At 36.0% G+C, this 56,994-nt stretch carries 62 protein-coding genes, 3 pseudogenes and 1 riboswitch (1 of these 66 running past the window's edge); of the genes and pseudogenes, 38 read left to right on the top strand and 27 right to left on the bottom strand.

What is annotated here, in order from left to right:
* Nucleotides 1-187: 187 nt before the first annotated feature.
* Nucleotides 188-313: pseudogene (locus BFJ97_RS25200) on the top strand (excalibur calcium-binding domain-containing protein); the annotation flags it as partial.
* A gap of 66 nt (nucleotides 314-379) precedes the next feature.
* Here BFJ97_RS25200 and BFJ97_RS12805 read toward each other — a convergent pair.
* Together BFJ97_RS12805 and BFJ97_RS12800 are read right to left on the bottom strand one after the other, a co-directional pair.
* Nucleotides 380-1,729 (bottom strand): MATE family efflux transporter, encoded by a 1,350-nt coding sequence (locus BFJ97_RS12805; RefSeq protein WP_068985045.1) that lies wholly within the window; start codon nucleotides 1,727-1,729, stop codon nucleotides 380-382.
* Nucleotides 1,716-2,183 carry a GNAT family N-acetyltransferase gene (locus tag BFJ97_RS12800; RefSeq protein ID WP_068985044.1) on the bottom strand — a complete coding sequence of 156 codons (468 nt, stop codon included), beginning with the start codon at nucleotides 2,181-2,183 and terminating at the stop codon, nucleotides 1,716-1,718. Before BFJ97_RS12800 ends, BFJ97_RS12805 begins: the two co-directional genes overlap by 14 nt.
* A gap of 160 nt (nucleotides 2,184-2,343) precedes the next feature.
* On the opposite strand from BFJ97_RS12800, the gene BFJ97_RS12795 reads away from it, so the two are divergent.
* From BFJ97_RS12795 to BFJ97_RS12785, 3 genes are all read left to right on the top strand, one after another.
* Entirely contained in the window at nucleotides 2,344-3,174 is an 831-nt protein-coding gene (locus BFJ97_RS12795) for a MerR family transcriptional regulator (RefSeq protein WP_068985043.1), read from the top strand.
* Between the two features lie 258 nt (nucleotides 3,175-3,432).
* On the top strand, nucleotides 3,433-4,707 hold the full coding sequence (locus BFJ97_RS12790; protein WP_068985042.1) for an SMI1/KNR4 family protein: 1,275 nt from the start codon (nucleotides 3,433-3,435) through the stop codon (nucleotides 4,705-4,707).
* A gap of 13 nt (nucleotides 4,708-4,720) precedes the next feature.
* Nucleotides 4,721-5,896, top strand: a complete 1,176-nt coding sequence (locus BFJ97_RS12785) for a DUF4272 domain-containing protein (protein WP_068985041.1) — start codon at nucleotides 4,721-4,723, stop codon at nucleotides 5,894-5,896.
* Nucleotides 5,897-6,120: 224 nt separating this feature from the next.
* On the opposite strand, the gene BFJ97_RS12780 is transcribed toward BFJ97_RS12785, so the two are convergent.
* The 4 genes from BFJ97_RS12780 to BFJ97_RS12765 all read right to left on the bottom strand — a co-directional run bounded on the left by BFJ97_RS12780 (nucleotide 6,121) and on the right by BFJ97_RS12765 (nucleotide 9,219).
* Nucleotides 6,121-7,545 (bottom strand): erythromycin esterase family protein, encoded by a 1,425-nt coding sequence (locus BFJ97_RS12780; protein WP_068985040.1) that lies wholly within the window; start codon nucleotides 7,543-7,545, stop codon nucleotides 6,121-6,123.
* Nucleotides 7,546-7,667: 122 nt separating this feature from the next.
* The gene (locus tag BFJ97_RS12775; protein ID WP_068985039.1) at nucleotides 7,668-7,898 is read right to left on the bottom strand and encodes a hypothetical protein; all 231 of its coding nucleotides are present in this window, start codon (nucleotides 7,896-7,898) and stop codon (nucleotides 7,668-7,670) included.
* Between the two features lie 248 nt (nucleotides 7,899-8,146).
* Nucleotides 8,147-8,500, bottom strand: coding sequence for a hypothetical protein (locus tag BFJ97_RS12770; RefSeq protein WP_068985038.1), 354 nt, complete (start codon nucleotides 8,498-8,500; stop codon nucleotides 8,147-8,149).
* 23 nt (nucleotides 8,501-8,523) lie between these two features.
* Nucleotides 8,524-9,219, bottom strand: coding sequence for a DUF2225 domain-containing protein (locus BFJ97_RS12765; RefSeq protein WP_068985037.1), 696 nt, complete (start codon nucleotides 9,217-9,219; stop codon nucleotides 8,524-8,526).
* Nucleotides 9,220-9,916: 697 nt separating this feature from the next.
* On the opposite strand from BFJ97_RS12765, the gene BFJ97_RS12760 reads away from it, so the two are divergent.
* From BFJ97_RS12760 to BFJ97_RS12750, 3 genes are all read left to right on the top strand, one after another.
* Nucleotides 9,917-10,144 carry a hypothetical protein gene (locus BFJ97_RS12760; protein ID WP_068985036.1) on the top strand — a complete coding sequence of 76 codons (228 nt, stop codon included), beginning with the start codon at nucleotides 9,917-9,919 and terminating at the stop codon, nucleotides 10,142-10,144.
* Nucleotides 10,145-10,222: 78 nt separating this feature from the next.
* Nucleotides 10,223-10,999 carry a Cof-type HAD-IIB family hydrolase gene (locus tag BFJ97_RS12755; RefSeq protein ID WP_068985035.1) on the top strand — a complete coding sequence of 259 codons (777 nt, stop codon included), beginning with the start codon at nucleotides 10,223-10,225 and terminating at the stop codon, nucleotides 10,997-10,999.
* A 144-nt stretch (nucleotides 11,000-11,143) separates the two neighbouring features.
* Nucleotides 11,144-11,740 carry a DedA family protein gene (locus tag BFJ97_RS12750; protein ID WP_068985034.1) on the top strand — a complete coding sequence of 199 codons (597 nt, stop codon included), beginning with the start codon at nucleotides 11,144-11,146 and terminating at the stop codon, nucleotides 11,738-11,740.
* A 52-nt stretch (nucleotides 11,741-11,792) separates the two neighbouring features.
* Here the strand turns inward: BFJ97_RS12750 and BFJ97_RS12745 are convergent, their stop codons facing one another.
* Nucleotides 11,793-12,530: a cyclase family protein gene (locus BFJ97_RS12745; protein WP_068985033.1), complete on the bottom strand. Its 738-nt coding sequence runs from the start codon at nucleotides 12,528-12,530 to the stop codon at nucleotides 11,793-11,795.
* 118 nt (nucleotides 12,531-12,648) lie between these two features.
* Nucleotides 12,649-12,752: riboswitch (SAM riboswitch) on the bottom strand.
* A 146-nt stretch (nucleotides 12,753-12,898) separates the two neighbouring features.
* On the bottom strand, nucleotides 12,899-13,297 hold the full coding sequence (locus BFJ97_RS12740) for a hypothetical protein (RefSeq protein WP_068985032.1): 399 nt from the start codon (nucleotides 13,295-13,297) through the stop codon (nucleotides 12,899-12,901).
* A gap of 140 nt (nucleotides 13,298-13,437) precedes the next feature.
* Here BFJ97_RS12740 and BFJ97_RS12735 point away from each other — a divergent pair, with 140 nt between their 5' ends.
* Nucleotides 13,438-13,980, top strand: coding sequence for an SMI1/KNR4 family protein (locus BFJ97_RS12735; RefSeq protein ID WP_068985031.1), 543 nt, complete (start codon nucleotides 13,438-13,440; stop codon nucleotides 13,978-13,980).
* Between the two features lie 81 nt (nucleotides 13,981-14,061).
* Here BFJ97_RS12735 and BFJ97_RS12730 read toward each other — a convergent pair whose 3' ends face one another.
* Nucleotides 14,062-15,246 (bottom strand): MFS transporter, encoded by a 1,185-nt coding sequence (locus BFJ97_RS12730; protein ID WP_068985030.1) that lies wholly within the window; start codon nucleotides 15,244-15,246, stop codon nucleotides 14,062-14,064.
* Nucleotides 15,247-15,356: 110 nt separating this feature from the next.
* On the opposite strand from BFJ97_RS12730, the gene BFJ97_RS12725 reads away from it, so the two are divergent.
* Nucleotides 15,357-15,740 carry a winged helix-turn-helix transcriptional regulator gene (locus BFJ97_RS12725; protein WP_068985029.1) on the top strand — a complete coding sequence of 128 codons (384 nt, stop codon included), beginning with the start codon at nucleotides 15,357-15,359 and terminating at the stop codon, nucleotides 15,738-15,740.
* Between the two features lie 69 nt (nucleotides 15,741-15,809).
* Here the strand turns inward: BFJ97_RS12725 and BFJ97_RS12720 are convergent, their stop codons facing one another.
* The gene (locus tag BFJ97_RS12720) at nucleotides 15,810-16,655 is read right to left on the bottom strand and encodes an aldo/keto reductase (RefSeq protein WP_068985028.1); all 846 of its coding nucleotides are present in this window, start codon (nucleotides 16,653-16,655) and stop codon (nucleotides 15,810-15,812) included.
* A 278-nt stretch (nucleotides 16,656-16,933) separates the two neighbouring features.
* Here BFJ97_RS12720 and BFJ97_RS12715 point away from each other — a divergent pair, with 278 nt between their 5' ends.
* Nucleotides 16,934-17,374 (top strand): VOC family protein, encoded by a 441-nt coding sequence (locus BFJ97_RS12715; RefSeq protein WP_068985027.1) that lies wholly within the window; start codon nucleotides 16,934-16,936, stop codon nucleotides 17,372-17,374.
* 68 nt (nucleotides 17,375-17,442) lie between these two features.
* Here BFJ97_RS12715 and BFJ97_RS12710 read toward each other — a convergent pair whose 3' ends face one another.
* The 4 genes from BFJ97_RS12710 to BFJ97_RS12695 all read right to left on the bottom strand — a co-directional run bounded on the left by BFJ97_RS12710 (nucleotide 17,443) and on the right by BFJ97_RS12695 (nucleotide 22,422).
* Nucleotides 17,443-18,057 (bottom strand): response regulator transcription factor, encoded by a 615-nt coding sequence (locus tag BFJ97_RS12710; protein ID WP_068985026.1) that lies wholly within the window; start codon nucleotides 18,055-18,057, stop codon nucleotides 17,443-17,445.
* Nucleotides 18,026-19,615: an ATP-binding protein gene (locus BFJ97_RS12705; RefSeq protein WP_068985025.1), complete on the bottom strand. Its 1,590-nt coding sequence runs from the start codon at nucleotides 19,613-19,615 to the stop codon at nucleotides 18,026-18,028. Before BFJ97_RS12705 ends, BFJ97_RS12710 begins: the two co-directional genes overlap by 32 nt.
* 75 nt (nucleotides 19,616-19,690) lie before the next feature.
* Nucleotides 19,691-21,658 (bottom strand): FtsX-like permease family protein, encoded by a 1,968-nt coding sequence (locus BFJ97_RS12700; protein ID WP_068985098.1) that lies wholly within the window; start codon nucleotides 21,656-21,658, stop codon nucleotides 19,691-19,693.
* Between the two features lie 29 nt (nucleotides 21,659-21,687).
* Entirely contained in the window at nucleotides 21,688-22,422 is a 735-nt protein-coding gene (locus BFJ97_RS12695; protein WP_068985024.1) for an ABC transporter ATP-binding protein, read from the bottom strand.
* A 554-nt stretch (nucleotides 22,423-22,976) separates the two neighbouring features.
* On the opposite strand from BFJ97_RS12695, the gene BFJ97_RS12690 reads away from it, so the two are divergent.
* The 7 genes from BFJ97_RS12690 (at nucleotide 22,977) to BFJ97_RS12660 (ending at nucleotide 29,431) form a co-directional block, all read left to right on the top strand.
* Nucleotides 22,977-23,645, top strand: a complete 669-nt coding sequence (locus BFJ97_RS12690; protein ID WP_068985023.1) for a response regulator transcription factor — start codon at nucleotides 22,977-22,979, stop codon at nucleotides 23,643-23,645.
* Complete coding sequence (locus tag BFJ97_RS12685) at nucleotides 23,642-24,994, top strand: sensor histidine kinase (RefSeq protein WP_068985022.1); 1,353 nt, start codon at nucleotides 23,642-23,644, stop codon at nucleotides 24,992-24,994. The genes BFJ97_RS12690 and BFJ97_RS12685 overlap by 4 nt, the downstream gene beginning before the upstream one ends.
* 268 nt (nucleotides 24,995-25,262) lie before the next feature.
* Nucleotides 25,263-26,174, top strand: a complete 912-nt coding sequence (locus BFJ97_RS12680) for an ABC transporter ATP-binding protein (RefSeq protein ID WP_068985021.1) — start codon at nucleotides 25,263-25,265, stop codon at nucleotides 26,172-26,174.
* Nucleotides 26,171-26,881 carry an ABC transporter permease gene (locus BFJ97_RS12675; protein ID WP_068985020.1) on the top strand — a complete coding sequence of 237 codons (711 nt, stop codon included), beginning with the start codon at nucleotides 26,171-26,173 and terminating at the stop codon, nucleotides 26,879-26,881. Before BFJ97_RS12680 ends, BFJ97_RS12675 begins: the two co-directional genes overlap by 4 nt.
* On the top strand, nucleotides 26,881-27,618 hold the full coding sequence (locus tag BFJ97_RS12670; protein WP_068985019.1) for an ABC transporter permease: 738 nt from the start codon (nucleotides 26,881-26,883) through the stop codon (nucleotides 27,616-27,618). The genes BFJ97_RS12675 and BFJ97_RS12670 overlap by 1 nt, the downstream gene beginning before the upstream one ends.
* Nucleotides 27,619-27,721: 103 nt before the next feature.
* Nucleotides 27,722-28,984, top strand: coding sequence for an erythromycin esterase family protein (locus BFJ97_RS12665; protein WP_068985018.1), 1,263 nt, complete (start codon nucleotides 27,722-27,724; stop codon nucleotides 28,982-28,984).
* A 288-nt stretch (nucleotides 28,985-29,272) separates the two neighbouring features.
* Complete coding sequence (locus tag BFJ97_RS12660) at nucleotides 29,273-29,431, top strand: DUF1540 domain-containing protein (protein ID WP_068985017.1); 159 nt, start codon at nucleotides 29,273-29,275, stop codon at nucleotides 29,429-29,431.
* Nucleotides 29,432-29,482: 51 nt separating this feature from the next.
* Here the strand turns inward: BFJ97_RS12660 and BFJ97_RS12655 are convergent, their stop codons facing one another.
* The 3 genes from BFJ97_RS12655 to BFJ97_RS12645 all read right to left on the bottom strand — a co-directional run bounded on the left by BFJ97_RS12655 (nucleotide 29,483) and on the right by BFJ97_RS12645 (nucleotide 31,680).
* Entirely contained in the window at nucleotides 29,483-29,725 is a 243-nt protein-coding gene (locus tag BFJ97_RS12655) for a group-specific protein (protein ID WP_068985016.1), read from the bottom strand.
* A 144-nt stretch (nucleotides 29,726-29,869) separates the two neighbouring features.
* Complete coding sequence (locus tag BFJ97_RS12650; protein ID WP_068985015.1) at nucleotides 29,870-30,964, bottom strand: sensor histidine kinase; 1,095 nt, start codon at nucleotides 30,962-30,964, stop codon at nucleotides 29,870-29,872.
* The gene (locus tag BFJ97_RS12645; protein WP_068985014.1) at nucleotides 30,955-31,680 is read right to left on the bottom strand and encodes a response regulator transcription factor; all 726 of its coding nucleotides are present in this window, start codon (nucleotides 31,678-31,680) and stop codon (nucleotides 30,955-30,957) included. Before BFJ97_RS12645 ends, BFJ97_RS12650 begins: the two co-directional genes overlap by 10 nt.
* Before the next feature lie 157 nt (nucleotides 31,681-31,837).
* Between BFJ97_RS12645 and BFJ97_RS12640 the strand changes: the two genes are divergently transcribed.
* The 6 genes from BFJ97_RS12640 (at nucleotide 31,838) to BFJ97_RS12615 (ending at nucleotide 36,457) form a co-directional block, all read left to right on the top strand.
* Complete coding sequence (locus tag BFJ97_RS12640) at nucleotides 31,838-32,761, top strand: ABC transporter ATP-binding protein (protein WP_068985013.1); 924 nt, start codon at nucleotides 31,838-31,840, stop codon at nucleotides 32,759-32,761.
* Nucleotides 32,754-33,452 carry an ABC transporter permease gene (locus tag BFJ97_RS12635; RefSeq protein ID WP_068985012.1) on the top strand — a complete coding sequence of 233 codons (699 nt, stop codon included), beginning with the start codon at nucleotides 32,754-32,756 and terminating at the stop codon, nucleotides 33,450-33,452. Before BFJ97_RS12640 ends, BFJ97_RS12635 begins: the two co-directional genes overlap by 8 nt.
* 61 nt (nucleotides 33,453-33,513) lie before the next feature.
* Nucleotides 33,514-34,386 carry a DUF4097 family beta strand repeat-containing protein gene (locus BFJ97_RS12630; protein ID WP_068985011.1) on the top strand — a complete coding sequence of 291 codons (873 nt, stop codon included), beginning with the start codon at nucleotides 33,514-33,516 and terminating at the stop codon, nucleotides 34,384-34,386.
* A gap of 29 nt (nucleotides 34,387-34,415) precedes the next feature.
* Nucleotides 34,416-35,072, top strand: coding sequence for a uridine kinase (locus BFJ97_RS12625; RefSeq protein WP_068985010.1), 657 nt, complete (start codon nucleotides 34,416-34,418; stop codon nucleotides 35,070-35,072).
* 9 nt (nucleotides 35,073-35,081) lie between these two features.
* Entirely contained in the window at nucleotides 35,082-35,624 is a 543-nt protein-coding gene (locus BFJ97_RS12620; protein ID WP_068985009.1) for a histidine phosphatase family protein, read from the top strand.
* 182 nt (nucleotides 35,625-35,806) lie between these two features.
* Nucleotides 35,807-36,457: a uridine kinase family protein gene (locus tag BFJ97_RS12615; protein WP_068985008.1), complete on the top strand. Its 651-nt coding sequence runs from the start codon at nucleotides 35,807-35,809 to the stop codon at nucleotides 36,455-36,457.
* A 107-nt stretch (nucleotides 36,458-36,564) separates the two neighbouring features.
* Here BFJ97_RS12615 and BFJ97_RS12610 read toward each other — a convergent pair whose 3' ends face one another.
* Nucleotides 36,565-36,960: a helix-turn-helix domain-containing protein gene (locus BFJ97_RS12610; RefSeq protein WP_068985007.1), complete on the bottom strand. Its 396-nt coding sequence runs from the start codon at nucleotides 36,958-36,960 to the stop codon at nucleotides 36,565-36,567.
* A gap of 319 nt (nucleotides 36,961-37,279) precedes the next feature.
* Here BFJ97_RS12610 and BFJ97_RS24190 point away from each other — a divergent pair, with 319 nt between their 5' ends.
* Nucleotides 37,280-37,480 carry a hypothetical protein gene (locus tag BFJ97_RS24190; RefSeq protein ID WP_139114436.1) on the top strand — a complete coding sequence of 67 codons (201 nt, stop codon included), beginning with the start codon at nucleotides 37,280-37,282 and terminating at the stop codon, nucleotides 37,478-37,480.
* Nucleotides 37,481-37,536: 56 nt separating this feature from the next.
* Here the strand turns inward: BFJ97_RS24190 and BFJ97_RS12605 are convergent.
* From BFJ97_RS12605 to BFJ97_RS25460, 4 genes and pseudogenes are all read right to left on the bottom strand, one after another.
* A pseudogene (locus BFJ97_RS12605) lies at nucleotides 37,537-38,111 on the bottom strand (SIMPL domain-containing protein).
* A 186-nt stretch (nucleotides 38,112-38,297) separates the two neighbouring features.
* Complete coding sequence (locus BFJ97_RS12600) at nucleotides 38,298-38,921, bottom strand: DUF2238 domain-containing protein (RefSeq protein WP_068985006.1); 624 nt, start codon at nucleotides 38,919-38,921, stop codon at nucleotides 38,298-38,300.
* Between the two features lie 128 nt (nucleotides 38,922-39,049).
* The gene (locus tag BFJ97_RS12595) at nucleotides 39,050-39,352 is read right to left on the bottom strand and encodes a YunC family protein (RefSeq protein ID WP_068985005.1); all 303 of its coding nucleotides are present in this window, start codon (nucleotides 39,350-39,352) and stop codon (nucleotides 39,050-39,052) included.
* Between the two features lie 177 nt (nucleotides 39,353-39,529).
* Nucleotides 39,530-39,652: a hypothetical protein gene (locus BFJ97_RS25460; protein WP_263297471.1), complete on the bottom strand. Its 123-nt coding sequence runs from the start codon at nucleotides 39,650-39,652 to the stop codon at nucleotides 39,530-39,532.
* Nucleotides 39,653-39,929: 277 nt separating this feature from the next.
* Here BFJ97_RS25460 and BFJ97_RS12590 point away from each other — a divergent pair, with 277 nt between their 5' ends.
* Complete coding sequence (locus tag BFJ97_RS12590; RefSeq protein WP_068985004.1) at nucleotides 39,930-40,667, top strand: polysaccharide deacetylase family protein; 738 nt, start codon at nucleotides 39,930-39,932, stop codon at nucleotides 40,665-40,667.
* 103 nt (nucleotides 40,668-40,770) lie between these two features.
* Here the strand turns inward: BFJ97_RS12590 and BFJ97_RS12585 are convergent, their stop codons facing one another.
* A complete protein-coding gene (locus tag BFJ97_RS12585; RefSeq protein WP_068985003.1) occupies nucleotides 40,771-41,031 on the bottom strand; it encodes a hypothetical protein in 261 nt (86 codons plus the stop codon).
* Between the two features lie 108 nt (nucleotides 41,032-41,139).
* Between BFJ97_RS12585 and BFJ97_RS12580 the strand changes: the two genes are divergently transcribed.
* Both BFJ97_RS12580 and BFJ97_RS12575 read left to right on the top strand, forming a co-directional pair.
* Nucleotides 41,140-41,934, top strand: a complete 795-nt coding sequence (locus BFJ97_RS12580) for a DUF2268 domain-containing protein (RefSeq protein WP_068985002.1) — start codon at nucleotides 41,140-41,142, stop codon at nucleotides 41,932-41,934.
* Nucleotides 41,935-41,952: 18 nt separating this feature from the next.
* The gene (locus BFJ97_RS12575) at nucleotides 41,953-42,465 is read left to right on the top strand and encodes a DNA-deoxyinosine glycosylase (protein ID WP_068985001.1); all 513 of its coding nucleotides are present in this window, start codon (nucleotides 41,953-41,955) and stop codon (nucleotides 42,463-42,465) included.
* A 65-nt stretch (nucleotides 42,466-42,530) separates the two neighbouring features.
* On the opposite strand, the gene BFJ97_RS12570 is transcribed toward BFJ97_RS12575, so the two are convergent.
* A complete protein-coding gene (locus BFJ97_RS12570) occupies nucleotides 42,531-43,391 on the bottom strand; it encodes an endo alpha-1,4 polygalactosaminidase (RefSeq protein ID WP_068985000.1) in 861 nt (286 codons plus the stop codon).
* 159 nt (nucleotides 43,392-43,550) lie between these two features.
* On the opposite strand from BFJ97_RS12570, the gene BFJ97_RS12565 reads away from it, so the two are divergent.
* From BFJ97_RS12565 to BFJ97_RS12555, 3 genes are all read left to right on the top strand, one after another.
* Nucleotides 43,551-43,970 (top strand): hypothetical protein, encoded by a 420-nt coding sequence (locus tag BFJ97_RS12565; protein WP_068984999.1) that lies wholly within the window; start codon nucleotides 43,551-43,553, stop codon nucleotides 43,968-43,970.
* A gap of 457 nt (nucleotides 43,971-44,427) precedes the next feature.
* Nucleotides 44,428-46,059, top strand: a complete 1,632-nt coding sequence (gene abc-f, locus BFJ97_RS12560) for a ribosomal protection-like ABC-F family protein (protein ID WP_068985097.1) — start codon at nucleotides 44,428-44,430, stop codon at nucleotides 46,057-46,059.
* A gap of 167 nt (nucleotides 46,060-46,226) precedes the next feature.
* Nucleotides 46,227-47,024 (top strand): hypothetical protein, encoded by a 798-nt coding sequence (locus tag BFJ97_RS12555; RefSeq protein WP_068984998.1) that lies wholly within the window; start codon nucleotides 46,227-46,229, stop codon nucleotides 47,022-47,024.
* Nucleotides 47,025-47,511: 487 nt separating this feature from the next.
* On the opposite strand, the gene BFJ97_RS12550 is transcribed toward BFJ97_RS12555, so the two are convergent.
* Nucleotides 47,512-48,003: an SRPBCC family protein gene (locus BFJ97_RS12550; RefSeq protein WP_068984997.1), complete on the bottom strand. Its 492-nt coding sequence runs from the start codon at nucleotides 48,001-48,003 to the stop codon at nucleotides 47,512-47,514.
* Nucleotides 48,004-48,019: 16 nt separating this feature from the next.
* Nucleotides 48,020-49,417 carry a PLP-dependent aminotransferase family protein gene (locus BFJ97_RS12545; protein WP_068984996.1) on the bottom strand — a complete coding sequence of 466 codons (1,398 nt, stop codon included), beginning with the start codon at nucleotides 49,415-49,417 and terminating at the stop codon, nucleotides 48,020-48,022.
* Between the two features lie 113 nt (nucleotides 49,418-49,530).
* On the opposite strand from BFJ97_RS12545, the gene BFJ97_RS12540 reads away from it, so the two are divergent.
* Both BFJ97_RS12540 and BFJ97_RS12535 read left to right on the top strand, forming a co-directional pair.
* Nucleotides 49,531-50,490, top strand: a complete 960-nt coding sequence (locus tag BFJ97_RS12540; RefSeq protein WP_068984995.1) for a proline dehydrogenase family protein — start codon at nucleotides 49,531-49,533, stop codon at nucleotides 50,488-50,490.
* A gap of 97 nt (nucleotides 50,491-50,587) precedes the next feature.
* Nucleotides 50,588-50,947, top strand: a complete 360-nt coding sequence (locus tag BFJ97_RS12535) for a YybH family protein (RefSeq protein ID WP_068984994.1) — start codon at nucleotides 50,588-50,590, stop codon at nucleotides 50,945-50,947.
* On the opposite strand, the gene BFJ97_RS12530 is transcribed toward BFJ97_RS12535, so the two are convergent.
* On the bottom strand, nucleotides 50,944-51,738 hold the full coding sequence (locus BFJ97_RS12530) for a sulfite exporter TauE/SafE family protein (RefSeq protein WP_068984993.1): 795 nt from the start codon (nucleotides 51,736-51,738) through the stop codon (nucleotides 50,944-50,946). The two genes, BFJ97_RS12535 and BFJ97_RS12530, sit on opposite strands and share 4 nt — an antisense overlap.
* A 290-nt stretch (nucleotides 51,739-52,028) precedes the next feature.
* On the opposite strand from BFJ97_RS12530, the gene BFJ97_RS12525 reads away from it, so the two are divergent.
* From BFJ97_RS12525 to BFJ97_RS12500, 6 genes and pseudogenes are all read left to right on the top strand, one after another.
* A complete protein-coding gene (locus BFJ97_RS12525) occupies nucleotides 52,029-52,844 on the top strand; it encodes an alpha/beta fold hydrolase (RefSeq protein WP_068984992.1) in 816 nt (271 codons plus the stop codon).
* A gap of 40 nt (nucleotides 52,845-52,884) precedes the next feature.
* A pseudogene (locus tag BFJ97_RS12520) lies at nucleotides 52,885-53,390 on the top strand (nucleotidyltransferase family protein).
* A gap of 24 nt (nucleotides 53,391-53,414) precedes the next feature.
* On the top strand, nucleotides 53,415-53,909 hold the full coding sequence (locus BFJ97_RS12515; RefSeq protein WP_068984991.1) for a DinB family protein: 495 nt from the start codon (nucleotides 53,415-53,417) through the stop codon (nucleotides 53,907-53,909).
* Nucleotides 53,891-54,721: an AraC family transcriptional regulator gene (locus BFJ97_RS12510; RefSeq protein WP_068984990.1), complete on the top strand. Its 831-nt coding sequence runs from the start codon at nucleotides 53,891-53,893 to the stop codon at nucleotides 54,719-54,721. Before BFJ97_RS12515 ends, BFJ97_RS12510 begins: the two co-directional genes overlap by 19 nt.
* A 346-nt stretch (nucleotides 54,722-55,067) precedes the next feature.
* Nucleotides 55,068-56,051, top strand: a complete 984-nt coding sequence (locus BFJ97_RS12505) for an ABC transporter substrate-binding protein (RefSeq protein ID WP_068984989.1) — start codon at nucleotides 55,068-55,070, stop codon at nucleotides 56,049-56,051.
* A 114-nt stretch (nucleotides 56,052-56,165) separates the two neighbouring features.
* On the top strand, nucleotides 56,166-56,994 hold the 5' portion of the coding sequence (locus BFJ97_RS12500) for a FecCD family ABC transporter permease (protein WP_068984988.1). Its footprint extends 179 nt past the window's final position; only the first 829 of its 1,008 coding nucleotides appear in the window; the start codon lies at nucleotides 56,166-56,168; its stop codon lies beyond the right edge, outside the window.

Genomic DNA, 56,994 nt, shown 5'->3' with positions numbered 1-56,994 from the left:
GAAAAAGGGGCCTATTTAAGGTCCTTTTTGTATTTTCTTTCAGTAAGTCTGTTACTTTAGTATTGTTTCTGTATTCTATATTCTGTAATATTATCCATTAGGAGGTGTTATAGTGAAAAAACTACTTATAACTTTATTAACAGCAACTTTAGTATTCTCAGTCACATCATTTAATGCTGATGTACAAGCGAAAGAGACATTTAAAAACTGTAAAGAATTAAACAAAAAATATCCTAATGGTGTGAAAAAAGGTCACCCTGCCTATCAAGATAAGCTTGACAGAGATAAAGATGGTTGGGCTTGTGAAAAATAGAAATTAAACAATTTAAACCCCTTTCGAAACAATAATCGAAAGGGGTTTTCTTCTTCGTTTATAGCACTAATTTAAGCTGCTCCTCTCTGAGAAAATCGTATGTGATTTTCTCTTCAGAAAGATAAAAATGAGCAATGCAGTAATGCCTTCTGCGACAGGGAAGGTCCACCAAATAGCTTGTGGGCCAAGCAATTTAGGTAACAGTATGAGCGTAGGGATAAATAGTATAATGCTCCGTAATAACATAATGGTAGTTGCAAGTCGGATTTTTTCAATCGATTGGAAGAATTCCGCAAACACCATATTCATACCAAGGAATACATAGCCAATTGCAAAGTGTGTAAAGCCCTGTGCCGCCATGTTGCGAATTTCAAGCGTGCTATCACCAAATAGTGCTATTAGCTGTGAAGGGAATAACATAGCGATGATGGCAGTAGTTAAACCTAAAATAAGGGCAGTGGCAATACCGATTTTCAGCAGCGCTGTTAATCTCTCTGTTAATTTGGCGCCGTGGTGATAACTAACTAGAGGCTGTAGAGCCATACCAATACCAAGGAAGACCATTAACAGTACCGTATGAATATAGTTAATCATGGCGTATGCAGTAACTCCATTTGATCCTAAATAATGTAAAAATGTCACGTTATATAAAATGACCATTACGGCGACAGAAGCTTCAACGATAAAGCTTGGTAGCCCAATAGCAAACATTTTCTTTAAATCAGATAGGCTGAAAAAATTACGTACAAATTTTAATTCGGATTGCTTTCTGAAGAAATGAAGGCAGAGCACGGACATACCGATTATTGTGGAAAGAGATGTAGCTAAGGCACAGCCTGTTACGCCATAATCGAGCACGAAAATAAAGATATAGTTTAATATAATGTTTAAAACAGATGTAGTAATTAAGCCCATCATGGCGAGCTTTGGATTACCATCATTGCGAATAAAAATGCTTAATAGGTTTTCAATCGTATAAAAAACACCGAATACTAAAATAACATGTAGGTACTCTTGGACATAAGGATAGGTAGCATCACTTGCCCCGAATATATAGGAAACTTCCTTTAAATTTAATAAAAGTAATAGGACGATTGCCATAACCACAACGACCATGGTTATAAATGCTAATGTAAAAAGCTGGTGTGCTTGTTTCTTATTGCCTTCACCGAGAGAGATTGAAAATAGCGTAGCTCCACCCATACCAATCCAAAGGGAAATGGATAGCAAAATAGAGAAAATTGGTACGGCGATATTTACTCCTGCTAGAGCGGTTGGTCCAACTCCGTGACTAACGAAAATACCATCCACTAAAATATTTACTGACATCAACAACATGCCAATCATCGCTGGGAATAAGTATGATAAAAATAATGGCTTTAGTGGCCTGGTCTCAATAGGATTAATGGTTGTCATGAGCATGTACCTCCAATAGCATTACCTTTTCGCCGTTTTCATCGAGTTCACCGTTAAAAACGAACCCAAATTTTTCATATAGCTGAATGGCTACTATATTGTTGTCATAAACGCTTAAATATATTTTTTGGCAGCTGAAGTTAGCTACTAAATATTTAATAAGTTGTTGTAAAAAGTATTTGCCCAATCCTTGGTGCTGATAGCGTTCATCAATGAAGTAGCGATCTAACCAAATACGCTGCGTATTGTTCTTATATGGGAACGCACCATACATAGCGAAGCCAACTGCAATGTCCTCTCTATACAATCCGACTGGAATAAAACGTGTATCAGCTTCTGCCTCCGCCAAACATTGCACGGTACTCTCAATAAAATCCTGCTGATTATCTGCAATGCGTAATGATAAAATTTCCTTTTTGTTTAAAGCTGTAATGTCACGAATTTCCGTGAACATAATGTCAAAACCTTTCTGTTTATAATTTCTTTCAGTAGATGTCCAGAAATCCGCTGAAATAGACGATTCCGGACGCAATTTTGCCGTGGCATAATTGATTGCGAATAGCTACAATTTAATGTATATAGTAACTATATAGTCAAGGAGGGGAAATTTAAAAATGTTTAATAAAAATGTAAAATATTTTACAACTGGTGAATTCGCTAAAATTTGTAAGGTGAATAAACAAACACTCATTTACTACGATCAAATTGGTTTATTATCACCAATCATGAAGGATAGTAAGGACTATCGTTATTATTCCATTACGCAATATGAATTTTTTAGTGTGATAGAGCTATTAAAGGCAGTTGGTATGTCTTTAAAGGATATTCAAACATACATGGCAGAAAAATCACCTGAAAATTTCTTAGACTTGATGCGACAGCAAAAGGACATTGTAGCGAAAAAACGTCGAGAGCTTGAGATGATTGAAAACATTATCGATGTAAAAATCGATTTAACAGAGGAAGCCTTACACCTTGATTTTGATAGTATTACGATCGAGCATCTGCCAGAGGCAACATTGTATTTAAGTAAAAATATCGAGGATTCGAAGGAGGAGCAGTTTACGAAGGCTGTTTCAGACTTTATAGATGAATTAGACCGCTCTCAATTAGACACGGGTTATCCTATTGGAGGTATGACAAGAAGAGAGCAAGTATTAGCCGGAAACTATGATAATTATAGTTACTTATATATAGAGCAGCCACAGCCGAGAGAGGGCCATCCCTATTTTAAAGCGATTGAAGGGGATTTTATCGTTGGCTATCACGTAGGGCTGGCTACTACACTTGGTGAAACATACGAGCGATTATTTAAAGTCATGCGAGAAAAAGGTTACGAATTAGGGCAGTACGTTTATGAGGAATATATTTATGATGCCGTTATTAAAAATCGTGAGGAGGAATATGTAACGAAAATTATGGTGGAAATTAAAAAAGGTTGTTGATAACGTTTTTGCTTATCAACAACTTACTATTAGAAAGAGTCACTCTAAACAATTAGAAAAGAACTAGTAAAGGTAAGCAATTTAGCATGTGTATGGCTTTTTAATGGAAGTAAAATCCTAGTGTTTTAAAGTAAATTGAAGTCTAATCCTAATAAGTGAATGATTTCCTGACGATATAGTAGAGAATCTATAAATAATAGTAATACTTGGTGCAAACTTAAATAAAAGTATCTTTCTTAACGTGGGGGAGGAAATAGGATGTGGATTGAACGTTGGCATCATTTATTAAAACAGCTAGAACAGCAAGGGGCCTGGGTACATCCGCTTGAGATTAAGCCTGTAGCTACAGAGCAAGAGCTAATAATAGTAGAAGAGCGGCTTGGCGTTCGAATTCCTTCTGAGTTACGTGATTTATTACGACATTGCTCTCAACAAGTGGGGGTGTATTGGTCATTACCAGACGAGGCGCTGCTTCCTATTGAACTAGATAATACGCCTTCTGGTGACTTCGGTTGGAGCTTGGAAGAGCTAGATTTCCCTTGTTTTGGGGGAGATGATGAAAATTTAGACGAACAACTATATTTACAGTTTCATACGGCTGGCAACGGTGATGCGCTCCTTATTAGGATTGAGGATGGCTCTGTTTGGTATTGGAGTCATGAGGAGGATGAATTTGATCTACTTGCAGGGGGCTTTCATAATTATATAGAGCGAGTTACGACTTTAGGGTGTATAGGAGCAGATTGTGGACAGTATCGACAGTTTTGTAGTGAGGGTGGATTGGATTTAAGCCTAACTAGCTCTCAAATATGGCTAAAGTGGCTTGAACAATTTTTAACACTAACTGTTAAGCAAGCGATGTTCAATTTAGAGTCATTATTAATTTATGTATCCATGCATGGGGTGAAAGATGCTAGTATACAGGAAGCCTTTGCGCAGTTTGATGCATCGAAAGTGTATCATGCACTTCGGAGTAAAATTGAACAAGCACTGCCACCAGCTGATAAAAAAGCTTGGAGTGAAGTATTAGTAAATGTCTGTGCAGTGGAGGCAAGAGACTGGGTAAGAACGCTTTGGAAAGACCAAAATGATTTCCTTAGCTCAATTCGTGATTTTTTAACAGCCTATTGTCTACCAGCAGAAGAAGGGTTATCTCTTGTTCTTCTAGATATCGAGAAACAGAAAATTGATGCCTATACAGCTTTACATCGACTACGCCATTTCCATAATCCAAAAATTATAACGTGGATGAAGCATTATGTTGCATTTCCTATAGATGGGTGGGACACACTTTTTTCGGAATCACAGCCAAGTGCAGAGACACTATTTGAATGGCTAAATGGCAGTGAAGTAGAGCGACTTACGGCTATTCGCACAGTATGTCAAATGATGCAGAAAGGAATGAAACCAACGACTCTTATAGATAAGGAGAAATGGCGACAATTGCTTAGCTTTTGGAAAGAAAATGAAATACTAAGAAAAAACAAACAGCTATTTAGCCAAGCACTCGAAGGTTTGGATAATTCATTGTAAAGGAGAGAGAAGATTGAACCATTTCACGATATTTGCTTCTAAAAATGACATTGATGATATCGAGTTAAAAATTTCAGATGCTTTTGCAAAGGGCTTTGCTATTGTTAAAGGTGAAAATGAGTATTCGATAAAATCCAAAGCATTGTTTAAAAAACATAAATTTATAATAAGAGTCATATCTGAAGACACGAATCCAGATTACTTCACTAAAAACATTCCTGGGATGATGGGGTATTACGATAACATTCCTTTTGAAGATGATCATTTAAAAGAATTAGTGTTGACTCAAATATCCGTTTTAAATACAGTGATTGCTATTGAGTCAGAAAAAGAGATAAATGAAGAGCAGCTGCAGTTATTTTCGAGGTTGTTATCGAGTATAGGTGGCATAGGCTTTTTACCGAATGGCACTTTATTAGACGATGAAGGGGCGGTTATTGTTTATCCTGACGGGCAATCAGGACCATCTGACTTTAGACCCCACGCTTGTACACGAAAAGTAGGGGGACAAGAGGTGTCATCAGAAGAAGGCGAACAAAGAAAAAATAAAACGATAGCATATTTAAAAGAAAAAGCTATTCCATATACAGCTTCCCTTCCTCAACTCCCAACAATAAAGGCTTGTCAGTTTAAAAGCCAAGAAGACATTGCTAGAAGAGCTGTAGCCCTGTTAATTGTCATTCAATTTGCCTGTGATGTAGCGCAAGGTGGAAATGTGGAAGAATCGCGAGACTTTTTCATCAATATGTTACGTACATATAAAGTGGAAGACGATCTAACTAGCAATGAAAGAGACTTTTTACAAGCTTCACAACCAGATGCGCAAGAAGCCATTAATATTTCATGGCAATATGAGGCTTATTGGACGCTTATTTGGGCTCTTGGCTTAGTTGAAGAGCTTGATGTTCCTGATGAAGTATGTGATTGCGAGCATGCCATTAAAGTTGTTTCTAACTGTGAAACGTTTGAACAGTTTTATCTACAAACTGTTATGCGAAGTCAGGAAGTGATTTTGGATGAGGCCGACAAGATTTACAGATACCATTGGGCTTGTGTAGATAGTCGGATAAAAGAACACACAGCTCCTGCGAATATGAATGAAAGTATCGTCATGGAAAGACGTAGAGGGTTGTTCTGGATGATAGGGCATCGCGATGAAGCTTGGGATACAATTTCGATGGATACTTAAATTTTAAAAAAATAGCAAACTAGAAGAATGAACTAGTTTGCTATTTTTATATTCTTATTTTATCCCGCATTAACGGGCAGTAATTTGTCTGTACCGAAAGCGAAAAGTCAGGTACAAGACTGCACTTCCAAATTCAATGAAGGCAAAGAAAGGACTGCCCGTAAAAGCCCGATTGGTAAAGACTAATAATCAGTGGGGATGAAGAAAACCCACTGATTAAAGTTTTACTTTATATAATTTGGTTTACTTACTTTATCAATCAGAAGAATGCCATCATATTGATCGCGTGGAACAAGGCTTTCTTGCATGGATCCCCAGCTATACGATAAGCGTGGCTCAAACATCCATGAGTTTCCTCGTTCATTTTGACGATTGCGTAAGTCGATAAATGTGTATGGTTTATTTGTCGATGAAAGAATATCCTCGATAGATCCTTTTATTGGCGGTAAAACGGCCATAGGTTCACCCAGATTGTCTGATGTTTCACCACCAGCCATATAAAGGCCAAGCACATAGCTATATTTCTTGTAGATATCTGGTAGACGCTCACCCATTAATTTTACCGGATAAGGAGAACCCATTACTTCGGATTGTGTTTTACGAATATGGTCATTATGCGCCCAGACGATAAATTTTTCAGTTGGATAAACCTCCTCCGCTAACCAAAGTAAGTTTTCCATCATTGCTTGGTCACGCCATTCCATTGTCTTATAAAAAGACTCAGGGTTATATTGTTCTAGATCAATATTTGATTGAATGCATAGTTCTACATATTCGTCTGCTAAACGGATACGGTCAGCTAAAGTACGTTCCATAAGCTTTACAATATGAGGCTCGCTCGGATAAGCCGCTTTTAACTCTTTTTCTTTAAGCGGTACTTGTGATTTTACTTGTTTATATACTTCGATAATGCTTGGTTTTGCCTTTTGATAACCCTTTAAATCCTTACCGAAGCTCCATTCTGCAAGTTGCTTCTCTGCTTCACTGAACTGTTTTGCGAGCTGACTATTTTGTAGCCAGTCACCGTTCGTAAATGCACCTTGCTGTTGAATATCGAAGCCTGCTAATTTTAATGGTTGATCTGTATTCTGTGTTTTTTTAGTATATTCAAATAACGGTAGTGTTTCTTTCGACCACCATACACCAAAAATAGCATCCTTCATTGTTTGTTGCGCTGTTTGTTTATCAATTTGACCTTGGGCATTCATGGCATTCCCCATACCACTTTCAAAGGCAAGAACGTTATAGCCCATTTCTTGGTGTAAAAATTGAATAATACGTGTTTTTGCTAGGTTAAATTCAGCCACACCATGAGAACTTTCCCCTAAAAAAACAATACGTTTATCTTGTAATAAAGGCTTAAGCATTTCTAAATCTTCAAATTTATCTGACGAGATTTTTTGTTGACCAACTGTTTCAGGCTGAATAGACGTTAAGCTATAGGCATGGTCGTTTGTCCACTTTTTCCAATCTTGTAATGTCTCATTGGATGTGCGGGCTTGCTTTACTTCCGAATTGTTCTCTACAGCTACACGCTCTTCTAATGCCGGAACTGCTGTTGATGCATTTGATACTCCGTTGAACGCTGCAAAGCTTGTCAACGCAATACTTAATGATAATAAAACCTTACGCTTCTTCCCTTTTGACACTTTCTATCAGTCCTTCTCTTTATTTTAAGGCTAATTATAGGTTGGTAAGTTTAAAGTAAAGGGGGTATTTGTTTAAATTTTGTTTAAATTTGGTTTGTTGTGATAATTTTGGGTTGATTCCATTATTGAGGTTCATCACCAAAACGTGTGGTTGATTTCCGTTCCGACTGGGCGCTTTGTAGCTGTCGCTTTGCTTTCGCTACAGATAAAACATTTGCCGCTGACGCTTCGCTTTCGCGCAGATAAAACATTTGTTGTTGCTGTCGTTGCACTTTCGCACAGATAAAACATTGCTGTCGCTTCGCTTTCGCACAGAGCAAAGCTTCCTGGGGGCGTCCGATGAGCCGCTTCACTCGCGTTGCTCGCTCCAGGGTCTCGGGCCTACACGATGTAGGTTACGAAGGCGTTATCACAGGACGTGATGCTCTTAGCCTTCGTTCCTCTACCGCTGATCCCCAAGGAGTCACCCAGCCTCCACTCCAATCAACTTATTTACATAGTATATGTTTTAACAAATGTCATCCAAAACTTTTGGTGATGAGCCATTATTGAATCTATTAAGTAAGTGCAATGATAGAGCACGCTTTGGAGATGCTATTTATTATTTATAGTGATACGTGCTAGCTCTTACATTATTTCGTTGTATTTGGTTGAACCATGCACGATCCTTTTCCTCTTGCTTTAATGTGTTAACGATGGTTGATGAGCAGCTAACACAGATTTTTGCTTGAGTAATCTGTCCACATCGTTCACAAGGTGCGCCTAAATTAGGAAAAATTGATTTTTTTAATTTCCCTGATTTTACCCATTTATAAAGTAGCTCGGATGAAACCCCTGTTATTGCAACTACTTCATCATTCGTTAAATAGCGATTATTTTTTCTTAGTAAAAAATGATGTAATTCTGAAAAAATATCTTCTTCTCTCACATCAATTCTTTTTGTAAATAGCTGCATGTCTATTCCGCTCCTCGTTTACTTCAGTTGATGATTTCGCTTACACCTTCATTCACATTAATAGGCTCCACGTCATATTTATAGTTTTCCCAACGATTACGTGCTATTTTTCGATATTTATTGGAAACATTTCGGTCCGCAATTAATCGAGAGAAACCTTTCTTCGCTTCAGTAATATCACCAAGTCGGAGGCTTATTTCAGCATGCAAAAATTGAATTCGTTCTCCGCCCTCTTGATTGGAAGCAAAAGATTTACTGTAAAAGTCTCTAGCCGCAAAGAGGTAGTGCATTTCCGATTGATCATCATTTTTTAAGCGATACAGCCAAGCTATTTTCAGGGCGAAATTGGCCATAAGAAGTGATTCTTCCATGGATGCTCTTGATACAAGATAAGCTAATTTAAAGCTTATAATGGCATCATCGATAGTACGTTCCTTACATATATCCATAGGTTTTTGGAGTTCTTTAATGTACAGCTCATCAATAAGAAGCATAAAAGGCCCATAAGTTCTTGTCATAGATTTGTGATAGGCATAGCCACAATGCGGACAAACAGCAACTTCATATAACAGCGGATTTAAACCTTCATAGACTGGCATGAAGTCTGTTTGCTCATCGACTACTTTATAACGATTGGGACGTACTTTATATGTGGTAAAATGCTTTTTACAAAACTTGCAATCCACACTACTTTCATAGTAGTAAATGTTAAATGCCATAAGAATCAACTCCTTTACATCCAATTAGGTTATTATTTCTTTTGTTCTATGTATACGATGATTATATCGTCCAATATGTTTAATTAACTATCTTCTATATTAACAATTCTGTGTTCTTTGGTATACTCCTTTAGAATTATAAAAATTAAAATGAGCATTATTTTTTTAGTCTTTTGAAATTGTGAAACGTATTCGTAATAGTATTTATCTGTGCAGTTGAAATAAGTTACACATTTATTTTAGTTTGTAAAATTATGTACAAATGTTTAACTAAATTGCTGCTAATTTTTATATTTTACAATAGCTTATATAGGTTAAATTAACTATCTGTAATATAAGAAGAAAAATGCCATCTTTTCAATTATTCATGTAAAATTAGAGATATACTGATTAGGTAAATATAGGGATATTTTTGACTAAAAAAGGATTCTTAAGTGAAGAGACAGTGACAATGAAGCAGCTTGAACTTGTTTTGCATTTTCTAATTGGAATCATCAACAAAAGTAGGGAAGCGTATGCCATGTATATAAGTTGATTGGAGTGGAGACTGGGCGACTCCTTGGGGATTAGCGATAGAGGAACGAAGGCTAAGAGCATCACGTCCTGTGATAACGCCTTCGTGACCAACATCCTGTTGCCCCGAGACCCTGGAGCGCAGCGAAGCGGCTCATCGGACGCCCCCAGGAAGCTTTGCTCTGTGCGAAAGCGTAGTGCTAACGTAGCGGCAGCAACTGGGTTTTGTCTGTGCGAAAGCGAAGCGGCAGCAACAATGTTTTATCTGTGCGAAAGTGCAACGACAGCAACAACAAATGTTTTATCTGCGCGAAAGCGAAGCGTCAGCGGCAAATGTTTTATCTGTAGCGAAAGCAAAGCGACAGCTACAAAGCGCCCGGTCGGAACGGAAATCAACCACACGTTATGTTGATGATCCTCTGATTAATGGAAATGGATAATAAATTTACACACCCGGTTAAAAATTATATAAAACGATAAGGAGCAAACGATGGATTATAAAATTGTATTTTTTGACGTAGATGGAACGCTTGTTAATTATGAAGATGGCTGTATAGAAGAAAGCACAAGGAAGGCTATACAACAATTAATAAACAAAGGAATTCGTATTGTTGCTGCTACAGGAAGACCTTTATCGATGTGCCAACAGTTAAGAAACATAGGAATAGAGACGTTTATTACGGCTAATGGCGCGTATGTTAAGCATCAAGATCAAGTAATACATAAAATACCTATTGCAAAAGAAATTGTCCAAGTAGTTAAGGCTTTTGCTGAAGAAAATAAACAAAGTCTCTCGTTTTTTACAGAACAATTATCGATGAATAACGTCCAAGAGAAAGAGACATTAACAGCTATGCAAGAGACATTATCTTTGCTAGAGTTTCCCGTTATTAATGAAGATATTTTAACGCAAGAGGTATATTTAATGTGTCTATATGCCGATGAGGAGATAGAGAGAAGATATGCATCACAATTCCCTCATTTATTGTTCAAAAGATGGCATCCGTACATTACAAATGTTTTGCAGCAAGATGTTTCCAAATCGATTGCTGTTCAAGCTGTACTAGATTATTTCAACTTGAGTCCTAAGGAAGCACTTGCTTTTGGGGATGGAGATAATGATATCGACATGCTGGAACAGGTTGGCTTTGGTATTGCAATGGGCAATGGTAGTGAAGCCTTAAAAAATGTCGCTGATTTTATAACGAAGAAATCAACTGATGGTGGTATTGAGTTTGCTCTACGTGAGCTACAAATAATAGTTTAAGAAAACTATATTTATAGCATGGACTAGCCACTATACGTTGGGGAAAACTTTATGAACGTTATAATACTCATAATGCTGTCTACTTTGAGTTATTATAAAGCTAACATTGAAAAGAAATCATTATGCTTTAGGTGGGATGGATTTATGGCGCATCATGTGCAATCTCTTATTGAACATTACGGGTATTTTGGCATTATTCTTATCCTAATTGGAGGGATTGTCGGGCTGCCACTTCCTGATGAGATATTTTTAACCTATGTAGGATATAGCGTATATCGAGAAACTCTCTCGCATATTCCAGCTCTAATCAGCGCTGTGGTAGGTGCGGCAGGGGGAATTACCTTAAGCTACTATATAGGCTATAGATTCGGGCTACCATTATTGCGAAAATACGGTCCAAAAATCCATATTACTGAACAGAAAATTGACGTTACTAAAAAATTATTTGCAAAAATAGGACCGATATTATTAGTAGTCGGATATTTTATTCCTGGTGTACGTCATCTAACAGCATATATTGCGGCTATTAATAATTATCCTTTTAAAAAGTTTGCTTTCTTTGCTTATACGGGAGCAATTATATGGACATTTACTTTTATTACCTTAGGAGAAGTACTTGGGGAGGAATGGCGGTATGTTGGGTTATATTTATCCCGCTACAGTATGTATCTTATAGCATTGTTCATCATAATAATTTTGATGGTTTATTTTATTTTTAAAAAAAGGAATTCACCTAAATAAAAAGGGTCTGATTCAATACCTATCATGGTTTGATTCAGACCTATTGCTATTTTTAAGGCACTATTGCAAATGAACGCACAGGGAATCCAGAGGCCTTTTCAGGTTTTGGTACAATATTGAAAATAACAGCACCTTTAGGAGGTAGCTTATCCAAGTTTGTCATAAGTTCAATTTGGTAAGTATCTTGCTCAAGCACAAAATATTCGCCATCTAACTTACCGTTTTTACGAAAATCAGCTGCTGAATCCGTATCAAAAGTTTCGTGACCAATCGCACTAACGTTTCGTTCGTTGAATAAAAATTGTAACGCTTCTAATCCCCAGCCAGGAATATGATTATTACCATCAGCATCTTTGTTGCTGAAAGCCTCTTTATCTGGCCAACGCTTACTCCAATCAGTACGAAGCGCAACAAAGGTACCCGCTTCAATTTCCCCATATTCAGCCTCAAAGTCAAGAATATCTTGGATACTTAATGTGTAATCGTTATTAATTTCGGCTGCCTTAGATTGATCAATAACGATTAGTGGTAGGACAAGTTCTTTTAACGCCAATTCTTCTAAAAAGCGTGTATTTCGCACAAAATGGATAGGTGGATCGATATGTGTTCCATATTGCCCAGGGAAAGAGAATTGTTGCGCAAAGAAACCATCCTCATGGGAAAATAATGTTTCAAATTTTGCATCATCAAACATAAAGAAATGCGGTGAATTAGGACCAAATGTATGTGTTAAATCTATCCATTCTTTCGATTTCAATAGTTGAAGTGCTTGTAAAAGGTCGTTTGTCATAATATTTTCCTGCTTTCTTGTAATTATTTTTGGATGCTTAGACTTTGCTTACTAGTGAATATAAAAAAGAGCCCTCCTTGTAGAAAGAGGACCCTTGTGCAAAGCAACTAAGTAAGTCTTCTCATCTTCAAGGCTGATTTCGCCAATTGGAATTAGCACCATACCTATAGGCTGGTTGCTGAGACATCATAGGGCCAATCCCTCCGTCTCTCTTGATAAGAAAAAGTAATATAAGAATTTTCAGAAATAGATTACGAATACTTTAGCATATTTATTTATAGTTTACAAGTTCAATAGGGATACATAGTTAAAAAATTTCCAGAACCTTCATAGTGTCAATTTGTAGTAATTTATAGATTGGATGGAACTCACCAGGTCAAATTTAAGGTGAGCTTACAACAGTCACTGTCAGTAAATATTATACGGATCCCATCTGGTGTATAGTTAGTTTCGAATTTGATGGTAATACCTGTCGACGCAATTAATTTTTCAACTTCTGTTTTATTTGACAGTTGTGCTGCGTTCATCAGATCATGGGCAAATTGCTCGGATTCATCAATTTTATCCGTAAGTAATTGTGCTTGCTGCATAATGGCCTTAATTCGTTTCGCAGAAGTCTTCAATTTATTTATATTGACGGGTGGGAATGGATTGCTGTTTGCTGGGTTCGTCGGCATTGCTAGATATCTTGAAGGTTGTTGAGTGGCCATTGCCCATGTTGGATAATAGTTAGGGTAGACAAAATACGGATAAGGATTGTAATACAACTAAATTCCTCCTATCCTATAGTTGATACCTTATCTTATGTATAAAAATGTTTTAGGTGTTAGTGACTGATGTGAAAAACCTAGGACTGTAGGGGATTAGGGAGAAAAGATTTTACTCTGAGATAAAAAGGGGTTTAAAGATGAATATTCGTGAATATATAAAAAAAGGTTTTGAAGTTTACTACGAGCACTATAATCAGGTTTCGGAAGATGGATTTTGCAGATGGATGCGTCCGGATGTTCCTGTTGAGATGAAATTAGCAGATACTGATGAAGAATGGTCAAGATGGAAGCTGGTCCCTTCTATAGTAACGGAAGATGATATTCAAGCTTTAGAAAAAGAGTTCGGACCTCCATTTCCTGAATGGTATAAAGCTTTTATTTCAACGTATCACCATTATTTTGATGTCATACCGGAACAAAGTGTTGATGAGCCTTTAAATAACGTTAGAGATATGTATAATCCATCGTTATGTAGTTTAGGATATCTTCCGTTTTCATGGGATGAAGAGTATGGAAAAATATTTTGCATTGATTTAAATGACAATGCAGATGAAGAAACTTGTGCAATATATGAAATTGAACATGAAGTTTTATTTGATGATAACGCCGATATTAAAGCGTCATTAGACTATCTGTATCCAAATTTCAAGGCATACTTTGATGCTACGTTCCTTAAATAGGATGAATAACAAAAGGAAGCCCTGGCTATTGTTAAAGCTTCCTTTCATCATTTTATTCTAATTAAATACATAGCAAGGGATCTATTGCTTCTTTCTATCAAAGAGTAACCATAGGAACGTAGTAGCCGCGGCAATCATCACCATGCCGAATCCATATATAGGAGTATGAGATAATGATTGGTGGCGAACAATGATTCCTCCAATGTACGATCCTAGAAAAATACCAATGTTAAAGGCTGAAATATTTAATGCTGAAGCCATTGAAATAGCTGATGGTATATATTTTTCTGAAAGCTGAACGGCATAAAGCTGTAATCCCGGTACATTCATAAACATAAATAGCCCCATCATAAAGACCATTATTAATCCAACGATTGTTGATTCTAAAAAGAAGTTGATGCCGAGTAGTGCTAATGCTAAGCCTATAAAGATAATAAAGATAGCACGTAAAGGGTTATTATTCGCAAAACGACCACCTAATGTATTACCGATGGCAACACAAATACCATATACAACTAAGATTACGACAATTGCCTTTGGTGAGTAGCCCATATACTGCTCTAAAATAGGAGAAACATAGGTGTATACAACGAATGCGCCACCATATCCAATTGCAGTAATAAAGAGAATTAAGAGCATTCTTATATTCCCTAATACTTTCCCGATATCTCGAAAAGATATTGGATTCCCTTTAGATAATTGACTAGGTACAAGCAGGGCATTACTAATTAATCCAATAATACCTATGATAACTATGAAAATAAACGACATTCGCCAATCAGTTACTTGTCCAATAAAAGTTCCTAGTGGGACACCAGTCACAGTTGCTAATGTTAGTCCTGTAAACATAAAAGCTATTGCACTTGCTCGTTTATTAGGTGCCACAACATCTGCAGCTATAACAGAGGCGATGGACATAAACACACCATGTGCCAATGCTGAAATAACACGCCCAGTTAGTAGTAATGAGAATGAGGGTGCTAAGGCTGCAAGTAAGTTACCGATAATAAACAGTACCATAACGAGCAGTAACACATTTTTGCGACTAAGGCGCGATGTTAATGCTGTTAAAAGCGGTGCACCAATAGTTACACCTAGTGCATATATGGATACGGTTAAACCTGCAGTACTTAATGTTATATCAAAATCTTTTGTAATTAATGGAAGAAGTCCGACGCTTATAAATTCTGTAGAGCCGATACCAAATGCACTGATTGCAAGTGCGAGTAATGTTAGTTTGGCATTCGGCACTTTTGTATCTTTCATTCTAATAATATCTCCTTTGATTTTTTTTATAGTATATAGTAATATTCATATACATCTAAAAGTCATATAGGGTACTTTTAGTTACTTTTGAATATTACAGGGGGTTTACAATGAAAAAAGTTTATAATATTGGTGTTGAAGCCACTCTTGAAGTCATTGGGGGCAAATGGAAACCTATTATTCTTTGTCACCTTAACCACCATGGTAAGATTCGTACGAATGAATTTCGCCGATTGATTCCAGGCATTTCGCAAAAAATGCTAACGAGCCAATTACGTGAATTAGAGCAGTCTGGGTTAATTAATCGCAAGGTTTTCAATCAGGTACCGCCAAAAGTTGAATATTCGTTAACACCTTATGGTCAAGAGATGGACCCTGTGCTGAACATGCTTTGCACTTGGGGTGAAAAACATATCGAAGTGCTACAAGATAAAGGTGAAGATGTACTGTTAATGCAACGTGATGAAGATATCGCGATTAAGCATACATCTTAAATAGATTGGAAAGAGACTGTCTAAGAGAAGAAAATAAGACAGTCTCTTTCACGTTTACATAGCTATTGTTTACATGACAAAATCAAACTCATCTGGGTTTGGTCCAACACGTTGATCTAGATTCATGGCGTTAATGATTGCCATCTCTTCATCAGTTAGTGTGAAATCAAAAATATCAGCGTTTTGAATCATACGTTCTTTGCGCACAGATTTTGGAATTGTGACGATACCATTTTGAATATCCCAGCGCAAGATAACTTGAGGATTTGATTTCCCGTATTTTTCAGCTATTTTTGAAATAGTTTCATTATCAAGAAGTCCACCTTGCATTAATGGTGCCCAAGCTTCCACTTGGATATTGTGCTCTTCGCAGAATGAACGTACTTCAGTTTGTTGTAATCGTGGATGAAGTTCCACTTGGTTAATAACTGGTTTGATACGAGCTATTTTAAGAAGATCCTGTAAGTGTGAAACTTGGAAGTTACATACCCCGATAGCTTTAATTTTCCCTTGCTCGTATAAATCTTCGAGTGCTCTCCAAGCTTCGGCAAATTTATTTTTACCTGGCCAATGAATGAGATATAGGTCTAAATAATCTAGCCCTAATTTTTCTAAGCTGTCTTCGTATGCTGCAATTGTCTCTTCATAGCTCAAGCCATCGTTCCAGACTTTAGACGTAATAAATAAATCCTCACGTTTTAGACCTGTAGATGCTAATGCTTGTCTAACTCCTTCACCGACACCTGCTTCATTACCATAAATAGCCGCAGTATCAATACTACGGTAACCAACCTCAATCGCATTTTTCACCATTTCTGCTGTAACATCATTCGGTACTTGGAATACGCCTAGCCCCATACCAGGCATTTGTAAGCCGTTATTTAATGTAATTTTATCTTGTAAATGATTAATCATTGTTCTGTCCTCCGATTTTTATTAGTGCTTCGTTGCTTACTTATTATGCTTTCATGCCAATGCAAAATAAAGTACGCACTTTTTGGTTTCATAGAAACGTGGAGGTTACTTTTGTGAGATATCAAAGGTTCATCGTAAGAAATTTTTCTTTGTCCACATGGTTCAGCTTTAATAAAGTATTTAGTCTGTAGCAAAATGAGTGGTTTACAAAGGCGAAAAGGGAATTCAATGCTAAAAAGAGAATAAGTAATTAAGACTTTTATAAAGGAGATCGTGAGATGAACCGTTTAAATTTAATCACATTGGGTGTAAAAGATATGGTCGAGTCACTTAGATTTTATCGAGAAGGTCTAGGATTTGAAGTGATTGTTTATGGGGAAGAAACAAATCCTGATGTTATTTTCTTTAATAATGGAGGAACAAAAATTTCCTTGTTTCCGATTGACCGTTTAGCAAAAGATATTAACGAAGCAAATCCACCAGCGATCGGCAACGGCTTTAACGGAATGACACTTGCTTATAACGGAAAGTCTAAAGAAGAAGTTGATCAAGTATTTGATTTGGCTAAAGAAGCAGGAGCAACAATCGTGAAGGAACCCGAAACAGTATTCTGGGGAGGCTATAGTGGCTATTTTCAAGATCCAAACGGCTATTATTGGGAAGTGGCCTACGGAGACATGTGGCAGTTTGATGATAATGATATGTTGATTATTACGTAAAACCATATATGTGACATTTCAGAGCATGACTTCATCATTGTGATTGTCACGCTCTGTTTTTACATTTGTTAATAATTTGGCTGAATATAGCCTAATTTTATTCCTTTTGTCACTGCCTCTAGCGAGGAGGACACATCTAGCTTATTAAATATATGCTGAATATGGTTTGAAATTGTACGTTCACTTGCAAATAACATAGATGCAATTTCTTTACGCTTATATCCATCGCATAGCAATTGTAATATTTGTTTTTCACTGTCGGTCAATTCCTCGATATAATCCGCGGGTAACGGAAAATAGTAGGTACCCTCATTAATTTCTACTAAAGTTTGTAGTAACTTATCTGGCATAATGTTTTTATTAATAAACCCGCTGACGCCAATTTTTTGAGCTTCATACCGATAAACAGGCAAATCATACCCTGTTAATATGACTATTTTTGTAGAACATTTATTAGCTAAAATGTTCTTTGCTAATCCTAGTCCGTCCTCACTACTGATGTTACTTAAATTTATATCTATTAACGTAATTGTAGGTTTAAATTCATTGATAATTGAAATGACATTTTCAATATTTTGTAATGAATGAAATTGTTCTATTTCAGGGGAATCTGCTAAGACAATCTCAAGACTTTTAGCAAACAGAGCGTGATCATCTATTAATAAAATATTGATAGGATTCATCTCCTTTCATGGGAATAACAATAGTAATACATAAGCCAGAAGGAGAGCATTTTGAAATTAACATGTTGCCATTCAATAAAAATAACTGCTCTTTGATAGAAGCCCAACCTCTATGGTCATTAGGTTCATAATTTTCATGATCTACTTGACCAATCCCATTATCCTTTACTATAAGCTCTATTTCGTCATTATTCAGTGCAAGTTTTACTACCAGATTAGTACATTTAGAATGTTTGAACGCATTTGTTACTAGTTCTTTTACTATTCGATATATAACTAAATGATAAGGTTCAACTAAAAAGAAATCATCATTGCAGTTAAATGTGATGTCTATATTTTTATTTCCAAATTTCTGCTGAATCATATTAATTAAATTACTATAATTTTCTTTTAATGTGAGCGTTTTTAATATGGTTGGGTGATATTCCTGCATCTGTTCACGGATAGACAAGTTTAAGTCATCCAGCGTATTCACGATTATTTCACGAACCTCTTGTTTATTAGATTTATTCATCATATTTTTAACGGCTAATATATCCTGTAATATTTCATCATGTAAATAATTTGAAAAAGAAACTTTTAACTTCTCTTCTTTAACTATCTGTATAAGATGCTGTACGTAAGAACTTTCAGGGAATGTTTTTGGTTGTTCTGTATCAAAATATAGCGTTTTAGTTTTAATGTCATGAAATAACAAGGTGAAATAAAGCAACACAAACCAAAAAATTGTATGTAGGATAATAAAATAGGTAATCATATTGAATTGAAACAACATGCCAAGTGAACTAATGAAAACGAGAAAACATAACAATATTAGCCCCATTTTATATTCTTTTAAAAGAAAATACTTCCTCATAAATTTATGGTTTTTAAAAGCAATTGCGTGGATACTAAATAAAGGTAAAAAAATGACTGTATACCATCCAAAATTATTTAAGTGTTCAGGGCTATTTGCAAACAACACAGCATATCCAAAAAGGGGAACTATAAGAATCGCAACAGATTGAAGTAAATGCTTTTTTTCATTTTTTAAGACAAATATAATTCGTTTTCGATGCTTCAAAAATAGAAAGACCATGCAAGTGAAACTTACAATTATTTGAAATGAAAATAGAAAGGCGAACAGTGTATCATTAATCAATTTTGAAATGAGTGTTAATAGGCATATCATTTTTAAAATCGAATCTTTTTCTTTTTTATAAATATAGTTGGAATCTTGGAAAAAGAACACGAGCAAAAATTGTACGGTCATATATAGAATGACTACACTAAGTACTATGCTTAGTGTATAAAAAAAGGGATTTCCATTAAGGGTAAGTAAAAATTGCCATGCTGTAAGAATTAACAAATTAGAAAATTGCGATAGTGTTTTATTTTCTTTAATATTTATAAAATGGATATATGCTCCGTAGAAAACCATAATCGTTATAAGTATTAATGGTAGTATTTTTGTTGTTCCTATAATACTTTCCTGCAAAAACTCATAGCATAAAAAAATAATTAAAAAAAGTTGATGTATTAAAATAAAAAGTTGTTTGTGTTCATAGTACTTTTTCATCCATTCACATACCTTTACTAGATTACATACAGATAAAGCTGATGCATGTACATCAGCTATATCTGTAATTTTTTACTATTTACTATTAAAAATAATTTTATTACATGCTTGTTTCGTTAACAAATAATAAATGATATATACTAGAGTGAAAACTATGACTGCGAATAGAATAGGTAATATAAAGGCGCTGTTTTTTCCTAATAAGTCGTCCATTAAAGCGGTTTTGTAAGTGATTACTGCAAAAATACTGTGTGCTAATCCTAATACATAGGGGATGCTAAAGATCGCAAAAACTTCTTTACTAATTATTTTTTTTACTTTTTTCTTGTTATAGCCCATTCTTTGTAGAATAGTAAACTCATCTTTTTTTGACATAGCATTTGATAGATTTTGGAAATACAGAATGCTACCTGTTGCAATAAAAAAGATAATTGTGACGAAGCTAATAAGTAAGAATGTTGAACTATTTTGTTGGATAAGAAAATCTACTTTTTGGTAGCTACTTGAAAAATAGTTGTTATTTTTAAATAGCGGAGCTAAGTTTTCGTAAACTTCTTTACTTTCCCTCATATTCGTCCCATTAATGCTGATTATCGTCTTTTCTGGTAACCCGAAGGATTTTACTTCTTTATAAAGTTTGTCCGATATTATAAGCGTTCCGACACTATTGGCAAATCCTATTGGGTTAAGTAATGTCGTGTCTTTGACTTTTATATCTACGCTATTTGTAGGTGTTAAGTTTAAGGTATAAATATTCCCTTTATCTAGCTTCTTTTTGTCAGGTCGATATTTAACTAAAATACTTTCATTTTCACTTAAATTTTCGAATTCTACATTTTTTCCCTGATTACGTATTAGTTCCTTATAATCTGATTCGGAGATGAGATCAAACCCTGGCTCTTCCTTAATACTGTATTCTTGGGGTAAATTATTAGAAGGCGATGTTATATAGATAATAGTTGTTTTTTTGTGTTTCACATTTTCTTTGCCAGCAGTACCCTCTGCAATTTTGATTGCCTCAGTAGCCAGTTGTTTGTCCTCCACCGGGAATTCTATAGCTGACGGAATAATACGTTCTGTGGCAACAACTGGATGGTAAAGAGTCAGGACTGTAGAGCCTAATAAAGCTAAAGTTCCTGAAACTAATAAAGTTAATAAAATTAAAGTCTTTGCCATTGAACGGATTTTAAAAATAAAATTTGGAATGATAATAATATTGGATTCGTTATAAAACCAACTTTTCCTCATCTTTAATTTTTGAATAGCGAATGGTAAAAAAGAATGAATAAAGAAAATAGTACCTAGAACTACACTTATCATTGTTACAAGTGCAATAGGTGAAAAACCTATTGTTTTCCACAACGATTGAGTTCCTCTTGTCATATCAAGCGCTAAGAAATAGCCGAACAAAATAAGAAGTAGACCAATGAACGAGAAAGCTGTATTAATTTTTATTTGTTTTTCTTCCTTCTTATCCAATCGTACTAACATCAGTAACGAACTTTTCCGAAGGATTATCCAGTTTGATAATAATAAGACAGCTAAAATAGCGAATATAAAAATAAATGTAAATACAACAGCGTTTATATTAATAAATGGAATTTCGGAAGTTTCAATTTGTAATTTTAATAATTTGACGATCGCTCCAACAATTCCTTTATGAGCAACAGCACCAAGAATGATTCCAACAATTAAAGCAGCGAAACAAATTAAAATATTTTCGAGCGTTAATAGTTTTACCATAGTCGACTTCCGATACCCTAAGAGCGAATAAATCCCAAGTTCTTTCGTTCTTTTTTTCATAAAAAAGGTATTAGAATAAGACATATAGAATAATACAAATGCCATAACAAACATCACTACTACTCTTGACATTGTTTCTACTCGGCCATCTGACGAAATTTTCTCCAAAACAATACTGTTCATGGAAAATGAAATAAAGGAGAAGAATACCGTCAGTACAAAGGCTACAGAAACGAAATAAAACGAATAGAAGGAAAAATTATTCTTCAAATTCTTTTTTGCAATTGTTAATAATCCCACCATGATGCATTCCTTTCACCCTTTAGTCTTTATTTAGAGATTTCCTTTAATATTTCTTCAAAAAATTGTTTTCTGGTTTGATTGTTTCTTTTTAATTCCTTTATGATATTTCCATCTTTAAATAGCAGAATTCTACTTGAAAAACTTGCTGCATAAGCATCATGAGTTACCATTAAAATAGTAGTATGGAGTTCCTCATTTACTTCTCTTAACTTTTGAAGTAACTCAGTTGCAGAGTGTGAATCTAATGCGCCTGTTGGTTCATCAGCAAATAAAATACTTGGCTGTTTCGCAATTGCTCTGGCTGCGGCAACTCTTTGCTTTTGCCCGCCAGAAAGCTGACTAGGGTACTTTGATAATTGTTCGAATATCCCAAAACGCTTTGCTAAATAGTTGATCGTTGAATCTATTTCTTCTGGAGATTTGTGCAGTAAAGTAAGGGGTACTGCAATATTTTCCTTTACGGATAAGCTATCAAGTAAAAAATACTCCTGAAAAATAAAGCCTAAATGATCCTTTCTAAAATCAGCAGATTGGTTATCATTGAGTGTTTTTATATCAACACCATCAATTAAAATTTCACCATCTGTAGGCGTATCAATCGTAGATAGAATATTTAATAAAGTTGTTTTTCCTGATCCAGATGCCCCCATAATTCCAACAAATTCACCAGATTGAATGTCAAAAGATACTTTATTGAGTCCAAGCACTTGATTTTTGTTATAAATTTTTGTCACATTTTTTGCGGATACTAATGTATTCATCTTTTTTGCTCCCTTCATTCCATCAGTACGTCAAGTTTATTATTCAATCCGAAAGGACACATGAGTAAAAAACGCAATCTTTTTGGCAATGGAGATGGGAGAGATAGTAAGAAGAGCTGTTACATAAATTTCAAATAGAATAAATAGTTGAAGGCTCTTCACCAAAAGTTGTAGATTTACATTTGTTAAGGTATATGCCTTTTATCTTCATTCAGTAGAAGACTCCCACCTCTGAAGGTAGTGAGATAAATGCGGATGTGGTTTCCGTCAATAGGTTTCCAACCTCTACTGAATGAAGATAAAGCCTCCAGCGGATGTCACGGATTTTCAAAGGAATGAATTGTGCTGGCACAATTCAAAATCCGGACGCAATTACGCCAAGGCGAAATTGATATAAGTTGATTGGAGTGAAGGCTGGACGCCCCCAGCCGGAACGGAAATCAACCACACGTTAGGGTGAAGACCCTATTTGAAATTATATAATGCAAAATATGGTTTTTTAGTATAACGTTATTTTTAAGGCTATATGAATACATAGAATAGGAGGATGAACATTGTTTCGCATATTGTACATAGAAGACGAAAAAGAGATTGGCCAATGGGTGACGAAGGATTTAACCGAAAGGGGCTATGAAGTGACATGGCTAGAATCTGGTGAAGAGGTCGATCAGCACATAGCCTCTAAGGATATCGCGATATTGGATGTGATGCTGCCTGGATTAGACGGCTTTTCAATTGGTAAAAGAATTAAGCGAGAAAATAAAGAAATTCCTATTTTGATGTTATCAGCACGTACGGCTGTGGAGGATAAAATAGAGGGGCTTAATTTCGCAGATGACTATTTAACGAAGCCATTCCATCCTGATGAACTAGTAGCGCGTGTGGAAGTATTGTTAAGAAGATATCAAAAGAACGACGATGTACTGGATCTTCAGCATCTTAAAATTTTTACGAAAGAAATGCGAATCATGAATACGCAGACAGATGAAGAGGTTCAATTAACAGGCAAGCAGTTCTATTTATTTCAATATTTTGTTCGCCATTTAAATCAAATCCTAACAAAGGAACAGCTTTATGAGGGTGTCTGGGGTGAAAGCTACATAGAAGGCGATAAAACATTAATGGTGCATATTCGATACTTAAGAGAAAAAATAGAAATAGATCCAGCGAAGCCGACAATTATTGAAACTATTCGTGGTATTGGCTATAGGGTGAAGCTATGAAATTTTTCCGATCATTATTAGCTAAGTATATGTTGATTATTTTTTTAGCCATCTCTATTGTTCAATTATCATACTTTGCTATTGCTGCTTTTGTGTTTGGAATAGGAAAAACTGATTTTTCAAGTGAAGTTCTCAGGGAAAGCGAAATAGAGGAAAAATGGCATGCGGAAGCTAAAAGTATAAAAATCATTACAGAGGAAACAATTACTCAACGTTTTGAGGATTGGCAGAAGCAATATCCAAAAGCTTCTATGTTTTGGGTAAGTGAGGATGGAACTTTACTCACAAAAGTGAATGTGGAGGAACAGATTCCATCCAAATGGACACCAGCGTATACTACAAAATTTATTAAAGAGCGTTATGGTGGTGATCCGTTTACAGTTATCGCTTTTTTAGGAGATGACGAGTCCAATGGATTTATTGTTTTTGAAATGCCAAAAGAATTATTTAAACCACCACTTGTGAATGTTTATGAAAAATATGGTGCCATTATATTATTGGGTGTTATTTCCATTATTTTATTTTTCATTGTAGTTTCCTTTTTATTTTTCAGAGGGATTCGGAAAAGACTATTGCACCTTCAAGAAGCGATGGAAATTCGTGATGTAGATGGCTTACCTATTGAAACGAAGGTCAAAAAGAAGGACGAGATTGGTCAACTTGAACAAAGCTTTAACCGAATGGTGTGTGAGCTTAGGGAGAGTAAAAATCGTGAGCAGCAGGAAGAACAGCTACGAAGAGAGTTGATTGCTAATCTATCACATGACCTACGTACCCCTTTAACGAAAATTAGAGCGCAATCTTTTTCTCTCAGCAAAGAGGAACTATCAGAAGAGGGGCAACAGGCTATTAAAGCAATGGAAATTTCGATTGTAAATATCGATGCTTTAATAGAAAATTTAATGTCCTATACTTTACTAATGGCTAGTAAATATAAATTTGAACAAAAAGAAATCAACGTTATACGATTTGTACGTGAGCAAATGACAACATGGTATCCGGTATTCGAAAAAGAAGGCTTTGAAATCGATATTGAGGTACATCCATTTGAGAAAAATGAGTGGCAAGTTGATCCGATTTGGCTTGGGCGTATATTTGATAATTTATTTCAAAATGTATTACGCCATGCAAATAGCGGGAAATATATTGGCGTGGAAACTGAATCGACGGAGCACTATGATGCATTTATCATTAAAGATCACGGAAACGGCATGAAAAATGAATCCAATGCTAAAGGTGCGGGCATCGGCTTATCTATCGTTGATATCATGGTAAAGGGCATGGATTTAGACTGGGATATTGAGTCAAGCGAATCCGGCACAAAGATTAAAATTAAACACTACAAATAGAATAATTTGTGAAGCATGTTAAGGCATGCTTCATTTCAGTAATGTCCAAACAGTATGCCAGCAAAGCTTATGGCATGCTGTTTTTTGGATTCCTAATCCATGCAGACTCCTTGGGGATTAGCGGCTCATCGACACCCCAAAGAAAGCACCCAGCCGGAACGGAAATCAATCCACGTTATGATAAAGTGTCTTTTTTAAACAAAATTTAAACTTGGGCCTTACCTGTTTTTAACCTTCATTACTTATGATAATGACAGAGGTGAGGATAATGGAATATATCGTACAAACAGAAAATTTATCAAAAAGCTTTGGTAAAGAGCAAGCTGTATCAAATATAAATTTAAAAATACGTAAAGGTGAAATATATGGATTTTTAGGACCGAATGGAGCGGGAAAAACGACGACGATTCGTATGCTTCTTGGGCTGATGAAGCCATCTTCGGGGACAATTAAAATCTTCCAAAAAGATTTAACGAAAGAACGAATAAATATTTTAGCAAAGGTCGGTTCATTAGTAGAGAACCCTTCCTATTATCCACATTTAACGGCCTATGAAAATTTAGAAGCGTTAAGAAAAATCTTGGGTGTACCGAAATCACGCATCGATGAAGTACTAGAGATTGTTCGTTTAAAGGATGTTGCCAATAAAAAAGTAAAGGGCTTTTCACTTGGGATGAAGCAACGTTTAGGTATTGCAGCATCCTTGTTACACAATCCTGAATTACTTATTTTAGATGAACCAACGAATGGTCTTGATCCATCAGGTATTATCGAAATCCGTAATTTGATTAAACGATTGCCTTCAGAATATGGAATGACGGTTATTATTTCAAGTCATTTACTATCAGAAATCGATCAAATGGCTACACAAGTGGGGATCGTTACGAAGGGAAAAATGATTTTCCAAGATTCAATTGAAGCAATGCGTAGATTTGCTCAGCCAAAGGTATTAATTAAGGTGAGTAATGGCGAAAAGGGATGGCGTTCACTAGTAGCAAATGGTATTAAGGCAGAACATAAGGATGACCTGATTTTATTCGATGAATGCTCAGATGAAAAAGTAGCACATATTGTACAAATCCTCGTACAAGAAGGCATTTCGGTATACCGAGTAGAGGAAGAGAAACGATCATTAGAAGAGATTTTCCTTCAAATGACAGCAGGAGAGCAAGCGCTATGATAGGAAAACTATTAACTTCTGACTTTTTGAAAATTAAACGCAAAGGATTATGGTTTTTAACAGCTTTAGGACCCATAGGTGTTGTTGCCCTACAAATGGTGAATTACGGCGTAAGGAAGGACTATTTGTTAGAGCAAAGCGAGGACGATTGGGGCTACTATTTATTAAATGTTCATTCATTTACACCGCTTGCTATTGTTTTAGGGATTGCTATTTTAACTTCATTTATGGCAAGCATTGAAAACGAAACAAATGCTTGGAAGCAATTAATTGCACTACCTGTCTCAAAATTAACGGTGTACTTATCGAAATTCACAGTGCTAGCCATTTTATTGTTTTTGTCTTCCACGTTGTTAATGTTAGTTACGATGGCTTATGGCGTGTTTTTAGATTTAGGTGATAGCATACCAATTGGGGAAATTGCTAAATTTAGTTATTATCCATATTTTGCTGCGTTGCCAATATTGGCACTTCAGCTTTGGATTGCAAGTGTTTGTCATAATCAGGGGATACCAATAACAGTAGGTATTTTTGGCGTGATTTTTGCCTACTTATCATATTTTTTACCTGATTGGATGATTTGGAAATGGCCATCGTTAATGAATCAATGGGATGAGCCGATTATTAATGTCATGCTTGGAATAGGCATTGGTATTGTACTGTATATTATCGGAACGATCGATTTTGCTAGAAGGGATGTAAAGTAATGGGATCTATACTGAGCGCTGAATGGTTTAAATTGCGAAAATCTAAAATGGTGCCATTAATTTTGGCAGGACCTATAATCGGACTTTTTATAGGATTAGCATCAAACACTATGAATGGTTTAATAGGTTCTGAAATTAATGAATGGTACGTCTCTTTAATTTCCATGAATTTAACATATGCATTATTATTCCTGCCTTTAATTTCAGGAGTATTTGCGAGTGTTATTTGTAGATATGAACATCAATCGGGTGGCTGGAAACAACTTTTAGCATTACCTGTTACAAGAGGGAAAGTATTTGTTGCAAAGTATCTATTAATTATGCTTCTTGTGTTGGCGATGCAGGTACTATATTTATGCTCTATATATGCAGTAGGTCTTATAAAAGGCTACACAGATCCTTTCCCAATGGAGATTGTATGGAAAAGTATTTTTGGAGGATGGGTAGCGACATTGCCATTAGTCGCGTTGCAGCTGTGGACGTCCGTTATGTTTAAAAGCTTTGCTGCTCCATTTGCCGTAAACGTCATTTTTACTTTACCTTCTATCTTAGCAGTCAATTCCAAACGTTTTGGACCTTACTATCCATGGGGTCAGCCCTTCTTGATGATGAATGTTGGTGGCGATACAGGTGAGGTATTCTTTGTGCCTTGGGATCAATTATTAACAGTTGTAGGCGGAGGGTTCTTACTGTTTTTCCTTGGAGGATATTTATACTTCCAACGAAAAGCTGTATAAAGTGAATTTTAAACAGTGGGGATTTACTTCATCTTCACTGATGATCAGCCTTCACCAATTGGGCGAGTACGGGCATTTAATAGAGTAAGGGAGATTTCTTAAAATGGTATTTGTTAAAAGGAGCTTTTTATTAATTTCAGCATTATTTCTTTTATTATCTTTAGCGGGCTGTGGAAAGGGAGAAGCCGTTAAGGATGCTCCAAAGTATACATCTGCAGTTGAAGATATAGATATTCCGAATGATGTGAAAGTAATTGGTTTCGGCGAAGCGACACACGGAAATGTTGAATTCCAAACATTAAAGAAGGATGTTTTTCAGGCTTTAATAAAAAATGAAAATGTCCGTGTTTTTGTATTAGAAGGCGATTTTGGTGGCGCTCAGCAAATCAATCAGTTCATTTTAAATGGTACTGGCACAGCTGAGGAAGCGGTAAAAGCTTTGGATTATGGTATCTATAAAACGGAGCAAATGATTGACTTTGTTCAATGGATGCATGATTATAACATGACTGCCGATGAGAAAGATAAAATTTATTTTTACGGTAATGATATGCAACGCTATGATTTTAGTAAAAAAGGGTTATTGGATTATTATGAAGCAGTTGATCAGGACAAAGCAAAGGAATATGCAGCCCAATTACAACACGTTTCAAATAAGACAATGCGCGATTTAAAGAGTGATCAACTAAAAGAACTAGACGGAAATATTGATGCAATGATAAAGGATTTGCAAACAAATAAAGAAGCTTACATAAAGCAATCATCGAAAGAAGCCTATTTATTTGCTGCCCAATATGCACAAATCATGAAACAACGCACGCAATTATTTTTAAATGACAGTGATTATATGAATCTTCGTGATAAATATTTAGCTAACAACTTACAGTGGATTGTTGAATTTGAAGCGGCTCAAGGTCATGATAAAGTATTAATGTCTGCTCATAATGGACATATAGAGAAAACTTCTGCAAATATGGCAGGATACACATCTATGGGTCAATACTTAGACGAAGAGTATAAAGATGCGTACTTTGCCATTGGGACGGACTTTGTTAACAATACGTTTCAGGCACAAAATGGATCTGGTGAAAGAAAAACTTATACAGTTAAGCATCATAATGCATTAATCGATGCTTTCAGCGAAGTTAAGGAAAATATTTTCTATGTAGATTTTGAAAAAGCAAGTGAATCTGACGAGTTAGCAGAAATTCTTGCTGAGAAGCAGAGAATGGGGAATATCGGTGATGACTTTAGCTTTTGGTACAAGTACACACAGATGCTTTATACAATTAAAATGACACCTCAAGAAGCTTATGATGGCATTATTCTTGTTCAAGAGGCAACAGCAACAGAAGTTATTGAATAACAACGTCATCATGTAACATAAAAATGCTATTACCTCCAAATAGGTAATAGTATTTTTGTATATAAACCCAAATATCATCACTTGTGGATAAAGTAATCATAGCATAATTAGAATGAAGCTTTTGAAGATAAATATAATTTTTTAGGTGTGTTGATTAACTATTTTTATCCACCTTGATTGATTTGAAGGCTCTGATTTCCGCTACGGGATTTGCGGATTAACCTTCTATTAATAAGTATTGAATACCTCGATTTTGTTAATGATAACAAAAGAGGAGGTGTGAAAAAAATGGCACAAGAAATTCTCTGTGAAGTCAATAACTGTACATTTTGGGATTCTGGAAACAAATGTACTGCAGAAAAAATTTATGTTGTAAGTCAAAAGGGACAGCAGGCATCTAATAGTGAAGAAACCGACTGCAAAACATTTGAACCTGATACGCATTAATTGAGGTAGGGTAATCATTATTTTTATGATTACCCTTTTCCAAACGTTCGATTAGTACATATTTACGCTGTCCTTATTAAACAATAATGAATGAGCATTTTTTACTCTTTCCTCAACATTGTCTAAAGAATACTTTCCAAATGAATCAGTTAGATCACCAATTGCACGCGATAAATTATCAATAACAGGAATCAATGTATCTAACTGAGTAAGTTCTTTCCCTCTGTTCATTTCATCCGTAATTTCATAGGCTAGATGTTGAATCTTTTTTAGTCGCAATTTTTCAGATTGCATGGAACCCTCCTTATTGAACCTATATATAATGTCTAAATATATGACATACAATATAATTTCATGAATGGTTTCTAGCGGGACCAAGAAGAGTCAACAATCGCTCGGGCCCGCAGAAGAACAGCTCAGGTAAAGTCCAGTATCCTATTATTTTTTAGGCAATGTAATAATAAACGTCGTCCCTTTAGAAGGTTCACTTTGTACGGCGATGGAGCCTTTATGAGCTTGAACAAGCTTATAAACGATCGCCATGCCCAGTCCAGTACCTTCAGAAGAAGCATCTGTCGTAGTTCCGCGATAATACTGCTGAAAAATATTATCTAACATGTGCTTGGATATCCCCACACCGTTATCTACAATGTGAATTTCTACATGCTCGGACCTATTAAAAATCTGTGTATAAATATCTGTGTTATGTGGATTGTGGATAATTGAATTCATAAGAATGTTTTGCAATATCCGTTGCATGAATTTAGCATCAAATTCAACGTTAAGTATTGAAATATCCGTGTCAAAATGAAGCCTATAGGCATTAGCTTGTGGATTATTGCTCATATTGGCAACAATTCGTTTAGTAAATTCAATTATATCCAGATTTTCTTTATGCAAAGGTAAGTAGCCATTCGCACTATTTAACTGAATAACGAGACTTAAATCTTGAATAAGTTCCTCCATATGCTTGCCTTTATCTGCAATTTCTTGAATAAAGGATTGGGCTTCCCCTTTAGACCATTCATATTGCTCGTTTAATAACAGAGTAGAGTAGCCTGTAACATAAGTTAATGGTGTTTTTAAATCGTGCGAAATACCCGCAATCCATTCTTGTTTAGCTTGCTCTACTTTTTCTCGTTCTATCTCCGCTGCTTGTAATTTGAAAGATAAGCTTTGTAAATGTTGAAGTACCTCTTGATATAAAAGATAGCGCATACGAAGCTTTCCTTTTCGAGTATAGATTTTAGAGAATCCCTCCGGCTTTTCGTAATTTTCTTGTGAAAGCTGATGAATCCATGTCATGATAAATCCAAGGGGACCCCCAAAATACCATCCAAATGCTCCGATACAAGCTATAGTGCTGAACCCGAAAGTCCATAGTACAATCATATTCTCAGAATCTTCATTTACAGATTTATTGATAAGTGGAAGGATTCCTTCTACACTAATCAAAATACAAATACCTGATGCAAATATCCACAAAATTATCCCCAATGCGAGGTGAAACATAAATCGTGTACTTATTCGCATCGTGAATCCTCTTTTGGTGGAATAAATTTATAACCAATTCCACGTAAGTTTACAATGATTTTAGGGTTACGCGTATCATCTCCAAGCTTCTTCCTTAGCTTCGAAATATGGATCGTAACGGTTTTCTCCTCACCATAAACGTCATTTCCCCAAACAAATTCATAGAGCTGTGTAGTAGTGAAAATACGGTTAGGATTTTTACAAAAGAACTGCAGTAGCTCTAACTCCTTAGCTGTACATTCGACGATCTGATTATTAACGATTAATGTTGCAGATTCAGGATTAAGAGCAAAATAACCGAAATCGAACTTCACACTTTGCTGTTGCTGTGAATTCTCATACATTTTTTGACGTCGAAGGATGACCTTTATCCGAGCAATGACCTCTAAAGGATTGAAAGGTTTTGTAATATAATCATCTCCACCGATTCCTAGTCCTGTTAATTTATCAAAATCTGTAGAGCGAGCACTGACAAAAATGATCGGTGTATTTGTATGCTTCCGTATTTCCGTACAGAGCTCAAAGCCACTTATATCTGGCAGCATGATATCGAGCAAAATAATATCGTATATATTGGTTTTGACAAGCTGCAATGTGTCTTTGCCCGTCGATGCAGTATCAATATTTGTAAAGTTTTCTTTTCTAAGTGTAATTTCTAATAATTTTAATATACCAATCTCATCATCTACGATTAAGATTTTTTCTGTAGATTCCATTTTTATCCCTCATTTCAATTTCATCATAACAGCTTCTGATTGTTATATCCTTACTCTCTTGCAAAAATTACTGTCATTTTCCATCGAGTTTACTTTGTTTTTACTTTCACTTATTAAGATAAATGTAACGAATTCAAAATGGTAAGGAGTAAACAACATGGAAACTGTTATTCAAATACAGCAATTAAGTAAGAGCTTTAAAGGAGTCGAAACTGTCTCGAATGTCAATATGAATGTTAAGAAGGGAGAGATTTATGGGTTTTTAGGTCCGAATGGGGCAGGGAAAACGACGATTATGAAGATGATATTAAATTTAGTAAAACCAACTTCAGGTGAAATAAAGATTTTTAATAATCTAATCACAACGTCCTCCTATCAATATTTAAACAAAATAGGCAGCATTATTGAGTATCCGGAATTTTATGAAAGGCTAACAGCAAAGGAGAATTTAGAGCTTCACTGTGAGTATGTTGGTGTTTATGAAAAAGGGGCTATACAAGAGGCACTAGCTATTGTAGGTCTGGATGGAGTGGAACATAAAAAAATACATGAATTTTCGCTAGGGATGAAGCAAAGATTAGGCATCGCACGGGCAATTGTTACGAAACCAGAGATTCTAATTCTGGATGAGCCGATAAATGGTCTTGATCCTATAGGTATTAAAGATATACGCGAGCTTTTAATGCTGTTAAAAGAAGAGCATGGAATCACTATTTTAATATCAAGTCATATCGTGTCAGAAGTTGAATCAATAGCAGATACTATTGGCATCCTTCACCATGGGAAATTATTAAAGGAAGTAAAAATGGAGGATATTCGAAAAGAAAACATGGAGTACCTGGAAATCAAAATAGACGATTTGAAAAAAGCGATTCGTGTGCTAGAGAACAAGTTGGGAATTCGGAAATATGAAATTGTGAATCAGCATTGTATTCGAATTTTTGAACATGATATTTCTCAATCTCAAATTAATAAAGAGCTTATTTTAAATGACATTGTTATCAATGGAATTGAAAAACAGCAACAGCATTTAGAAGAGTATTTCTTAAATCTTATTAATGGAGGGAATCAAATTGCTTAAACTATTAAGGCTTGAATGGAAAAAGAATTGTATAGCTGGTTATTTTAAAGGATTAATCAGTTGTATTGTTGGGATTTTGGCGGCGGTTGTGCTTATGGCCTTGGGTTCCGGAGATGAACAGGTGTTTCGGGATTATACAGATTTTATGTCTTTAACAAATATTTTAATTCGAATTGTTTTTATTATTTTTTCGAGTGTGATTTTATCGCGTTTAGTCATTGACGAATATAAAAATAAAACGGTCCAATTATTATTTACGTATCCATTAAAAAGGAAAAAAATAATTCTCGCTAAACTGTCTTTAGTTTTCGGATTTTGTTTCTTTAGTATTATTATTGCAACTTTTATGATTAATATTGCTGTTTATTTCTTAAATCCAATGATGAACCTGTTTGATACGCCTGTAGAGATTCAGGAGATGGTAGCTACAATTCCATCTACTTTTGTTAATGCTTTTATGATGGCCGGGGTAAGCTTAATTCCTTTGTACTTTGGTATGCGAAGAAAATCAACAGCTTCGACAATTACATCAGCGGTCTTAATTGGATTTGTTATTAATGCAACAGTTTCAAATGGGGATTCATCCGCTAGCTTATTCCAATTTGTCGGCGTCCCAATCAGCATGTGTCTATTAGGGCTTATTATTGGTTATCTCTCTTATTATAAAGTCGACAAAGTAGATTTAACGTAAATTTTTTCAGCAAATGTTGTTTGTACCGAGGCGTAATTGATATGAGAAATGAGGATGCAAAGTGAAAAAAGCGATCATAGCTTTGATATTTGTAATTGCAATAGGAGGAATTATATTCACCCTTAAAACAAATGGTGAGAAGGGTATTAACGAAGAACAGTCCTTTGATGTTCAGCAAATTGAAGAACTTGAAATAAACGGTGAGTCTTGGGATATAGCATTAGAAAATACAGATTCTGAAAAAATAACAATTGAAATTGAAGGTAAACTACAAGAAAAGCAGGAAAATAACCCTGTTGAAATTAAGAAAGACGGAAATAAAGTTGTAGTATATCAACAAGACACTGAAGGAGGGGTTATGAAAAACTTTAGCTTTGGAAAAAAGGGTACTATTCACATTTCTGTTCCTAAAAATGCTGTGAATAAGATTGCATTAAAAAACAGCTATGGTGATGTTAAAATGAACAACATTGAAACAGAGGAACTGTCGATTTCAACGGATTCGGGCTCTAAAATCATTAAGGGACTATCGGCCGATAAAGGTGAAATTACATCAAAGGATGGAGAATTGAAAATGATGGATAGTACCGTGAATGAATTAACGATCGCCTCTACGAATGGTGATAGCTATATGACTAGAGTCAACAGTTCGAAAACGAAAATTACTTCGACTAGCGGTGAAGTTTTTATGAAAGAAATCATCGAAGGAAAAGCATTATTTGTAGAGACTGCTTCGGGAGATATTACAATATCATACAAAGAGGCACCCAAATCATTAGAGCTTATGGCGAATAGTGAATCATCCGACATAAGCGTTGATTTAGAAGGTTATCAGAAAGAAGAACATACGGAGCAATTAAAGAAAGGTAAGATTGGTGACGCATTAAATAAATTGGAACTAATTAGTAAAGAAGGTATAATAATTGTAAATTAAAATCTAAAAATCTATGAGGTCAATGAGAGATGTTAAGACGAGAACTGATTTCAGAAGTAGCCAATACTATTATAGATTTAAAACTTCACCATCCAATTAGAGTAGCAATTAGTGGAATAACAGCTTCAGGGAAAACAACTCTTGCCAATGAACTTGCTGAAGAGCTTCGTCGAAGAAAAAGAGAAGTAGTACGAACAAGCATTGACAATTTTCATAATCCGAGAGCGATTCGCTATAGGCAGGGAAAGGATTCAGCAATCGGGTATTATGAAGATGCACACGATTATCAAGCATTTAAGGAAAAGCTGTTAATTCCTTTAGGAGAGGATGGAGATCGGCAGTATCAGACAGTTTCGTTAGATTTAGAAAAGGATGCATATGTAAATCCAGAACAACTGCTTGCAACAGACGATACCATTTTTATTGTGGATGGAACATTTTTATTTAAAAAAGAACTAATACATTTATTCGATTATAAAATTTTCGTACAGACAGATTTTGAGCTAGCCCGAAATAGGGGAGCAAAACGGGAGACGATTGCATTTGGAAGCTATGAAAGTGCAGAGGCTATGTTCATTAACCGGTATCATGCTGCATCAAGTTTATATTTAAAGGAACATAACCCTCAAGACAATGCAGATATTGTGATTAATAACAATGATGTCGGTTCTCCATATTTTCTCTAGGAGGTTTATATGGTTAAGCATATTTATGTAATTAGACATTGCGAAGCTCAAGGACAATCGGCGGCTGCTCCTTTAACAGAAGATGGCTTTCATCAGGCAGAAGATTTAGCTGATTTTTTCGCTGACATAAAAATTGATCGAATCATTGCCAGTCCTTTTTTACGTGCAATTCAAACTATAGAACCGTTAAGTAATAGGAAAAATATAAATATTGAAATCGATGAACGGCTTTCAGAACGTATTTTAAGCACTAGAGATTTACCTGATTGGTATGAAAAACTTCAAGCAACTTTTACCGATATGGAGTTAAAGTTTGAAGGTGGAGAGTCAAGTAGCGAAGCAATGAAACGGATCATTCACGTAGTTGAGGAAACTTTCCAAAGTGATGCTGAGCATTCCATTATTGTTAGTCATGGAAATATAATTACTTTACTATTGAAGTATTATAATAATGAGGTCGATTTTCAAGTTTGGGGAAATTTAAGTAATCCAGATATTTTTCAATGTAGCACTAAGCATAATGAAATAACAATAGAACGTGTATGGAAATGATAAAAGTTTGTTTTGCTTAAAATCGCCTCCCGATACAGGAAGAAGATCGCTTCTGTAGCTACGTTTTCCTGCGGTGGTTAGGGCGGCAGCAAGAGCTTATAAAAAAATTTCGGATTAACCAGGTGGTATGAATGGAACTTCATACCACCTATTTTGTGATTATTGGTAAAAGGAGAAGGAAGATGGAGAAGATACTACAAGAAATACTGAATTGGATAAAATTAAGTGATAAAAGAATTATTATCGGCATTTCGGGACATGGAGCAGCAGGGAAAACAACGTTTGCCAATAAACTTGTTAATTGTCTAAATCAAAATGAAGTGAATTATATGAATACAGATCCGTATATTGTTAGTTCAGATATACGTAAGCAAACAATTATCGACTATACATATCAAAATGAAAACCATTGTTTTAAAATGACGGCTTGTCATCCAGCAGCCCATCATTTGCCTTCTTTAGAAAGAGATATTCAGATGGTTCGAGAAGGTCTAGATTTATTGACAATAGATACGCATTATATGAAAAGTACGTTAATTTCTTCAAAAACTAAAGTAACGATTGTAGAGGGAATGAGTGTAGCATTTATTAATCCCGAATTATTTGATTTAAAAATTTATTTTTATACAGATAGTGAGACGGAATTAATAAGAAGGTTGGGTCGTGATGTACTTGAAAGAGGAACCGATATCAATTATTTAAGGCAGTCCCATGAAGAACGTCGGATTCAATATGAATTGTTTATGCATTCGTATAGTCAGCCATTTGATATTATTTTTAAAACATCTGATGAAGTAGTATGTCTAGAAAAAAATTTACTTAATCCTAAATAATATATAGTCATGTATGCGGAATATTCTTGATGTCCATATGTATTGGCATGTGTGTTGAATCCCAAGGAAAAGCGGATAGGCCTCTTTTCCTTGGGATTTTGACGTAACTAATTCGAATGTTTTCTCATGTAAACATAAAGTTCAATACCTAGCATAAAGAGCGTTGCAATTAAAAATCCAATCATAAAAATTTCGTGTACAAGTGCAAAATAAGCTATATAAATTACAATAGCAACTAAAAATAAAATTACTAGAAAATGAAATTTTACTGCTTTTTCATTATTCGCGATTTGCTTTTTTATAGGGCTGTTACCTTTAATCAAATGATCTAAACTAATATTCATTTCATCGCTTAATAAAATTAAATTTTCAATATCTGGAGCACCTTTTTCTTGTTCCCACTTTGAAATGGCCTGTCTAGTCACACCGATTTTATTTGCCAATTGTTCTTGGCTTAAATTATTACTTTTACGATAATCTAAAATCGATTTGCTAATTTTCATTTTTATCATTCCTTTTTATATTTGATATCATCACCATACCAAATTTACTGCTGTTGCAAACAAAACCAATAGTATCAAGTCCGCAATGCTACGTTGCAATTAGATTAAATATGGAATGAGAGTGTCATTGTTTTAAATCCTCTCGAAAAAATGTTGTTTAGGTTCTCCATTAAAATTTGTGGTTATTTTGGTTCATCACCAAAAGTTGTGGGTGATATTTTTTAAGACGTATGCTTTGTATATAAGTTGATTGGAGTGGAGGCTGGGCGACTCCTTGGGGATCAGCGGCTCATCGGACGCCCCCAGGAAGCTTTGCTCTGTGCGTCAGCGGCAAATGTTTTATCTGTGCGAAAGCGAAGCGACAGCAACAAATGTTTTATCTGCGCGAAAGCGAAGCGTCAGCGGCAAAGCGCCAAGTCGGAACGGAAATCAACCACATGTTATGGTGATGAGTTGCTTTTTTTCTATAAATTCAATAATCTTACATTTTACTGTAGAAGAAAAGCGAAAACTCTCGTAGCTTAATTGTTGTCGAGACAAATCAAGAGAGGAGTTTTCGCTTTGGAATTATACATTTTAATATTGAAATTTCACTCGAACAGTCGCATTAACGGCTATTTGACCCTGTTCAATAGGCGTAGAAATTTTGGAATCGGCCATCGCCATGGATCTATACAGAACTGGGGCGCGCTCTAGTTCCTCAACAATTTCGATAGGTTGTGGTTGTAAAGGCAAATGCATTGTCTCGGCAATCGTTTTAGCCTTCATTTGCGCATTATGAAGGGCTAAACTAAGAGCTTGTTGATAATAGGCATTGGCATTGTCAATATTGAATTGGATAGAGGAGATTCGATTTGCACCATTTTCCACGGCTGTATCAATAATTACACCAATCTGATTCATATCCGTTACTTTAACGGTAATACCATTTGTGACTTCATAGCCTTTAAAAATTGTTTGCCGTCCTCATAATCATAAAGTGGTGAAATCGTATAGACAGCTGTTTGAATATTTTCCCTTGGGATATGGAGATTTAAAAGAGCTTGGATAACACGATTCATAATGATTGCATTTTCCTGCTGTGCTTCTTGTACATTTTTTCCTCTTGTCTGGACTTCAATTTGAAGTTGAACATAACTTGGAGTAGCCATTACTTTTCCATTTCCAGTGACGTCAATCACACGAGATGGATGGGGCGAGTGCTGACTTATATTTGCATAGTACATAGAATACCACCCTTCGAAAGGTTCATATTAGTTATGCTATGCTTACTATAGAGGAAAATTGTTTATCATCATTTAGCAAATATTTTTTGTATACGCCAAGGTGAAATTGATTTACTTTGCCTGCTTTTTCAATAATTTATCATGGAATTTTGTAAATAGCAGTAAAGTTAAAATGGTTCCAAGGAAGGCCGAAAACATGTCCCATTGTGCATCCCAGGGATCTCCCTGCATCCCTACAAAGTCTTTAGCACCCTTGCCGCCTTTTGAAACTTTTGTACTGAGCCATTCAATGATTTCGTAGAGAGCAGCAATTGCCAGCATAATACTTATTGTAATACCTGTTAACCAAGCACCTTTCGTTAGTGGTGTTTTTCGTATTAATATTTCCCTTATGACAATGGCCATCAAACCTTTAAGAAAATGTCCAAAACGATCGTAGTCATTCCGCTGTAAGTGAAATTCTTCTTTTATCCAATTAAAAAGTGGAACCTCTGAATAAGTATAGTGCCCGCCAATAAATGTTAAGATGGATAAAAGGGCAATGATCACATATGAGAAAGTTGTGAAGCGGAATTTGTTGTAAATAGCGATTACAATAATAATAGCAACCACAGCAGGGCTAACTTCTGCGAGCCAATCCAAATAGGTAGCTGGTTTTATGACAGACCAGACAAAAATAATAACGACTATTAATAATAAGATTACATGTATTTTCCAATGTTTATCTTTATCCAAAATGAACACTCCTTTGCCCAAAGTATAGGGAAAGAGTGTCTAGCTTATTCAAACTGTACATAATACATCAAAAAAAAGCGTCTAGTCGAAATTGAACTGACGCTTTGTTTATACATAAAAACTTCCGGTTATATCATTTTTAATAATGCCTCTACACCAGGCATTCCTTCTGTAATACCGAGCTGCTGCGCTTCATACGTCACGGATTCTAATGGGGCTGTCAATAGTTCATCGATTGTTTTCACACCAACTGCACGACCTGCAATAATTTTACGGTCAGCTAAGCGATCATTTAATAAACCGATATCTAAAGCCCCACACATGATGTAGCCCGTTTCATTTGAAATTGTTAGTAGTGTTGTTTTAGGTAATTGAACAATCACTGCAGTGAAAAAATGACCCTTAATCATAATAGGCTCAATTGTCACCATTAATATCACTCCTTTTCTCTATATACATATGGCAATAGATAAAAAGGTGTTCGACATTTTCCGTAAAAAAATTATTGTAAGCGTAATTCTGCCACCTTAAATAAGATATGTTGTTCGTAAAAAACTAAAAGAACCAACTCGATTTCCCTTTTGTAAGAATGAGTTGATTCTTTTTATTTATTTCGTATAAGAAAGCATTGCTGTATGCTTGAATTTTTTTAATGCAATTGTTGCCTCGTTTTTAGTGTCGTACTCGAACATACGATAAGTATTTTGTTCAAAAACTGTAATAATCCACATAATGAAATCCCCTTTGTTGTTTTTTTGTACTATAACAATCGGCAGAAAAATTAATTAAACTTATAGTTGTTATATATCAGTTTGTGTTTTTTATTTTACATCAATTAGTAAAAAAATAAAGTGGTTTGTGAGTGTTTTCACAATTCGTTCAAAATTTAACAGCAATTTATCGGTGACAAGGTATGAAAACCGCCAATCCTTCACGAGTATAATTCATTGTAAATCGTAAATAGTAAGTTGACGGAGTTATGTGAATTTGAACTTGGGAGGTGATGCTATGACACGTAAATATGTATTACGTTTAACCCTTTGTTTTTTAATCATATCGGTATTTTTTACAGAGCTGACCATCTATGCGGATAAAGGTCGACCTTATTATGAGGAGACAGGGGAAGTTGTGTGGGATATTAAAACAGAAGACAAAATAATTGCTCTAACCTTTGACGATGGACCTCATCCCAAATATACGGCAGCAATTTTAGATGTATTGGCAAAGTATGATGCAAAGGCTACCTTTTTTATTCTTGGAAAAAATGCAGAAAAATATCCAGAGCTAGTTTTAAGGTCTTATTCTGAAGGTCATGAGTTGGCCAATCATACGTATTCACATCCGTTTAATGTTTCCGTAGCTGAATTGCAGAAGGAACTGCGTCAGACAAAGGGAATCATTAATAGTATTACTGGATTTTCCCCAGTTTTATTCCGTCCTGTAGGTGGTAATTATAACGATCAAATGATAAATGCTGCTGTAAAGGATGGATACAAAGTAGTTATGTGGTCTTGGCATCAGGATACTCAAGATTGGAAACAACCAGGTGTGAAAAAAATTACACAAAAGGTATTGAAGGGATCAAAGCCTGGAGATGTTGTTTTATTCCATGATGGAGGCGGCGATCGCACGCAAACCATTAAGGCACTGGAAGAAATAATACCAGAACTTAAAAAACAAGGTTATACATTTGTCACAATATCCGAGTTGATTGAACGCAAACAACAACAAGAGCAAGTACAGTAAGGGGAAATAAGCCATCTCAACCATTGAAATGGCTTATTTTTTCCTCAAATAAAAAAATGAGTCTGCCATATCGCAGCGGATATTGAGCATTGGACATTTCATTTTAGAAAAATAATAGAGGCGCGAGTGCAATTCCGATAATAGTTCCGAGTACAATCCCAACGCCAAAACCTGGTCTTCTAAAATTCCGACGACCAAAAAAACCTAAACCATATCCTCCATATCGTCTATCAGGTAGAATCCACACATGTTTTCTATCCACCATCGTTATCTCTCCAACATGTACTCTGCCAGATGTATCTGTAATTCTTACACGTTTACCATGATATTTACAGCAAAGATTATAAGTATCAGCTGGATTCATAAAATATCCCTCCTTTCGACTTCCTTACAAGTTAATATATGCTGTTTCATACATTCCTCACTAGCCGATTGTCTATTTGAGACATAAGCTATAGCAGGAGGTGAGGGGATGTCAGTAATACCTACCGATGAGTGGCTTAATGAATTAATAGAGAATCAAAGGCAAAATCACAGTAGGAATTTTAATGAAATACAGTGTTACATTCTTTGTAGTCGTTTAGTTGAAATTTTTAATGGTGGATATCCGGAAGAACTACAATTTGAACTACAGCAACAGGGTCTTTTTCAGCCACATGAAAAAATAGATATAAAAAAGTTAAAGGAACAAAATGTGTGGGAAGTTGTCCAAAAGGAATTTATTTATTTAAAAAAGAGATGGAGCGGTCCAAATATACCAATCTATATTTTTCCGATAACACAGGAACAAACAATGACAAATAAAAATGGTGTCGCCTATCCAAATGCTTTGTTTTTATTTATAGGAGAGCTTGAAAAAGAGGAACTTAAAGCGTTATTTGCACATGAGTACAATCATGTTTGTCGTTTACAATTTTTAAATAAGACGCTAGACGAAGTGTCCTTGTTGGATTCTTTAATTTTAGAAGGATTAGCAGAATGTGCAGTTGAAGAAATTTACGGAGATAAATGGTTAGCCCCTTGGTTGAGTTACTACTCTTTGGATAAAATGTTGAAGATATGGAAGAAGCGTTTTTTGCCTAAAATTAATATTCAAGGATTAGACAATCATATTGAATTTTTATATGGTGGAAAGCTTCCTAAATGGATAGGGTACTGTATTGGTTATGAAATCGTAAGGTCTTATATAAAAAATTTTTCATCAAATAAACTTCATGTGAAAAGTTCGAAGGAAATACTTGTCGGCTCTAATTTTCCGCTACAATAAAGGGGAGGAGTGATTGTAGTGTCAAATGAACTAAAAAATGTCTTACGACCAGTTATTGATTCGTCAACAAAGGTGCTAATTGTCGGTTCAATGCCAGGAAAGCAATCATTAGAGAAACAGCAGTATTATGGCAATCCACGCAATCACTTTTGGCCGATTGTAGGGGAAATATTAGAGGTAAATATACCAGATGACTATGAACGAAGATTAAAATTGTTAAAGAGCAATCATATCGGTCTCTGGGATACGATAGAATCGTGTGAGCGTAAAGGAAGCTTAGATGCAGCTATTCGTAATGAAAAACCGAATGATTTTAAAATGCTTTTTGAACAGTATCCAAATATTGAGTTGGTGCTTTTTAATGGTGGAAAGGCATTCGAAGTTTTTAAAAAACATATTGGCTTTGAGGTTTTAGTTGGTCGGGCCTATCAAAAAATGCCCTCAACTAGTCCGATACCAGGTAAAAATATTAAATCTTTTGAGGAAAAGCTTGAGGATTGGCGAGTGATGCAATCTTATTTATCTATATAATTTCACTTCTAAAAAATACCCTCTGATGAGTGTTGCAGAGGGTATTATAATGCTATTAAAGGACGTTACTGCCAAGTATTGTAGTGAGATCCAGCGGGGCTATAGAAAAATTTAAATTGATATTTCTCTGCTAAAGCACGACTTTTTTCTTCATCCTCAAATCCAATCGCCATCACCTGAGTACCGAATTTATCTCGTATGTGAACTAATTGCTTCATCCCATCCAATGCCCAGTCATCTTCTCCAACTACATCATACGAGAAGTTTTCCCACATTATAAAGTCGATATATGGCGCTGTATAGTCAGCTAATGTTTGAAAGCCCCAATTTTGCGCAACAGACAAGCCGTTATATTGCTGTTTTATTTTTTTGATGAAGGATAACATTGCTTCATTTTGTGCTTCCTGCTCTTTTTCAGGTAAATAAGAATTAATGTTGCCCACAGTGTCTAAAAACACACCATCTAACCCTTTTTGAACAATTTGCTTCTGAATTTCTTCTAGTAAAAGCTTTTGATAGTGTTGAGAGGTCATATCCATTAAATACGAATCCCACTCAGCGAAATACATCTTTTCTCCATGCGCATCTTTATAAAAATCTGCTTCATTTAATTGACTATAAAGCGCTGAATTCCATTTGTCTGCTTCCATAGCGTTTATATAGCCGTATATTAGTGCTCCATTTTTTTGAGCAAGGTCGATATACTTCTGCTGCATTTCGATTGGCTCCACAATGACCAAATCCAAGTTAGCCATTTCCTTGCCAATCTTATCGTTTCCTTGATCTAAATAATATTTGTAATCCTTTACGTTAGCTAGCTTCGCTTGGATCCTTGTTGTAGATTCAGTGGCTTGCTTCGAAGAAATTAGTAACCAAATGCTTAGTAACACAATTATAGTAGTAATGTTGAAAAGTAATTTACGCATGAGTGCTCCTTTTCTTGGAAATACTCTCCCATTATACAATATTAGCCAATGGAATAATTGGTTGAGTGTAGTCTACAAAGCTCCCCTGAAGATAGGCAATTGCTCAACGGTTATTCGCCTTTTTACATATATTGAAATATGTAGAAGGGGGAGTTTTTAATGTATAACAATCCATATGGAGAGGATTTCAGACCTCCAAGCGGGAATGAACCTAATTTCGAACCATCATTTGGCCCACCAGGATTTGGCCCGCCTGGATTTGGCCCACCACCATCATTTGGCCCGCCTAATTTTGGACCACCTGGATTTGGCCCACCACCAGCAGGTCAAATGCCTCTTGGCCCACCACCTAGTTTTGTGCCATCGACTCCACCGTGGGGAATAGGTACAAGTGGTATTCAATCATGCTTATTTAGAAATACGTATATATGGATGTTTAATGGATCAAGCTTTTGGTTCTTCCTAACTGCTGTAGGGAGAGAGTCTATTGCTGGGTTCCGATGGAGTAGCAGAAGGGGTTGGCGCTTCCAAACCATTGCAAGAAGAGAGATTCGCTCGTATGATTGCTCGAGATGGTAATGAAGAGTAGGACACTATGAACCAATAAGAATTCTCTGATTAGTATGATGTTACTTGTGAAGAATTATTTTACAACTTTACCGTTGTTGTTTTAGAGACAATGATGTTACAATTATTGTAATTACTGATGAAGGGACGATGGGTGGCTAATGATTAACTAATCGTATGGAATATTATATTTCAATCAAAAATAGGATTAGTCTGCCCATTTTCCAAAACGCGCATCTCGTATCGACGAAGCTTTGTCGATACGAGGTTGTACGATACTTACAAGTGCTTCATTTTCCATCTGAACCTCTTTATTTAGAAGCAGATAGGAGAAGTGGCTTACTTAGTAATGGAACACAAACAAAGCTTTGTTCATAAGCTTTTTTGTGTATGATAATTTTTAAGACTAATCCTTCCAAAATACTTGGAGGGATTTTTTTGTCCCTTCGAACGGAAAAGGATGGATGTTATGAAGGAACTTTTAAAATTACAAGATGTACGTTATGAAATACAGGATGCAAAGATTTTTGAGCATATAACAGCAACGGTGAAGATGGGCGAGGTCATCGGCATTATTGGTAGAAATGGGGCGGGCAAATCCACATTATTGCAGTTGATTGCAGGCTCGATAGTGCCGACTTCGGGACAGTTACGTTGGTTGCAGTCTGCTAAAATTGCTTATGTAGAACAGGAGAGTGCGCATTTTGATACGCTGGAGGTAACTGCAAACGAGGCTGATTTGCTTGCTAAATGGCAGGTTCCAGATGTGTTATTTTCAGCATTAAGTGGTGGAGAGAAGCTAAAAATGCGTCTTGCTGATGGTTTTGCACAAAATGCTCAATTACTTTTACTAGATGAGCCAACGAATCATTTAGACGAGCGAAGTACTGCACTGTTAATTGAGCAAGTAAAAAATTACGATGGTACCATCATTGTTGTCTCCCATGATCGCTATTTTTTAGACGAGATTGCGACTAAAATTTGGTCGCTAGAAGAAGGGAAGCTCATGGAGCATAGTGGCAATTATAGTAGCTATATAGCCGCTAGAGAACACCAAAGACTAACACAACAACGTGCCTATGATAAACAGCAAAAAAATATTGAACGTATAGAGGCACAGATGAAAGAGTTAACATCCTGGTCACAGAAGGCACATGCGCAGTCTACAAAGCAGGAGGGCTTTAAGGAATTCTATCGTGTAAAAGCAAAGCGTATGGACTCGCAAGTTAAATCTAAGAAAAAACGATTAGAGAAGGAGCTTGCGAAGGTTAAAATTGAAGCTGTAGAACCTGAAGAAGAGATTCGTTTTTCTTTAGACACAAATCAACGAGTGGGCAAGCGTTTTTTAGAGACAAAGAGTTTAACGAAGTGCTTTGAGCAACGAGTTTTATTGAAGGATGTAAATTTAATTGCAAAGTTTGGTGAGAAAATTGCTATTATTGGGACAAATGGTAGTGGCAAAACAACATTATTAAAGATACTCTTAGGGCAGGTAGAGGCTGAAGGGGAAATTTGGCTATCTCCTGCAGCAAACATCGGCTATTTAACACAGGAAGTATTTGATTTACCACTGGATCAGACACCGGAGCAATACTTTTATAAAGAAACCTTTGAGGAGCAAGGGAAAGTCCGAAATTTAATGAAGCATTTAGGTTTTACACCAGCACATTGGACTGCTCCAATAGGCAAAATGAGTATGGGAGAGCGTGTAAAGTGTAAACTAATGGCATATATTTTAGAGGATAAAAATGTGCTTATTTTAGATGAACCGACGAATCACCTTGATTTACCTTCTCGTGAGCAGTTAGAGAAAACACTTGCGCAATATAAGGGAACATTACTTGTTGTCTCACATGATAGATATCTTCTTGAGAAGGTAACTGATAGTGTGTGGGAAGTTCAAAATAAACGTATTGAGAAAAAATGGAGAAACAGTGCTCCTTCTCAAGCCGATGATAAAGCCGCTCTTCGTTTAAAACTTGAAAATGAAAGACAAGAAATACTCGGCAAGCTTAGTTTTCTTACGGCAAAGGATAAGGATTACGCTATGCTTGATCAAAAGTTTAACGAACTGACGAAGCAGATTAATGAACTTAAGTAACTACAATAGTTTTTAGGTAGGGAAGAAAGAAGTGACCTTACACGATTAGTTCTGAGATGAACCCGGGGGACCTGATCAGTTTCGGATCGAACCCGATCAGTTCTTCGGGGCATACCAGATTACTTCTAAGGTCTACTCGATCACTCTTAATAAAGGGGGCCAACGCCATGAAAAAAGTACTTTTTGCCTTCATGCTTTTAAGTTTCAGTATAATCACTGCATGCTCTGATAAAGAAGAAAAACCTAACGTGCCAAACAAGCCGCAAGAAGAGCAGCAATCGCAGGAAAATCAACAGGAATCTTCTAAACCGAATAAGGAAAACACAGTAGCATCGATTACACAGGCTGGGGCATTAAAAAATGTTAAGGACCAGCTTAAAACGGATTTACCTATAACTTTACCCAAAGGGCTACCAATCACAGAAGGTACATTTTTAACGGCAACAACGAAGGCAGAAGCTAACGAAGTTGAAATAGTATTTTTTGAAAGCAAAGAGTATTTGCCAATCAACGATATTAAACTAAAACAACCAGATAGAGCGACCGTTATTGCTCGTCTTTTAGTGAAGCAATATGAAAGTGCAGACGAAGCAAGTAAGCAAATTTCTTTTGAGAACTTTAGTCAAAGTGGCGGTCAAGAAGTTGATCTTGGTTCCAATATTAAAGGCTATCAGGATGCAGGGGCAGGCTCTTTATGGACTGGTTGGAATGAGGGAAGATGGGCAATAGCGACTCAAACAAGAACAGACAATCCGGAAGTCGGTGTAAAGCTTGCTAAGCAGGCAGTACAATTTTTAGAATCGCATATGCTTCCTATTCCAAAGCAACACGGATCTGCACATTTAGATGTAAATGAATCAGGAAATTTAATCGTGTGGCAGGACGACAAGCTTGTCTATACGCTTGATTCAATCAAGGATCCGCTAAAAGCACTTGAAATGGCTACAGCTTTTACCATTAAATAATATTGTAAGGTGCCATATTAATAAAGTACGACTCTTCGGCAAAACGAGGGGTTGATTTCCGTTCCGACTGGGCGCTTTGTAGCTGTCGCTTTGCTTTCGCTACAGATAAAACATTTGCCGCTGACGCTTCGCTTTCGCGCAGAGCAGAGCTTCCTGGGGGCGTCCGATGAGCCGCTTCGCTACGCTCCAGGGTCTAATCTGTGACGCTGATCCCCAAGGAGTCGCCCAGTCTCCACTCCAATCAACCACTTCACATGGTGTGTATCTTCTCGCATGTCACTCTAATTTATAGTGATAAAATGCGAAAGCGAAGTGCAAACGTAGCGGCAGCGACAATGTTATTATCTGTCTGAAAGCGAGTAGCATGGAACGAAAGCAACCTCATTTAAATCGCCGCAACATTCACAAAGATTTCCTTGACCATTTTGTTTTTTAACATAAAAACTCCTAGGGCACTTTACACCCTAGGAGTTTTATTTATGATGGCTTAAATCTTTTCTACGTCATCCACAAGTTGCTTATATTCTGCAAACCATTTTTGCCATTCTTCCATTGGAAATTCTTCATGTACAGTTCCATTTAATAAGTCTGAAAGCAGGTCTAAGCATATATGCCAGCCAGCTAAATCTTTTGGTGTATGCTCAGTTAGCTCACCAATCGGTTCAAGTAATACTAATATGGAACCGCTGCTAGTGGGGGAGAGTTCAAATCTGACTGTATCTTTGCCCCATTCAAATTCGAGCACTTCCTTCTCAACATAGTCTGTAATTGCTATTTCCATATAAGCATCCGTTCCATCATTCATATTAAAATGGATTTTACCGTTTTTTCGAAGATCAATAATTTCTAAATTGTTCATCCATTTTTGAAGCTTGCCATTCTTCGTTAATACAGCCCAAACAGCATCAACTGAATGGGACAGCGGACGGTTGAATTTTACGACATAGTTATTTTGTTGTTTCTGAATAGTAGCGAGCATTTGATATCCCCCTTTTTTACTTTACCTCGTCATAGACTGCTTGAAATAGTCTTGTCACGCCTTCTTCTATTTCATTCTTCTTTAAATGTCCATACCCTAAAATAATCCGATTAGTATTTTTCCCTTTCTCTATCGAATGATCCTCTACAGGGTATACCCTTACACCAAGTTGCTCGATTTTAAACAATAGCTCTTTAGAAAAATGAATATCCTCTAATTCAGCAATTAAATGCAAACCAGTAGAGTAACCTAAAATCTTCACTTTATTTGAAAAGGTTGTTTGCAAACATTGGATAAGAAAATCTCGCTGGTTTTTATAAAACTTCTTCATCTTCGCAATATGTCTTTCTAAATAGCCTTCTTTAATAAAATGAGCAAGAATAAGCTGATCTAATGATGGTGTGTGTAAATCAGTAAGCCATTTCAGCTGCCGACATTTCTCGATTAAATGAGTTGGGAGAACAATGTAACCTATTCTTAATGCTGGAGAGAGAATCTTGCTAAAAGAGCCTATATAGAGTACACGTTCTAGATCTAAACCTTGTAAAGAGCTGACAGGTGGACCTTCATAGCGAAACTCACTATCATAATCATCCTCAACTAAAAAACAATTATTCCTTCTGGCGAAATTGATTAATTGAATTCTGCGCTGTATTGGTAACGTACCCCCTAGTGGGAATTGATGTGATGGAGTTAGGAAGACAAATTTAGGATGCAAATTTTCTGGTATTAAGGCTGTCTTCATCCCATATTCATCTACAGGTATTGGATAAAGAGAGGCACCTGAAGATTTAAAAATCGTTTGAATATCATTCGTAATAGGATCTTCTATAATGGCTATATCATTAGGTGATAAAAGCAATCGAGAAACAAGTGTCAATGCTTGTGTAGCGCCGGATGTAATGACAATTTGTTCTGGATGACAGTGAACACCTCTAGTTCTTAATAAGTAGTGTGCTAACGTTTGTCTTAATTCTAAACGACCCTCTGGAAAATCATATCCAAAATTAGTTGATTCAATATCATTCCACAGTTGATGTGATAGCTTGGCCCATGTTTTACGGGGGAATAAGTCCAATGCTGGAATACCTGAACGGAAATTAATAATATGATTTTTCAGCTTTTTTTCATCGACTTCAAATAAAAATGGTGCCTCATGCTGTGTTAAAAAGGCTCCCTCTGCAACAAATGTACCTGAACCACTTCGTGCAATTAAAAATCCCTCTGCTAACAATTGATCGTAAGCTTCCAATATGACATTTCTTGAAACCTTCAGCTCGAAAGAGAGCACACGTGTTGATGCTAGCCTTTCACCTGCTTGAAGATGGCCATTTAATATTTTTTCCCGAATTTGCTGATAAACTTGCCGGTTTAGAGGTATATCTGAAGAACGATCAATTGGTATCCATAACAACTTTCTCTCCTCCTATTTAAAATTGGTACCTTAAAAAATTCTATAAAGTGGTTCTACTCCTACCAATTTTATCATGTTAAAGTACTGGGAAATAGAAAAGAGGAGGAATAAAAATGAAAAAGACAGAAGAAATAGTGATTCAAGCATTAAAATCTGCAGCAAGAAATGCTCAAATGAAACAGGACGTTCAACAGTCAACAGAACTCTATCCGTTATTATGGAAGGCAGCGAAACGGTATGTTACCGGTGAAGGGAGAAAGGATGCTATTCCAATTGCTCGAGAATTCATCTCCAAGGATTATCAAATATCCCTAGAGTTTATAGGGGAGAATACAACTGCTTTGGTGGAATGTCAAAAGGCTAAAGATGAATATTTGCAGCTTATTGAGGGTATGGGTGCATTGGAGATAAGACAAACAGTGTCATTAGATTTGTCGCATATTGGACTTTCTGTTAATGCAGAACTAGCATATAAACACTTAATTGAGCTAGCTAAAAAAGCATATCAGTTCAGAATTACATTAATGATTAGTATGGAGGAGTCATCAAAGACGAGCGATATCCTCGATATTTATAAAAAAATAGCAAGCCAATATTCCAATGTCGGGATTACACTACAAGTTCATCTTTATCGTACAGAGGAGGATATACAGCAGCTTATTCAATATCCAGGGAAAATAAGGCTTGTTAAAGGTGCTTTCCAGGAGCCGATCGACCTTGCTATGAAGAGATCAGAAGCACTGAATGAACGTTATCTTCATTATGTAGAGCAGTTGATTGATGCCAAGCATTCTATCTCGATAGCTACGCATGATGAAGTATTGATTCAAGAAATGGAACAAAGACAATATTTTAATCAGCCAAATGTTGAGATAGAAATGCTTTATGGTATCCAGCCTGATTTGATACGTCAATTAAAAGAGAAGGGGTACCGCTGTAAGATTTATCTTACGTATGGAACTGATTGGTATTTATACTTATGCCATCGTCTTGCTGAATATCCGGAGAATCTATATTTGGCTGTAGCAGATATCATTAATCCAGCTATGTTAACTAGAAGTGAAAATTATTAAACAAGCAATACTACTAGCATGTACTTCTCGTAATTAGCCATAATGATATTCCTATATAATGGGATTTCAGCTAATATTGTTGGGAAAGGAGGGTTTCTTGATGTATCAAAAAGCTTTAGAGCGTTATATTACAGCGACAAATTCCCATGATTTTAATAACGTAAAGGGAATTTTGCATCCTCAAGCAGTGTATTGGTTTAGCGATAAATCATGCACAACCTTAGAAGAAATAGGAGCTTATTTTAATAATGCATGGAATTTGATAAAGGAAGAAGTTTATTCTGCTACTGATGTTCAATGGCTTACGGTGGATGAAAAATCTGCTACCTGTATTTATACATACCATTATGAAGGCTATCATAACGGAAAATTTGTATCAGGTAGCGGTAGAGCAACGAATATTTTTACTGTCTTAAATAATGAATGGAAGTTAATTCATGAGCATTTGAGTAGTTAAATTATTTTTATGGCTACTTGAATAAGTAGTAATGAAATAATAACGATTAGTAGTATTTTAGCTGCTTTTATCGGAATTTTCGGTAGAACTAAAAGTCCGAGTTGAGAGCCGATAATAGACCCTACAGCCATCGCAATCGCATAGTGCCATTGAATAAAGCCGGTTTGGTAAAATACTAAAAATGCTCCAGTACAGCTCCCGAATATAAGCACACGTGTGAGCTGTACTGCCTTTATGTAGGAGTAATGGTAGCGTAAATAATGTAGTATGCTGAAGGTTGAAGAGCCAGGTCCAAAGCCTCCATCATAAACCGCAATTAAAAATGGCTGCCATAATCTATTGGTGTGCTTCGTGTCATTTTCTTCCGAAGTAACAGTCCATTCTTTATTTTTCAACGTTACAAATAGGGCGAAAATAAGTAAAATACAAGCAATAATATTCATGGTCTTTTCTGACATAGATACAGTTAGAAGTGCTCCGAAAGTACCTCCTGCAATGGCTACTGCAACGTATTTTATAATAAATGTTAGACGAAGTTCCTGATGATAAAGAAGATAAAAGATACTCGACAACGCTGCAATGCCTGATGAAAATTTATTCGTAGCAATGCTTGTTTGAATAGGTATGCCAACAAGCATCATAGCAGGGATCGTAATAAGCCCACCACCCCCAGCAAGGGTACCGATAAAAGCGGCAATAATTCCGATACCAACAAGCGTCATTGAAAGCTTTGTATAAAAAAGTCCAATTACAATGGCAAAGGACACAATCAAAATAAAAGATTTTTTCATACGCGTCTCCTTTAACGTTATTAGTTAAAGGGTACTGGTAAATAAATTATAATTCTAATATATTATTTTTCGTTTTGTATAAATTAGATTTATAAATATAATCTGTATAATATACGGCAAATTTTCTCTCTTCTGCTATAAATACTACTCGAAATACAGGCCCCTTAAAGCTCTAATCTCACCTAGTTTGCCATGCTTATTTTTATCCCCTTAGCCCCTTTGAAATAGAACTAAAAATAGTTATTATTGTAATTAATGGAAGTAATTATTTAACAAGGGGGATGGTAGAAATGAAGCAAAATATATATCAATGGGGTAACACACAAAATCCAACGTTAATCTTTTTACATGGGCTAGGGAGTACGGGCTTAGCATTTGGGGAACTAGCGAAACATTTACTGGAGTATCAAATCGTCGCCTTTGATTTACCTGGACACGGCTATGCAAAAGCTTTGGAAGAAGAGAATGCTTATTTTCCTTCCAATTTGATTGTAGGTATAGAAAAAATAATAAATCAGCAGTTAGGTAGTAAATCGCATTTTTTAATTGGCCATTCTTTTGGAGCTGATTTAGCATTGCATTATGCTGCTAAATATCCTGAACAGATAAAGGGTATTATCTTGTTAGATGGCGGTTATTTGTCATCGCAAGATTTAGGTATGACATTAGAAAACGAATTACAAGGTATAGAGAAATTTTGTAATGAAGTGAGATTTCCATCTTGGGACGTATTTTTTGAATCGGAAAAAGAAGAGCTTTTTCGATGGTCGGAAGAGCTTGAAGAAGCATCAAGGGCTCAAGTTAAGGAACAGGATGGGGAAATTAGACTAACGATATCTACTTTTACAGGGCAATCCATCATAAAAGGTATTTATGCGGAACCAGTGACAGATTTCGTAGAGCAGGTGTATTGCTCAGCTTTGTTAATACGTGCAACGAAACCAGTTGAATTAGAATCTACTAGAAGGAAGAGTATTCAAACTTTGCAATCGAGAATGAAAAACCTTGATATTGAACCAATCGCTGATGCAGGTCATGATATTTTTCGTGAAGCACCTAAGGATGTCGCTGAAAAAATAAGAGCATGGCTTATGAATCATTCATAAAAAAACAGCGCAAACATTGGTATGACAAAATCAGAGGTAAATGAAACTGATAAAAACAAAAGAAAAGCTACAATTACCGGATTCATCGGTATGTGCTGGATTTGTTCGGTCTAAGGTGTGGGATGTTCTGCATGAAAAAAATACAGAACATCATTAGCTGATATTGATGTGATATATTTTGATAAAGTAAACCCTTTAGAGAATTTTGAGAAGCAGTATGAACAAGAACTGAAGAAATATTTACCGGATGAGCCTTGGTCTGTGAAAAATCAAGCAAGAATGCATGTAGTAAATAACAGTGAACCTTATCAATCATCGATTGATGGCATTGCGCATTTTCCAGAAACATCGACAGCTATAGGTGTGAGGCTTGCTAATGGAAAACTTGAGATTGCTGCACCTCATGGGATCGAGCACTTAATTTCTGGGATTGTCGCTCCTACACCATACTTTCAAAAAGGTTCACAAATGCATGAGGTTTATGAGAAGAGGATTCAAAGCAAGCAGTGGAAATCAATTTGGCCGAAGCTACAGGTTGTCTACTAAAAAGAAGTGAAGGAGCTGAAGAATTTGTGTCACGATAAAAATCAAATAATCTTACATTATGAAAAATCTATAGCATTTGTGGATAGTTTAGCAAATGTTACGGAAGAACAATGGCGTACGCCTATTGAAGCTGGAAAATGGACGGTTGCAGAGGTAATTGGACATCTTACGCCATGGGATGAATTCGTGTTAAAACAACGTCTTCCATTTCTTTTTATAAAAGAAAGTCTACCAAAAGGGCCAGCTGTAGAAGAAATGAATGCAAGCGCATCATATAACAGCTGTGTACAAAGTAAAGAAGAAACGATAGCCAATTTTATAAATCAGAGACATCAGCTAATGAACGCACTTTATCCAATAGATGATCAGCAATGGCAAAAATCTTTTAAAATAGGTACATCTGAATTAACGCTTTATGGGTATTTTGCTAGTTTAGTAGATCATGATTTGCTTCACTTTTCACAAATCCAAAAAGTTTTAAAGAATGTAGGAGCTATAAAGTGGATATCAAGCATTTAATTGATTACTATGCACATGCGTCTGTAAGTTTTACAGATGTTTTTACAAATAAAATGGAGCCAGGTCAAGTAGATACAGGACGTACAACTGCTCCTGGGAAGTGCGGGTTAGTTGTGCCACTTGCTGGTAGTGCCATATTTAGTTTTAATGGTATCTCTTATGTTATGGAGCCAGGTATGGTCGTACACGCAGGGCCACAAATGCCAATTGAAATTAAAGTTTCTGGCGATAAAGTATGGGAGTATGCGGTTGTTCATTATAATATTCCTCAGAAAGAAGTATCTTTATATCCATTAGCAACTCAGCACTTTTTAATTCATACGGGTTATCATACTAAAATTATTGACTATGTACAGCAATTAATAGAAAGCCATTCACTGCCAGGTAATATGTCCATTTTCAAAGCAAAGACTCTGTTTATGAATCTTTTGGAAGCTATTCTTGTTTCGGCAAAAGTGAAGGTTCTCGATACAGCAAGCGATCAGATGGAGCAAGCTTTACAATACATACATGAGAACTATGCTATACAACTTTCTGTTTCAAAAATTGCTGAGGAATTTGGCGTGGAGCGTCGTAGGTTTGCCTATTTGTTTGAACAGCATACGGGTATGAACCCTAGCGCCTACTTAACGGAGTATCGCTTACGACGGGCGAAGGATTTACTGCAATATGACGATGCTACAGTAGCGGAAATAGCAGAATGTGTAGGCTATGCAGATTGTTTTTATTTTAGTCGGGTATTTAAAAAGTGTACGGGAGTGTCCCCGACAGCGTATCGAAAAAAAATGCTTGAGGAAGCAAAATACGTATAAACAAGTTGTTTCTTGAAAAAGAAGCAGCTTTTTTTGTGACATCTGCCAGAGGCTTTGGGCCAACAAGATGTAACTTAGACCCGCATTCATCTCACAACCTATAGAGGTAGGAGACTTCTGTACCTGCCGCTACGCTTTCGGTACAAAAATATCTGTTGGAAGAAGTTGGTAATCGGCAAAAGTCCATGTTGTTCATGAAATTATCCATTCACAATTGTTTTTCGCTTTGTTAGGATAGTATCCGTAAATGATAATGAATATCAATTGAATCGCTAATTCCTATTGACTTATAGTTGAAAATGATTATCATTATCGGTATGTAGCGATTTGTTAGGAGAGAATAATGATGAATAAATATTTTAAAATGTGTGCACCTGCTCTATTAGCGCTATCCTTGGCTGCGTGTGGGACGGATAAGGCAGAAGAGTCTACTACATCAACAAATAATGTGGCAGAAACAAGTGCAACAGAAACGCAAGCAGATCAAACGAAAACACAAACGATTACATATTTGGGAGAAAAATATGAAGTTCCTGCAGATGTGAAAAACATTGTAACGGCTAGCTTAGAATCTATGGAAGATGCGGCGATGCTTGGTATTAAGCCAGCCGGTGTACTAGAAGTTGGTGGCAAAATTCCATCATATCTTGCTTCAGAATTAGAGGATGCTGAGCTTATAGGAAATAAAATGGAGCCGAATGCAGAGGCCATTCTAAGTCTTAATCCAGATGTTATTTTAGGTACCTCAAAGTTCCCTGAGGAAACTGCTGAAAAGCTAAATAAAATTCAAACGATGATTCCGTATTCACATGTCTCTACAAATTGGAAAGAGAACTTAACATTACTTGCACAGCTTTCAGGTAAAGAAGATGATGCTAAAAAAATCATTGCAGATTATGATGCGAAGGTTGTTGATGCGCAAGCCAAATCTAAAGAGCAACTAGCGGACAAGGAGATTCTAGTTATTCGAGTACGCGGTGGCGTAATGTATATTTATCCTGCAGGAGTTTACTTAAATCCTGTGCTATATGAAGATTTAGGAGCTCCAATACCAGAAATTTTAAAAACTACAAAGGCTCAGGCTGAACTATCTCTTGAAACATTAGCAGAGGTAAATCCTGATACTATTTTCCTTCAGTTCGAGGAATCAGAAAATGCCGATGCACCAAAAGCGCTGGAAGAGCTACAAAAGAATCCGATTTTTGCAAGCTTGAAGGCATCACAAAATAATCAAATTTTCGTCAATGCGATTGATCCTTTAGCGCAAGGTGGTACTGCATGGTCTAAGGTAAAATTCTTAGATGTCGCAGCTGAAAAATTACTTAAATAGTATCAATTATGCCTCGGCATAGATAGGCTGGTAGTAGATTTGGTGGCATCACCAGGCTATTACCAGCCTTTTATAAGATTGAGAGAGAAATTGATAAAGAAAAAGGTGTGGAAGTTGAAAAAAACAAACATTGCGGCATTTTCAATATTAGCAGCTTCTCCATTCCTCATTGCGATTGTGGCATTAGTCTCCGTAATGTACGGTACAAAAGACATTAGCGCAATAACGGTGTGGCAGGCGATTTCTGCATTCGACCCTTCAAATGTGGACCACCAAATTGTGCGAACAGGACGAATTCCTAGAATCGCCGCAGTTTTACTAGTGGGAGCATTTTTAGCAGTAGCCGGCGCCGTTATGCAGGGTATAACACGAAATTATTTGGCGTCTCCTTCATTAATGGGCGTTAATGATGGTTCTGCATTTGTGATTACGTTAGCGATCGTATTTTTCCCAGGGCTTCCAAATTACCAAATGATCCTACTCTCTATGCTCGGTTCTGCATTAGGGGCAGGTATTGTATTTGGTTTTGGCTCTTTAATTCGAAATGGTTTATCACCAGTACGACTTGCCATTATTGGGACAGTCATTGGTACATTTTTAAGCAGTATAGCCACAGCCATTGCGATGTATTTCCAAGTATCACAAACAGTAAGTGCTTGGTATAACACAAAGGTACATATGGTGGATGTAGATATGCTCTTGCTATCGATTCCATTTGGATTGATTGGTTTAATCCTTGCATTCGCTTCAGCTAAAGCTATTACGATCACGTCATTAGGCGAAGATATCGCTATTGGACTTGGCCAAAAAACAAAAGCGGTGAGAATCATAAGTATGCTAGCTGTTGTCTGTTTAACAGGTACGGCAGTTGCACTTGTAGGGAAGATAGCCTTTGTAGGGTTAGTCATTCCTCATATTACGCGTTTTCTTGTTGGAGTAGATT

The organism is Lysinibacillus xylanilyticus (genome assembly GCF_001708185.1).
GTDB classification, from domain to species: Bacteria; Bacillota; Bacilli; order Bacillales_A; family Planococcaceae; genus Lysinibacillus; species Lysinibacillus xylanilyticus_A.
This window is presented reverse-complemented; position numbering and strand designations above follow the sequence as displayed.

Coding starts and splice junctions, on each gene's coding strand:
- BFJ97_RS12800 (WP_068985044.1), bottom strand. CDS start 2,183: ATGTTCACGGAAATTCGTGACATTACAGCTTTAAACAAAAAGGAAATT.
- BFJ97_RS12655 (WP_068985016.1), bottom strand. CDS start 29,725: ATGCAATCTGAAAAATTGCGACTAAAAAAGATTCAACATCTAGCCTAT.
- BFJ97_RS12725 (WP_068985029.1), top strand. CDS start 15,357: ATGAAAAAAGTTTATAATATTGGTGTTGAAGCCACTCTTGAAGTCATT.
- BFJ97_RS12625 (WP_068985010.1), top strand. CDS start 34,416: ATGTTAAGACGAGAACTGATTTCAGAAGTAGCCAATACTATTATAGAT.
- BFJ97_RS12750 (WP_068985034.1), top strand. CDS start 11,144: ATGGCGCATCATGTGCAATCTCTTATTGAACATTACGGGTATTTTGGC.
- BFJ97_RS25460 (WP_263297471.1), bottom strand. CDS start 39,652: ATGTGGATTATTACAGTTTTTGAACAAAATACTTATCGTATGTTCGAG.
- BFJ97_RS12615 (WP_068985008.1), top strand. CDS start 35,807: ATGGAGAAGATACTACAAGAAATACTGAATTGGATAAAATTAAGTGAT.
- BFJ97_RS12640 (WP_068985013.1), top strand. CDS start 31,838: ATGGAAACTGTTATTCAAATACAGCAATTAAGTAAGAGCTTTAAAGGA.
- BFJ97_RS12565 (WP_068984999.1), top strand. CDS start 43,551: ATGTATAACAATCCATATGGAGAGGATTTCAGACCTCCAAGCGGGAAT.
- abc-f (WP_068985097.1), top strand. CDS start 44,428: ATGAAGGAACTTTTAAAATTACAAGATGTACGTTATGAAATACAGGAT.
- BFJ97_RS12645 (WP_068985014.1), bottom strand. CDS start 31,680: ATGGAATCTACAGAAAAAATCTTAATCGTAGATGATGAGATTGGTATA.
- BFJ97_RS12650 (WP_068985015.1), bottom strand. CDS start 30,964: ATGCGAATAAGTACACGATTTATGTTTCACCTCGCATTGGGGATAATT.
- BFJ97_RS12770 (WP_068985038.1), bottom strand. CDS start 8,500: ATGCAGCTATTTACAAAAAGAATTGATGTGAGAGAAGAAGATATTTTT.
- BFJ97_RS12735 (WP_068985031.1), top strand. CDS start 13,438: ATGAATATTCGTGAATATATAAAAAAAGGTTTTGAAGTTTACTACGAG.
- BFJ97_RS12795 (WP_068985043.1), top strand. CDS start 2,344: ATGTTTAATAAAAATGTAAAATATTTTACAACTGGTGAATTCGCTAAA.
- BFJ97_RS12755 (WP_068985035.1), top strand. CDS start 10,223: ATGGATTATAAAATTGTATTTTTTGACGTAGATGGAACGCTTGTTAAT.
- BFJ97_RS12715 (WP_068985027.1), top strand. CDS start 16,934: ATGAACCGTTTAAATTTAATCACATTGGGTGTAAAAGATATGGTCGAG.
- BFJ97_RS12590 (WP_068985004.1), top strand. CDS start 39,930: ATGACACGTAAATATGTATTACGTTTAACCCTTTGTTTTTTAATCATA.
- BFJ97_RS12730 (WP_068985030.1), bottom strand. CDS start 15,246: ATGAAAGATACAAAAGTGCCGAATGCCAAACTAACATTACTCGCACTT.
- BFJ97_RS12555 (WP_068984998.1), top strand. CDS start 46,227: ATGAAAAAAGTACTTTTTGCCTTCATGCTTTTAAGTTTCAGTATAATC.
- BFJ97_RS12505 (WP_068984989.1), top strand. CDS start 55,068: ATGAATAAATATTTTAAAATGTGTGCACCTGCTCTATTAGCGCTATCC.
- BFJ97_RS12570 (WP_068985000.1), bottom strand. CDS start 43,391: ATGCGTAAATTACTTTTCAACATTACTACTATAATTGTGTTACTAAGC.
- BFJ97_RS12525 (WP_068984992.1), top strand. CDS start 52,029: ATGAAGCAAAATATATATCAATGGGGTAACACACAAAATCCAACGTTA.
- BFJ97_RS12665 (WP_068985018.1), top strand. CDS start 27,722: ATGGTATTTGTTAAAAGGAGCTTTTTATTAATTTCAGCATTATTTCTT.
- BFJ97_RS12705 (WP_068985025.1), bottom strand. CDS start 19,615: ATGAAAAAGTACTATGAACACAAACAACTTTTTATTTTAATACATCAA.
- BFJ97_RS12660 (WP_068985017.1), top strand. CDS start 29,273: ATGGCACAAGAAATTCTCTGTGAAGTCAATAACTGTACATTTTGGGAT.
- BFJ97_RS12585 (WP_068985003.1), bottom strand. CDS start 41,031: ATGAATCCAGCTGATACTTATAATCTTTGCTGTAAATATCATGGTAAA.
- BFJ97_RS12680 (WP_068985021.1), top strand. CDS start 25,263: ATGGAATATATCGTACAAACAGAAAATTTATCAAAAAGCTTTGGTAAA.
- BFJ97_RS12790 (WP_068985042.1), top strand. CDS start 3,433: ATGTGGATTGAACGTTGGCATCATTTATTAAAACAGCTAGAACAGCAA.
- BFJ97_RS12695 (WP_068985024.1), bottom strand. CDS start 22,422: ATGAATACATTAGTATCCGCAAAAAATGTGACAAAAATTTATAACAAA.
- BFJ97_RS12595 (WP_068985005.1), bottom strand. CDS start 39,352: ATGGTGACAATTGAGCCTATTATGATTAAGGGTCATTTTTTCACTGCA.
- BFJ97_RS12550 (WP_068984997.1), bottom strand. CDS start 48,003: ATGCTCGCTACTATTCAGAAACAACAAAATAACTATGTCGTAAAATTC.
- BFJ97_RS12670 (WP_068985019.1), top strand. CDS start 26,881: ATGGGATCTATACTGAGCGCTGAATGGTTTAAATTGCGAAAATCTAAA.
- BFJ97_RS12540 (WP_068984995.1), top strand. CDS start 49,531: ATGAAAAAGACAGAAGAAATAGTGATTCAAGCATTAAAATCTGCAGCA.
- BFJ97_RS12720 (WP_068985028.1), bottom strand. CDS start 16,655: ATGATTAATCATTTACAAGATAAAATTACATTAAATAACGGCTTACAA.
- BFJ97_RS12530 (WP_068984993.1), bottom strand. CDS start 51,738: ATGAAAAAATCTTTTATTTTGATTGTGTCCTTTGCCATTGTAATTGGA.
- BFJ97_RS12580 (WP_068985002.1), top strand. CDS start 41,140: ATGTCAGTAATACCTACCGATGAGTGGCTTAATGAATTAATAGAGAAT.
- BFJ97_RS12620 (WP_068985009.1), top strand. CDS start 35,082: ATGGTTAAGCATATTTATGTAATTAGACATTGCGAAGCTCAAGGACAA.
- BFJ97_RS12765 (WP_068985037.1), bottom strand. CDS start 9,219: ATGGCATTTAACATTTACTACTATGAAAGTAGTGTGGATTGCAAGTTT.
- BFJ97_RS12675 (WP_068985020.1), top strand. CDS start 26,171: ATGATAGGAAAACTATTAACTTCTGACTTTTTGAAAATTAAACGCAAA.
- BFJ97_RS12685 (WP_068985022.1), top strand. CDS start 23,642: ATGAAATTTTTCCGATCATTATTAGCTAAGTATATGTTGATTATTTTT.
- BFJ97_RS12710 (WP_068985026.1), bottom strand. CDS start 18,057: ATGAATCCTATCAATATTTTATTAATAGATGATCACGCTCTGTTTGCT.
- BFJ97_RS12805 (WP_068985045.1), bottom strand. CDS start 1,729: ATGACAACCATTAATCCTATTGAGACCAGGCCACTAAAGCCATTATTT.
- BFJ97_RS12610 (WP_068985007.1), bottom strand. CDS start 36,960: ATGAAAATTAGCAAATCGATTTTAGATTATCGTAAAAGTAATAATTTA.
- BFJ97_RS12745 (WP_068985033.1), bottom strand. CDS start 12,530: ATGACAAACGACCTTTTACAAGCACTTCAACTATTGAAATCGAAAGAA.